Genomic DNA, 54,655 nt, shown 5'->3' with positions numbered 1-54,655 from the left:
CAAGTTATGGCCCTCGAATACATGCTCGTAGGCCGTAACGAAGTTCACCATTTCATCTTTCTTTCGATCATGTGCAATAAACGCGATGTTCAACCTCGCCGCACTCCTCTCCTGACATCCGCAAGCTTCTATAGAATCGACTTTCTCCGTACGCGGACGGCTAGTCCATCACATGTTCAAAACCATAAATAAGTCCCGTATAGGTCATCGCTTTCTTGCATGCTACGCTTACGCCCGGCATGTAGCCCGCGCGTTCGTAGGAATCGTGACGGATCTTCAACGTCTGCCCGTGCCCGCCGAATACGACTTCCTGCTGGGCGAACACCCCCGGCAGCCTTACGCTATGTATGCGAAACCCGTTATAATACCCGCCGCGGGCGCCCTCGATGGTTTCTTTCTCGTTCGGATTGCCTTGACGCAGCTCCTGACGCGCTTCCGAGATCAATTCGGCCGTCTTGATCGACGTACCCGACGGCGCATCCAGCTTCTGGTCGCCGTGATATTCGATAATTTCGACATGCGGCATATACTTGGCCGCTTCTGCGGCAAACTTCATCATGAGGATCGCCCCGATGGAGAAGTTCGGCGCAACCAGCCCCCCGATGCCTTTCTGTTGACACAGCTTGTCCAGCTCTTCCATCTGCTCCGTCGTCAGGCCGGTCACGCCCATGATCGGACGAACGCCGTACGCGATCGAGATGAGCGCGTTGCCGTACGCCGCATGCGGTACGGTAAAATCGACCATGACGTCCGCGTTCGCATCCTTAAGCGCGCTTTCCAAATCAGCTTGTACCGCAACGCCGCAAGGCGCAAGGCCGACCAGCGTTCCCGCGTCGACCGCGCCCGCAGCGGATCGGCTGACCGCCGCCGCCAGCGTCAGACCTTCGTCCTGAAGCACCATTTTGACGACCTCGCGCCCCATGCGGCCGTTAGCCCCAAGGACTGCCACTCGAATTTGTTCTGCCGACATTGTGTTCACCTGTTCCTTTTCCGTTTGCTTCGCTGACCGTACGCTCGCAGCGCTCTGCTCTTCCGCTTCAGCTCCATGTACAGCCGCTTCGCCGCGGCATGCTCCGGATCCAGCCTGACGGCTTCCCGCGCGTAAGCGGCGCCTTCGTCGTATCTTCGCAGCGATCCGTAGACGGAGCCGAGCAGCAGCAGCGCCTCCATGTTCAGCGGATCCATGCGCGAAGCCTCGATCAGCATCGACAAGGCATGCTCCGTGTGCGCGGGCGAAGGCGACTGCGACAACAGCTGCTCCGCGTCGCTGACCATCGCTTTCGCTTTGACCGTCTGCAGGTGATACACGTACTCCTCGTGTTCCCCGTCCAGCTGCACGGCCTGTTCGGCGTACTGCAGCGCCTTCTGCCATTTGCCGCTGCGCGCGCAGGTAATCGAGCATTTATAATAGACCGCTCCGTTGTCCGGTTCCAATGCGATCGCTTCCTCGAACCGTCCGATCGCCTGTTCGTAATCGCCGGCAAGGATGGCTTCGTAAGCTTTTTTGATCCTGCTCTCTACGTCCATCCGCCCATCCTCCTTGTACACAGGTTGATGGTACAGCATATGTAGGAACAGGGATTACGGTTCGACGTTTTTTCTCGTCCAGCGGTTCGCATCCCGCGTATTGAACTTCTCCATGACCCGATCATGCGCTTCGGTCAGATCGATGCCCAGCGAATTCGCGAAGCATACGACGATAAACAGAATATCGCCCAGCTCCATTTCGATGGAATTGTCCGCCTCGTCCGATTTCTTCGGCTTCTCGCCATAGCGATGGTTCACTTCGCGGGCAAGCTCGCCGACCTCCTCGCTCATGCGGGCAAGCATCGAGAGCGGGCTGAAATAACCTTCTTTAAACTGTCCTATGTAGGCGTCGACCTCTTTTTGTATGTCCGCGAGCGACTTTTGCGACACTGCTTCCGCCCCTCCTTTTGCTTGAGGTTTCCCTTCATATGTTATATCAAACCGTTTCTGAAAACAATGCTTTTGACTTTCCGCGCAAACAGCCATACTATAGGAAAGCTCTCATAACGTTCCGACGACACGAAAGGAGGCCGTTCCGCTTTGAAAACGACCGGCTTGCAAATGCTCCGCACCATGCTTCCCGTCATGCTGGGAACCGCGATTTACGCCTTCGGCCTTCACTACTTCCTTCTCCCGAATCAGCTCATGGAAGGCGGCGTCACCGGCATCGCCATTCTGCTCAATTACGCGCTCGGCTGGCCGCTGTCCATCTCGACGCTCGTGCTCAACATTCCCCTCTTCATCATCGGCTGGCGCATTCTCGGCAAAGCCCATATCGGCTATTCGGTATTCGGCGCGGTCTCGCTTTCGGTCTTCCTCGCGCTGATGGAGAAGCTGATCGCGCTCGGCTGGATCGAACCGTTCCGGACGTCCAACGACTACATACTGGCCGTCCTCTATGCCGGCGTCACGCTCGGAGCCGGTCTCGGCATCGTGTTCCGCTTCGGCGGCACGACAGGCGGCGTGGACATCGTCGCGCGCATCGCTTCGAAATTGAAGGGCTGGAGCATGGGACAGGTCATCTTGACCCTCGATATCGTCATCATCGGCTTGTCGCTGCTCTATATCCCCAAAGAGAAAGTGCTGTACACGCTGGTCGCCGTCTTCATCGCCTCGAAGCTGATCGACTTCATTCAGGAAGGCGCCTACGCAGCCAAGGAATTCTCCATCGTCACGGAACGCGGCGACGAAATCGGACGCACCATTACGACTGAAATGGAGCGCGGCGTCACGCTGTTCCCGGCGAAGGGCGCCTTCTCCGGGAAGGCGAAGCAAGTCGTCTACTGCATCGTCGCCCGTCACGAGGTCCGGATGTTGAAGTCGATCGTACGCCGAATCGATCCGCGCGCCTTCATCGTCATCAACGACGTGCACGACGTCCTTGGCGAAGGCTTCAAAGAAGAATAACCGGCCCGCGGGCCGGTTATTCTTCTTGTTATGCTATTATTTGCGCTTGAACGGGATGCCTGCATCCTGGCTGCCGCGGTATTTGCGCCATCCGGCATAGCCGAGCACGCCCATCACGAAAGCGGCGATGAAGAGCTCCGCCACCTGCATCGCGCTTTTCCGCTGCATCCCGATCGTCATATCCGGCGGCAGTGCTTCCGTCAAGGCCGCTTCGCCTTCCAGGCTCGGATCCCTGAACAAGGCGCTTGCGGAGGCATTCAAGCTGTCCAGCGCGGTAATGACGGCTTTGGACTGCGACTGCCCGGATTCCGCCGCTCTTACGACCTCCTTGATATAATCAAGGCGATCCCGGACCGCCTCGATGGCGCCTGCGTCCCGCTGCATGAGCGCCGCGACTTCCAGCCGCTCGAGATGCTCGCCATAGACGCCGATCGCCGCTTCCGCAGCCATCCCCCGATCCTCGATCAGCGATTGCCAGGAGACGAGAATCCGCTGGGCGTCATCCCGAAGCACCTCTTCGTATTGCAGCCATAACGGCGATTCCGGACGGAATACGGCATCGCTCGCCAGCTTCAATCTGGCGGCTTCGGTATACCACAGCGCCGCCGTCCCTTTGACGGGCATCGCCTTCTTCGCTGCCTGCACGCTAAGATCGAACGCATGCCATCCAGCCGGCGTGCCGGTGCCGCGGACGTTCTTCGCTTGGGCAAGTCCCTCGATGCGCTGCAATAAGAGGTAGGCTTCCTGCCGATTGGAGTTGTTGGCCGCCGCATACAAGGCATCGGACCAGCCGCTTAACCGCTCCAGGTCAGCCGTATTCGAGGCCTGCGCCGCTGCTCCGGCAACCGTATTCAAGGCTGCGGTGTCAGGCTTGGTGGCCAAGCCGCAGCCGGCAGTAAGTACAAGCATAACGACGAAGCACGCCAGCGCTGCCATCGATGATGCCTTCATGGACATCCCTCCCCCTATCATCGTATGGAGGGATGTCCAAACTTAGACCTTCACCTTGCGGAAAGCGATCATCAGCCACGTGATCAGCAAACTGAACACCGACAAGCCCATCGTAAACGACTGGATGGCGGACAAATCGTTCTCCAGGACGTCCGGAAGCCATGGAAACACGAAGAACGTATAGTCCACCGTATCGTTCAGCAGCAGCCAGACGAGCGCCAGGAACGCCGCGAACCGTCCGAATACCATATAGCGCGCGAACAGAATCGCCTCGATCGCCATGCCGAGATGGGAAACCGTCAGCATGTAATGCTCCCATACCAGATGGTCGCCCTGCGCGCCGCTCGCCATGATCATGGTCACGGCCCAAATGCCGTACTTAATCGAGGTGACGACGCCCAGCGCTTCGATGATCGAACGAACGGCAATGCCCGCCATCGTAGGCTTGATCAGACGGGGAAACAGCAGAAATACAAGCGATAACGTGAAGAACAGGCTCGCCGTGGGACTGTCGGGAACGAAGATGACCTGCCACGCCGATTGCGTCTCGACGGTGTAGGCCATTTGCGTTCCATACCAGATATAACCGTAGAAGGTGCCCAGCGCATTCACGATCAATAGCAGCCACAACACCGGTCGATGCATCAGAAGATCGCGTTTCCACGTAAGAGCGACCGCTTTCATGTTTAACCTCCTAAGACGGATAGCAGTAAGAATGGTCGACTGCAGCTAATGGATAGGCAGCGGTAACGATACAAGATTAACGGCTTGTATTTAGAAAAAACCTGATCGTCAATGCGATCAGGTTTTTCTTGGAGCGATTGCTTATTTTGCGGGCGCTTTTTGTTTCGCCAGCCAAGTCGTCAATTGGTCGATCTCTTCGGCAGTCAACTTGTCTTTAAAGGCAGGCATGTTGTTCTTGCCGTTCGTCACGATATCGACGAGCTCTTCTTTGGTGAATTCGTCGCCGATGCCATGGAAGGACGGAATGCCGCCGGACTCGTTGCCTTTGAGATCCGCGCCGTGACACGCAACGCACTGCGCTTTGTTTTGAATGATCGTGCCTACGACAGGGTCTTTAGGATCGACAAGCGGAATTTCCGCCGCCGGCTGTCCGGCAGGCTGACCGGAAGCTTTCGCTTTCTCGGCCGCTTCGCGCGCCTTCTCTTCCCGGGTAATTTGCTCCGGAATCGAGTTCGTGATCTTCAGCTCGTGCTGGTAGTGATCCCAGGACTGCTTCGTCAGGTAGAACACGGAGATCAGCGACATGAACATCAGGATCGACGTAATCGGACGTCTGTAGAAACGGCGCTCTTTGCCCGTATCGAGGAACGGTGCAAGCAGCAGCGCGCCGAACGCGATGCCCGGAACGCCTACCGTGCCGAGCACGACGTAGCTGCCGGACACGTATTGCAATTTAAGGAATTGATACAGGAACAGGAAGTACCAGTCCGGCATCGGAATAAACGACGCATTCGTTGGGTCGGCCGGATAGCCGAGCGGAGCCGGTTCCGAAATCGTCAGTACGAGGAACCCGACGAGAACGACGACGCCAACCATCCATTCTTTAAGCAGGAAGTTCGGAATGAACGCTTCCGATTTGCCTGGGTATGCAGAATAGTCAGGCGGAATCGACGGACCGGAAGCCGCTTTTTTACGAACCCGCGAGTCACCGACGAATACGACTTTTTCGTTCGATTTGTGGCCGTGTGCCATTCGCAAAATGCCTCCTTTCGGCTTATAGTGGGCCCGAAATACCTTGTTTCCGGATCATAAAGAAGTGAGCCGCTAGAAGCGCAAGGAGCGCGCCTGGCAGGAAGAAGACGTGAATCGCGAAGAAACGGGTCAACGTCTCGGCGCCGACGATCTCGCCGCCTTGCATCAGTTCTTTGATGTATGTACCGATCCAAGGCACCGATTCGGCAATTTGAATACCGACCTTCGTCGCGAAGTAGGCTTTGTTATCCCATGGAAGCAGGTAGCCCGTGAAGCCGAGACCGAGCATGATGAAGAAAATCAGCATGCCGACAACCCAGTTCATTTCACGAGGCGCTTTGTAGGAACCCGTGAAGAATACGCGAAGGGTGTGAAGGAACATCATTACGATTACGAGACTCGCGCCCCAGTGGTGCATGCCGCGCACGATGCCGCCGAATGCTACTTTGTGCTGCAGGAAGTCAACGCTCTTGTAAGCATTGATGATATCCGGCACGAAGTACATCGTCAGGAACATCCCCGACAGAATTTGAATTACCGTGATGAAAAACGTCAATCCGCCAAAGCAATACACGAATGCCGAGAAGTGATGCGCAGGGTTAACGTGTTCAGGTACTTCGTGATCCGCAACGTCCCTCCACATCGGCGTAATATCTAGACGCTCATCGATCCAGTTGTAAATGCCTTTCATCATCTGATTGTTACGCCTCCTTATACCCGTGTATTGGCTTTGATCGGGCCGAGATACACCCAACCGCTTTCAATCTTAAGGTCATACTCGTCCAAAGGTTTCGGTGCAACGACCAAGTTCTTGCCGTCCTTGGTATAATGCGCACCGTGACACGGGCAAACGTATTCTTCGTTCTTCTCCGTGTTCCAGCCGATCGTACAGCCAAGATGCTTGCATACCGGCGAAAGCGCGAACGCCTTGCCCTTGTCATCTTTGGAAATCCAAGCGGTCAATTCCGGATCGCTTACATACCAACCGTCCACCTGGTGGATTTTAAATTTGAATTCTTGCGGTTCGTTAGTAAGCTTCGTTTCCTCGACAACTTTAATCCATGTGCCGGCTTCTTTTTTCTGCAAAATCGGATCAACCGCGAAGCGGATCATCGGAAGTGTCATGCCCGCTGCCATGAAAGCGCCTGCGCCGCCGAGCGTATACGACAAAAATTGCCGCCGGGACATTCCGCTGCGTTTCGCAGGACCGTGCGAGTTTTCGTGTTCATGGTTACTCATCTTCTGTTCTACCCCCTTTGCTGAGCCATATCTTGTGTTCTGCCGGAGAAGGCAAAACATACGATGAACTAGGACATTACTTATAATAGCCTAGGTGATTTGGAGCGTCAAGAATATGGCAAACAATTTGCTGGACAGTTCAAAATGGGATTTGACATTTGTTATCATTTTGTCACAATTGACCTTGTCTGGAATTTGTTTTTCCCCATCGGCTGTCACCTTATGCAAATCCTCGCCGGCTTCCGCGCGTTTGTTACGCCCGCCCGAGCCATAGCTTGCGAACGGCTTCGTTCACCTCGGCCGCCTCGGGCAGCTGCTTGTCCGCGTCCGGACAAACGACAAGATCGGCGCCCGTTTCCCCGGTGCCCGGCAGCGGGATCGCCGATGCGAGCACGACGTATTTGAAGCCGACCGAACGGAGATTGCCGCTTACGGACTGCAGCTGCCGAATCGTCTCCGGCGTCCATTCGCCGTACTGCACGGCCGGATAAGTCACGACCCTGCCTTTGAACGGGAGCTCGATCGTATCCAGCACGTCGCGGAGCCGTTCGAGCTGCTTCGTCGCTTCATGCGGCATTTCCGCTCCCGTCAGTCCCGTTACCGGCAGCAGCGCCGTATCCAGATAGGGCTGCAGCTCCGCCCATTGTTCCGCGGATAATTCACTGAATTTCATGCGTCTGTCGTTCCTCCAGTCATTAGCATGTGTATATGTACCAAAATTCATTCTATTAATATACCACACGGAACGCTACTTTATTGAAGAAAAAAACGCGCGCAGTAAAAATGCCAAGGCGAGCGGAGTCTCCCCCGTCGTCCTGGCAGTATGAACCGTCCGATATCGTTGACAACCATCGGCTTGCGCCGACCGCCCGCCCGAGCCGCTAGACGTGCAGCGACTTCAGTTCGTCGGTCAGCCGCTGAAAGGTATCCTTGTCGCCGGAGGCAAGCGCCGTGTCGATCGCGGCGTAAAGCTTATCCGTCCGAAACTTGAGCACAGCCTCATCCAAGAGCATTTCCGCGGCAAGTCCGAGCAGCACTTCATAAGATACTTTCATTTTGTCCATAGGATACACCTCCAACTGAGCGTTTAAGAGATCCTATATTCCTTTCCTTACGCCACTTGCTTCCAGATCGTCTTCGTTTCTCCATGCCAATCGTCTACTGTGCTTGCCGACGACTCCCGCTGGCGAATAAGCGAAAGCATATAGGTGGGTCCAAGTTGTGTTCACGAATAGAGTGAAACGGATCTAGTAAATTATATTCAGCCTTCTAGAAGAAGCGCAGTGCGTTGGCCCGCTATGCACGGAATGTGCGGCTGCCCAAGACGAGCCGGCTGCGGAGCTCATCCATCGAGCCCGGCGTTCATAGAAGCGACGCGACTTGCAAGCCGGCCACCCGTCAGCTGTTCAAGACGATCGCTTCGTCGTCGAGACTCATTCCCGCGACGACCGTCCTCCCGAGCGGCGTCATGCGGATGACCTGCCCGTGCTCGGCGTGATCTCCGATCCGCAGCAAGCCCAAGTGCATCATCATGCCGATCAAGCGCTGCTCGAGAATCGTCTCCGGCTGATCGTAGTAGAACGGCTTCACGTACGGCGTAAGCGTGCGCATAACCGTTTCCGACTTGACCCAGCGGACGCCGAGCTTGTCGATCCAATGCACGAGCGAGCGGATATTCGGAACCGGGCCTTTATAGAGCCGCAGCCAGAACCGGTACAGCTTGTCCGTTCCCTCCGTCGTCCGCAGCGCTTGTCGTTCCTTGCCCGAGGACGTCAGCTCCAGCCGCTCGTCGTATTCGGCAATCCATCCTTGATAGTAGCAATAGTCGTAAATGAGCGAGAGGCGGTTAGGATAGTCCTTGATTTTGCGGCCGTAGCCGAAACGCCATTCGCCCTTGCCTGGCAGCGATTCCTTGACGCCGAACAGCTCGAGGAGTTGAAGCACCGTGCGTTTGTACATCGTGCCGTCCGAAGCCAGCGGAACCTCATGAAGATGAAGAAACGTGAGCAGCTGCGAGACGTCCTCGCCCATCAGCATTTGCTCGTCGCGGTAAGCGTGCGGCTCCTCGTCGGCGTACACGACCTCCGACGTCAGCCTTCGCTCCATCGACTGCTTGAACCTTTCCTTCAGATCGCTCGGCACTTGAAACAAGTACCGCTCGGGTCCGGCATAGCCGTTGAACAGCCAGCCGTACTGCTTGAAGCGCGAAATCGTTTCGCGCGGGCCGCTTTCGGGTTCCGGCCGTTCTTTCGCCGCCTTCGATTTGGCGGTTCGTTTGGCAGCCGACGCCTTGGCGGCCGGCTTCTTGCCCGCTGGCGCCGCGGTTGCCGTCTCTTCCGCCCGCTTCTCCGCCGATGCGCCTTGCTGCGCCTCGGCATTGCCGAACTTGCTCTGCTGCACTCTCGCGACAAGTTCCTCCAAGCTGAACGCATCCCGCGCATCGAACAGAAGCGAATTCATAAACCTCAGATCCTCGAGCTTCAACGCGCCGATCTGCGCTTCAAACACTTCCCTGCGATTCACCGTCGACAGGATCGACTGAATGAGCTCGTTCTTCGAATTCCCATTGCACTCGCATTGATAGGTCGATGCAATACGGCTCAGCTGACCGATGTCCGCATAGCTGAGCATATCCGCTAATTTCATATGCTGCCCTCCGTTCCCGGCCCTCTTGAAGGATTACTATCATTATGGGAACATTGGCGATTTTTATAACATCGCCTATGAAAAAAGCCGTTATCCTTGCATCGATGCAAGAATAACGGCTTCGTGCGTATTCGGTTTCGGACGAGTGCTCATTGTTGATGAAGCTGCTCCAGGTGCAGCGTGCAATTGTGGAGAATCGGCGCCCATCCCGCGCCTGCCCGCTCCAGTATGGAGAAGGACAAATTGTTGATCGGCTTGTCGCTCCATTCGGCGCACATCGCCTGCAGCAGCTGCGCGAGCAGGCTGCCGTGCGTCACGACGAGCAGATTGCGGTTCGGGTTCGCTCCGGCTGCATCTTCGACGAAGGACAGCGCCCGCTCCCGAAGCTGCTTGTCGTTCTCTTGGCCGCTGTCGCGCTTCTTCCAATCGGCGCCCCATTTGGCCAGCCGCTCCTCCGCCGTCGTTCCCTCCACTTCGCCGTAGAACCGTTCGCGCAAGCGCGTATCCGGCGACAGCACCGGAATGCCGAGCGCGTCGGCGAGCACATCCGCGGTTTGTTTGGCGCGCTGAAGGTCGCTCGAGACGACCGCATCCCACTTCATCGGCTCATGGCGCAGGCGATGCGCCAGCGCCCGTGCCTGACGGAACCCTTCCGCATTAAGCGGGATATCCGTTTGACCTTGTATTTTGCCAAGTTCATTCCATTCCGTCTGGCCATGGCGAATGAGTCCGATCCGCAATTGGGCGACCTTCTTTCGAAAGAGAATTTCCAGCAGGGACGCTGAAGTCTTGCTGCGTGCAATGTTATGTAAGCGTCAATGCCTCGTTCGCGAGAACCAGTTCAAGATCAGCAGCGTCATGATAATGCCTAGCAGCGACAACGCAACATAATATTGCGGAACCGTCGGCACGATATTCAAGACGATCGGATCGCTTATACTGGCGACAGGCACGTCGGCGTAGAAGGAAGCGCTGATGACGCTATCGTCGCTCGACGCGTTCGCCGTCTCGATCAGACCGGTCAGCTTCGCCACTTCGGCCGAAGACGGATCGTGATTGCCCGTGACGACATAGAACAAGCCTACGACGAACATCGCCAGACAGCATGCTATGATCGCCGTCACGTTCCGGCGAAACGTCTTCGAGAATTGATAGCTTCGGTTCGGGATCGGCATAAGCCAAGACTGCTCCGCATAGATGCGGTCCATGACGCCGTGATTCACGTGATCGAGCGGTCCGATCTCGTCGGCATCCTCCGAGAAGATCCGAATCAGCTGCTCGCTTTCTTCCCATATACGAAACTCCTCCCTGCACGCATCGCAAGTTCGGAGATGTTCATCCACTCGTTTGCGTTCGCCGTCCTCTTCGGTCAAGTCCCAATAAGCACCGAAAGATTGCTGCACATCCTGGCAGTTCATCGCATTTTCATCCCCTCGTACTCTTCCAGCATAGGCGATTCGCCAAAATACGGTTCCAGCTGAACCTTCACACTGCTGCGCGCGCGGAACAAGAGCGATTTCACGGAGCTTACGGTTTGACCGAGAATATTGGCGATTTCCTGATAATCCAATTGGTCGTATTCACGTAAAATAAGCGCGGAACGCTGCTTCTCCGGCAAGCTGTTGATCGCTTCGCGAACCATTGTCATCCGTTCGTTTTGAAGCAGACGCTGTTCGGGAACGGCTTCCGGCGGCGCGACCGGCACGAAGCCGACCTCGTCGAACGAAACATTGCCCGCTTTCTGCTTGCGAAGCTCGCTCAGCACCGTATTTCTTGCGATCGTATACAGCCAAGTTGAAAAGGAAGCATCGACTTCCCTGAAGGAGTGAAGACTGCGATATGCCTTGTAAAAGGTTTCCGAGCATAAATCCTCTGCCAGCAGTTCGAGCTTGGCGCTCTTCAACATATGGAAGATAAAGGCAAGGATTTTACGTTGGTACCGCCGCATCAACTCCGAATACAGCTGTATGTTTCCATCTTTGATTTCGCGTATAAGCTGGGAATCCGTCATCGCGGGCGACCCTCCTTGGCCTTAGGAGTGCTCCCGCATCCGGTTTATACATTGTACCGGAACGAGAGTAAAAAGTTGCGCGATCATCTAAAAAATGTTCCTCGCTCTATCCAACATAAAATAATTCGTGAAGCAATACGAAAATCCTGCTTATTTCGACATTTACCCATGTCCACTTTTTTACATAATCTACACTGATTGTATCATGGGCGAATCATCAGCGGGATAAATATTTTACTAAATAACGGGCGCGGACGTCAGGCTCCCACACGTACCGACGCAGAAATGCACCGAAAGGTTTCCATAAGCACAAAAAAAAGACCGCCTAAAAAGGCGGCCCCGCAAAACTCTGCGATGGATTTGGATAGGAGTGGAGAGAAACCATACTGTACTTTTATTATATGTATACGTTTTCATTTTGTCAATAAGCGTTTTCAAATTGTTGACGATGCTTTTTAAAAATGAACCGCGTATCCGATTTCTCCCAGCCGCTCGATGGCGCGGTCCAGATCATCCTGCTTCCTGAAGCTGAGCCGGAGCACGCCGGGCACGTCTTCCCTGCTCTCGATGATGTGAATGTTGCTCAAATTGATGGCGCTGTTCCCGAGCTCGGTCGCCACTTTCCCGATAATCCCCGGATGGTCCGGCACGTCGATGTAGCATTCGTAGATCGAATGGATCATCCCTTTGCGGCGCTCCGGCATCTGGCTGCGGAACGCGCCGGCTTGCTCGAACGCCGTCTCGACGGCTTCGCCGTTCTCGCTTTCCAGCATGCCGACGAATGCGTCCATGCCCGACTGCCAGTCCTTCAGCAGCTTCAGCAGCACGTCCCGGTTATTGACGAGAATGTCGCGCCATACGACGGGATCGCCGGACGCGATCCGGGTAATGTCCCGGAAGCCGCCTGCGGCCAGCTGGCTGTACAGCGAATTGCCCTGATTGTAGCCGCGCACGAGATTGACGAGCGCAACCGCGATGATATGCGGCAGATGGCTGATCGCGCCGACGATTTCGTCATGCTCTTCGGGATGCACGTGAACGATGTGCGCTTTGGTATAAGCCAGCAGCTCCGTCAATTTATCGACGTAGCGCTGCGGCGTCCCCGGGTCAGGCGTCAGCACGTAGAACGCGTTCTCGAACAGATACAAGGAGGCCGCTTCGACGCCGGAACGCTCTGAGCCGGCCATCGGATGTCCGCCGATGAAGACCGCGCTGCCGAATCGGGCTTCCCGGGCGCATGCGGCGACCGACGCTTTCGTGCTGCCGACGTCGGTAATGATGCAGCCGGGCTTCAGATCAAGCTGACTCAGATCGTGCACGTACGAGGCAAGCGAGCCTACGGGAACGCATAGAAAAATAAAATCCGCGCCTTCGGCCGCCTCGCGAAGAGACGTCGTCGCGTGATCGACGACGCCCCGCTCGAGGTACTTGGCTGCGGAAGATTCGCGGATGGAATGACCGACGACGGTAATGCCCGGCTTGCCTTTGAAGCAGAGCGCGAGCGAGCCGCCGATCAAGCCGACGCCGAATATCGCAATTTTCGTCATAATATTAATCCAGCACCGCCGCTTCTGTCAGTACGGACTCCAGTGCCGCGATGAACGCTTCGTTCTGCTCCTGGCTGCCGATCGTAATTCGGATGTAGGTCGGGTAATGCGTCCAATTCGCGCGCGAGATGACGCCTTTGCGCAGCAGGCCGTCGAACGCTTGTCCGGACGGAAGCTTGACGTCCACCATGATGAAGTTGCCGTGCGCCTCGAAATAATGCAGGCCGAGACGGTCGAAATGCCGGCACATATACGCTTTGCCCTCGGCGTTGCGATTGGCGCACATTGCCAGGAACTCCGCGTCCGCCAGCGATGCGACGGCGGCCGCTTGCGCCATGCGCGTCGTGTTGAACGGCTCGCGCACTTGGCCGACCATGCGGATCAGGTCCGGATGCCCCGCGCCGTAGCCGATCCGGAGCGAAGCCAGGCCGTACGCCTTGGAGAACGTACGCAGCAGGATGACGTTCTTGAATTCGCGCATAAGCGCCAGGCTGTCCGGGAACGCCTCGTCCTTGACGTACTCGATATACGCCTCGTCCAGCGCCACGATAACGTTCGCGGGCACTTGGCGGATGAACGCTTCCAGCTCCGCATGGCGGACGATCGTGCCGGTCGGGTTGTTCGGGTTGCAGACCCAGATGATTTTCGTCCGGTCCGTTACTCGGGCCAGCATCGCATCCAGGTCGTGCGTGCCGTCCCGGAGCGGCACTTCGATGACCGTCGCGCCTTCGACGACCGCATTGTGGCGGTATTGCGGGAACGTCTCGTCCGCCATGATCGTCTCGTCGCCAGGGGACAGGAACGCGCGGGCCAGCATCAAAATCACTTCGTCCGAGCCTGCGCCGAAGACCAGCTGGTTCCGCTCGATTCCCAAGCGGGCGGCCACGGCGGCGGCCAGGTCCGTGCTGAAACTGTCCGGATATATGCTAATGTTCTCTAATTCGCGTTGAATCGCTTCTTTCGCGCGCTCGGACGCCCCGAACGGATTCTCGTTCGATGCCAGTTTAATGACTTCTTTCAGGCCCAACTCGCGTTTGACTTCTTCGATCGGTTTGCCCGGCTGGTATACAGGCAGGCTGACGATGCTTTGCTTCGGTTGCACAAGGATCACCTCAGAATAATGGGTTTATTGCTCAATGTTCGTTTCAACATTGTCTCATATGTCGACCGTATTTGAAAGAGTTTGCCCGATATTTCATTGCCGCTTTTAAGCTTTTACGCGCAGCAGTAACCTCGGCTGTCCAGGCGGATGTAAAAAAACCTCCGGCAGCCTCTGCTGCCGAAGGTTTCATCGCGTCAAGCGCAATCCGGTCGTGCTTAACCTTTCAATCCGCTGACGAACGCGCGGATTTGCGCAAGCCCTTCCCGCTTCGTTTCGGACGCTTGCAGCAGCGGCACGACCTCCTCGATCTTGCGCACGATGGCGCTGCCGACGATGACGCCGTCCGCCTGCTTGCCGAACCGTTCCACCTGCTCGCGGCTCGAAATGCCGAAGCCGACCGCGATCGGCGTATCCGTCGCTCCGCGGACGGTCGTCAGGAACTCGTCGATGCCCTGGTGGAAGTCGGCGCGGACGCCGGTTACGCCCAGCGATGAGACGCAGTAGACGAAGCCGCGCGCTTTCTCGGCGATGCGCTTCACGCGGTCGTTCGACGTCGGCGCGACGAGCGGAATGAGATGAATGCCCGCCGCTTCGGCCATCTCGCGCAGCTCGGCGTCCTCCTCGATCGGCAGATCCGGAACGATCATGCCGCTGATGCCCTTGGACGCGACAAGACCGAAGAACCGGTCAAGGCCGAATTGCAAAATCGGATTATAGTACGAGAACAGAATGAACGGCAGCTGCACGCCGGCCGCGCGCGATTGCGCCGCGACCTCGATGACGTCGGCAAGCGTGACGCGGGCATTGGCCAGCGCGCGTTCGGACGCCCGCTGAATGACGGGACCGTCGGCAAGCGGATCCGAATACGGCACGCCGAGCTCGATCATATCCGCGCCGGCTTCTTCCAGCGCCGCGATAATGTCGACAGTCGCAGCCAAATCGGGATCGCCGACCGTAATGAACGGAATGAGGGCCGTGCGCCCTTCTTCCCGGAGCCGCCGGAAAGCGGCATCGATGTCATTGCGTTGAATGCTCATCCGGTTACATGCCTCCTTCCAGATAGCCCATGATCGCCTGAACGTCCTTGTCGCCGCGGCCGGACAGGCTGACGACGATGATCTCGTCGCTGCCGAGCGTCGGCGCGAGCTTCATCACTTGCGCGATGGCATGCGCGGATTCCAGCGCCGGTATGATGCCTTCCGTACGGGACAGCAGCTGCAGCGCTTCGAGCGCTTCCGCGTCCGTAATCGGTACGTACGTCGCGCGCTCCGTATCTTTCAAATACGAATGCTCCGGTCCGATGCCCGGGTAGTCCAGCCCCGCGGAAATGGAATGCGCCGGCAGCACTTGACCGAATTCGTCCTGCAGGACATAGCTGAGCGCGCCCTGGAAGACGCCGTGGCGGCCTTTGGTCATCGTCGCCGCATGCTCGTCGGTATCGACGCCGCGTCCCGCCGCTTCGACGCCGATCAGCTTCACGGCTTCATCGCCGATGAACGGATAGAACATGCCGATGGCGTTGCTGCCGCCGCCGACCGCGGCCACGATGTAGTCCGGCAGCCGGCCGGCTTCCTTCAGGATCTGTTCTCTCGACTCGTCGCCGATAATGCGCTGGAAATCGCGAACCATCATCGGGTACGGGTGCGGACCCGTCGCGGATCCGAGAATGTAGTACGTATCGTTCACGTTGCTGACCCAGTAGCGAAGCGTCTCGTTGCAGGCGTCTTTCAGCGTGCGCGTGCCGGACGTGACCGGAACGACTTCGGCGCCGAGCAGGTTCATGCGGAATACGTTCAGCTCCTGCCGCCTCGTATCCTCTTCGCCCATGAACACTTTGCATTCCAGTCCCAGAAGCGCCGCGACCGTCGCGGAAGCGACGCCATGCTGGCCTGCGCCGGTTTCGGCGATGATCTTCTTCTTGCCCATCCGCTTGGCAAGCACGCCCTGACCGATCGCATTGTTGATCTTGTGCGCGCCGGTATGGTTCAAGTCTTCGCGCTTCAAGTAGATTTTCGCTCCGCCGAGATGCTCGGACAGCCGCTGCGCGTAGTAGAGCGACGTCGGACGGCCGGAATATTTGGTCAATAAATAACGGACTTCCGCGATAAATTCGGGGTCTTTCGAGAAATGCGCGTACGCTTCCTCCAATTCGATCAGCGCGTTCATCAGCGTCTCGGGTACGTAACGTCCGCCGAATTTGCCGAAGCGCCCGTTTTGATCCGGGACTTGACTCATAATCCTTGCACCCTTTCCGCAAATAATCTGATTTTCGTTCGATCCTTCGCGCCATCCGTCTCCACGCCGCTCGAAACGTCGACGCCATCGGGCGAATACCGGCTCAGCAACTCCGCCACGTTATCGGGATGCAAGCCTCCTGCCACGTAGAGCGGCATGCCGGCCGCCGCCGACTTGTACCGGTCGATCGCATGCCACGCGAACGTCCTTCCGGTGCCGCCGCCGGCCGTATCGATCAGGAACGCATCGACGCAGCCGCGATAGGCTTCCAGTCGGGCAGGCCCGTCCGAATCATCCGCTGCGGCATGGTCTTCCGTGACGGAGAACACTTTCCATACCGCCGTGCCGAACGTACGCCGAACGTCTTCGCAGAACGCGGGGCTCTCTTCGCCATGCAGCTGTACGACATCCAGCGGAGCCGTCTGCAGCGTCTCGCGCAGCTCATCCATCGTCGGGTTAACGAACACGCCGACCGCGCGCATTGCGCTGCCGTCGCGGCTGCGAAGCTTGCGGACTTCCGCGATCAGCTCCGCCGCGAGCGCCGGAGCGACCTGACGGCGGCTCTTCGCGAACATGAAACCAATTTCGTGCACCGGCAAGCCATCCATCGCTTGGATCGTGGCCGTATCGCGCAGCCCGCAAATTTTGACGCGCGTCAAGCCTGCACCGCCGCTGCCGCCATCGATCGGACGCATTATCGGTTCACCGGTCCCATCAATTGCTCGACCGCGGCGCCGACATCCGGCTGACGCATGAGCGATTCGCCGACGAGGACGCCTTTCGCTCCGCATGCCCGTACGAAGGCGATATCCTCCGGCGTCGCGATCGAGCTTTCGCTGATGACCGTTACGCCTGCCGGAACGGCCCCGATCAGCCGCTCCGTCGTGTGCAGGTCCGTCACGAACGTATGCAGGTTCCGGTTATTGATGCCGACCAGCGTCGCTTTGCCGAGGCCGAGCGCATCCTGCATTTCTTCCTCGTTATGCACCTCGACCAGCACGTCGAGCCCGATCGATTTGGCGATATCGTAAAATTCGCCAAGCTTGGACGGACGCAGAATGGCGGCGATCAGCAGAATCGCATCCGCGCCGATCAAACGGGCCTCGTAGATTTGGCGGTAGTCGACCGTGAAATCCTTCCGCAGGAGCGGCAGCTTCACCGCTTCCGATACGGCGGTCAAGTAGGCGTTGCTGCCTTGGAAATAATCCTCGTCGGTCAAGACGGAGAGGCAGTCCGCCCCGGCTTGCTCGTACGTCTGCGCCAAGCGGACGGGATCGAAATCCGCGCGGATCAGCCCTTTGGAAGGCGAGGCCTTCTTGACCTCGGCGATCAAGCCGACCGGGCGGTTCGTCCGTCCGGCCAGCGCGCGCTCGAAGCCGCGGCATGGCGGAAGCTCCGCGATCCGGCGTTCGGCGTCCGGCAACGAGAAGCGCTCGGCCAGCTGGTCGACTTCTCTATTCTTCGTGGCTACGATCTTATCAAGAAACATGGCTCAACTCTCCTGTCGTTTCGATCAGCTGGCGCAGCTTCGCCGCGGCCAAGCCCGAATCGATTATCGTACCGGCCGCTTCCACGCCTTCGCGAAGCGATGCCGCCGCTCCGCCGACGAAGATGCAGGCACCGGCGTTGGCAAGCACGATGTCCCGGTAGGCGCCGAATTCGCGCCCTTCGAAGATGGAACGGATAATTCGCGCGTTCACCGCGGAATCTCCGCCGATGATTTCGGACAGCGCATGCGTGCGCAGTCCCAGATCTTCCGGCGCCAGGGTGTACGTATGCACGCCGCCGTCGCTGAGTTCGGAAATTTGCGTCGGCGACGAGATGCTGATTTCGTCCAAGCCGTCATGGCTGCTGACGACCATCGCGCGCTTCAAGCCCAGATCGCCGAGAACGGAGGCGATCGTCTCCGTCTTCGCGCGGTCGTAGATGCCGAGCAGCTGCCGGTCCGCGCCGGCCGGATTCGTCAACGGTCCGAGCATGTTGAAGATCGTCCGCACGCCCAGCTCGCGGCGAGGTCCGGCGGCATGCTTCAGCGACGGGTGATACAACTGCGCGAACATGAAGCAGATGCCGATGGCATCCAGGCAGCGCGAAGCCTGCTCCGCCGTCAGCGAAATATTGACGCCGAGCGCTTCCAGCGTGTCCGCGCTTCCGGATTTGCCGGACATGGCGCGGTTGCCGTGCTTGGCGACCCGAACGCCGGCCGCGGAGGCGATGATCGCCGAAGCGGTCGAGATATTGAATTTATGAATGCCCGATCCGCCCGTTCCGCATGTATCCAGCAGACCGCTGCTCTCGGTCATGACCTGGTTGGAGTGCGAGCGCATCGCCTCGGCGAACCCGGTGATTTCGTCCCGCGTCTCGCCTTTCATGCGAAGCGCGGTAGCGACGCCGCCGATTTGGGCGCCGGTCGCCTCGCCTTTCATGATGATATCCATGACGCCTCGCGCTTCTTCCCGGGACAGGCTCTCGCCGCCGATCAGCTTATTGAGCGCCTGCTGCATCGTTAAGGTTTCGTTCATAACCGTCATCGCCGCTCACCCCTTCACTTCCGCATAGTAGTCCATGTTAATCATGCTGCTTCCCCGCTCGGGCTGGGCAAAAGCGGCTTCCGCCACGCGCACCGCCTTGAGCAGCGCCATCGCTTTGTTCACGGTTTCCGTGTACTCGTTCTCCGGAACGGAGTCCCAGACGATGCCCGCGCCGGACTGTACGTACGCTTTGCCGTTCTTGAAGATCATCGTCCGGATCGTGATGCAGGTGTTCAGGCTGCCGCCGAACCCGAGATAGCCGATCGCGCCGGCGTAAGCGCCGCGCGCTTCGTTCTCCAGCTCCGCGATGATCTCCATCGCCCGCAGCTTCGGCGCGCCCGATACGGTGCCCGCCGGCAGGCACGAAACGAAGGCATCGAAGAAATCTTTGTCCGGGCGCAGTTTGCCCGACACGTTGGACACGATATGCATGACGTGGGAATAACGCTCGATCTCCATATACGCGTCGCAGCGTACGGAACCGAATTCCGAGACGCGGCCGATATCGTTGCGGCCGAGGTCGACCAGCATCAGATGCTCGGCGCGCTCCTTCTCGTCGGCCAGCAGCTCTTTCTCGAGCGCCAAGTCCTGCTCCGGCGTCTTGCCTCGCGGCCGCGTGCCCGCGATCGGACGCGTCTCGACGCGTTCGCCGTCGACCTTGACGAGCGCCTCCGGCGACGTGCCGACGATCACCTCGTCGTCCATTTTCAGATAATACATGTACGGGGACGGATTCATCGTCCGCAGGACGCGGTATACATGCAGCGGATCGACGTCCGTATCGATGCTGAAGCGCTGCGACAGCACCACCTGGAAAATGTCGCCCGCGCGAATGTAGGCTTTCGACTTCTCGACGTTATCGAGGAACTGTTCTTTCGTCAGGTTGGAGGAAATCTCGCCGAGCTCCGGATCGGCCGGAATGCTGCCGCCCGCCATGAGCGTCGTCGGCGTCGGCTGCTGCAGCCGCTCGATCGTCGCTTCGATCTTGCGGAGCGTCCGCTCGTAGGATTCCTGGATGTCCGCATCAGTCGCGCCTTCCGGGATATGAACGTTGCCGATCACCTGCACCTGCTGCTTGAAGTGATCGAAGGCGATGATCTGGTCGCAGAACATGAACTGCAGGTCGTTCATTTGCAGATCGTCGATGCGATGGGCGGGCAGTTTCTCGTAATATTGCAGCAGGTCGTAACCGAAGAACCCGATTGCGCCGCCTGTGAAAGGAGGCAGATCCGTTACGGCCGGGCTGCGGAACGAACGCAGATGCGCCTTCAGCAGCTCGATCGGCCGCTCGCGCAGCACCTTCGTCTGGCCGTTCTGCTCGATGATCATTTCGCCGTTCTTGCCATGGATGAGCATGAACGGATCCGTGCCGATGAAGGAATAACGGGCCCATTTGACCCCGCCCTCCACGCTTTCCAGCAGGAATGCGCGGCGTTCGCGATAGAAATGCTGGAAGATGCGGATCGGCGTTTCGGTATCCGCCATTACGTTGCGTACGATCGGAATCAGGTTATACGTGCCGGCTTGCCGGATAATGGTTTGCAGTTCTTGGTTCATACGTCATCTCTCCCTCTCCGTGCGGATATTAAAAAAGCTCCTGCCGCAGCAGGAGCACGTTAAGTTAGAAGATGAAAAATGAGTATGAACGATAGGGAAAATAACAGTGCGCAGGGAAAAACCGCTGCATACTGTAACCTCTCTGCTCGTTGCACGCTAAACCTGTACTCATCTCAGCTCGGCTCATCTCTTCTAACTAAGGTACTGCTGCTCGTCTCTACTCGGCTACTCCATGAATATGCTATTAACTATACAATAGCGGATTTGAATCCGTCAATCCCGATTACGCGCGGAATGGTAAAGCGGCTAGGCTTTCGCCAAGTCCGGACGCAGCGCCTTCGCGCCGCCCAGGTACACATGCTCGACCTGCTCCTGCGTCTTCTCCGTATTCACGAGCACCATCAATCGGATGCATTTGGCCAGACTGCCCTTGACCGGTACTTCCAGCGCGCACATCAGCGGGACGAGGTCCCAGCCCGCCATGGCGCGGATCGCCCTCGCCGGGAAGGTCGCGTCCAAATCGCCGGTCACCGTGACGAACACGCTGGCGATGTCGTCCGGCACGATGCCGTTGGCGCGAACGATGCCGCTCAATAGCTCGGCCGTCGCTTGCAGAATCGGTTGTTCTTCATTGACGTCTACCGTAATGGCGCCGCGTATTCCCCTTACACTCATCCTAAACGGCCTCCTGTTTCAGCTGCTCCACGATTTCCCGGATCAGGGACGCGGATACCGATTTGTTGATTTCGACTTTGCCGATGGCGACCGGCACGATGAACGTAACGACGCCTTCCTGGAATTTCTTGTCGTGCATAAGCGCGCGCATGATGGCATCCGTATCCAGATGCGCCGGAAGCCGTACCGGCAGACCGACGCGCGAAAGCACGCGCTTCGTCACCCGGTACACCTCTTCCGGCGCGCCCAGCTGCACGGCAAGGCGCGCTGCGCCGACCATGCCGATCGAGATCGCTTCGCCGTGCAGCAGCTCGCCGTACCCGGCGACGGCTTCCAACGCGTGGCCGATCGTGTGCCCCAGGTTCAGAATGGCGCGCAGATCGTTCTCCCGCTCATCCTGCGAGACGACCGCCGCCTTGACGCTGCAGCCCTTGTAGAGCGCATAGCCGAGCGCTTCGGGATCAAGCGCCAGCAGCCGTTCGGCGTTCTCGTCGCACCACGCTACGAACGCGGCATCCCAGATCAGCCCGTGCTTGACGACTTCGGACAAGCCGGCCTTCACTTCGCGTTCCGGCAGCGTCTGCAGCGTCCGCAGATCGTACAGCACGAGCTCCGGCTGGTGGAACGCGCCGATGATGTTCTTGGCGAGCGGGTGATTGACCGCGACTTTGCCGCCGACGCTGCTGTCGTGAGCCAGAATCGTCGTCGGGATTTGGACGAACTTGATGCCGCGCATATAGGAAGCGGCTACGAAGCCGGCCAAGTCGCCGACAACGCCGCCGCCCAGCGCGACGATCGCGGATTTGCGGTCGAGTCCGCGCTCGAGCGCGATTCCGACGAGCTGCTCCAGCCGGCTGAGCGATTTCGACGCTTCGCCCGCAGGGATAACCGCGGTTGCCACGGCGAAGCCGCCATCGCGCAGCACCGATTCAAGGCGGGCCAGATGCTTGTCGGCGATATTGCTGTCCGTAATGATCAGAAGCGGCGATTTCTTGCTGATTCCGTGCTCGGCAAGCAGTCGGCCTGCTTCGTCGAGCAGTCCTTCGCCGATATAGATCGGGTAGGAACGCTCGCCAAGATCCACGGTCAGCTCGCGTGCGCCGGCCATTAGTACGCCCTCGTTTGCGCGAGATAGTTATCGTAATTCGCGCGGATTTCTTCCATGGAATCGCCGCCGAACTTCTCCAGGAACGCTTTCGCCACTTCCCATGCGACGACATGCTCCATCACGACGCTTGCCGCGGGCACCGCGCAGCTGTCGGAGCGCTCCACTTGCGCCGTGAACGGCTCTTTCGTGTCGATATCCACGCTTTGCAGCGGCTTGTACAGCGTCGGGATCGGCTTCATGACGCCGCGGACGACGATCTGCTCGCCGTTCGTCATGCCGCCTTCGAAGCCGCCCAGCCGGTTCGTCCGGCGATGGTAGCCGCGCTCCTCGTCGTACAGGATCTCGTCGTGCACCTGCGAGCCGCGAATCGTGCCCGCCTCGAAGCCGATGCCGATCTCGACGCCCTTGAAGGCATTGATCGACACGACGGCTTGCGCGATGCGGCCGTCCAGCTTGCGATCGTACTGGACATGGCTGCCAAGGCCGACCGGCACGCCTTCGACGATGCATTCCACGATGCCGCCGATGGAATCGCCTTCCGCCTTGATCTGATCGATGAACGCGGTCATCTTCGCCTCGGTTTCCTTGTCGACGACGCGGACCGGCGACTCTTCTGTCAACCGGATCAGCTCGTCCAGCGGCAGATCGTTCGCGGGCGCTTCGATCTCGCCGATGCGAATGACTTGCCCGCCGACGTTAATGCCGAATGCGGCTAGGAACTGCCGGGCGACCGCGCCAACGGCCACGCGCGCCGCCGTTTCGCGCGCGCTGGAGCGTTCCAGCACGTTGCGCAGGTCCTTCAAGTTGTATTTCAAGCCGCCGTTCAGATCGGCATGGCCCGGACGAGGACGATGAACGCGGCGCTTCTCTTCGTCGCTGCCTTCGATCGGCTCGATATTCATGACGCTCGTCCAATGCTTCCAATCGTTGTTCTCCACGACGAGCGCGACAGGCGCTCCCGTCGTTCTGCCGTGGCGCACGCCGCCGACGATATTCGCCGTATCCTTCTCGATCTGCATCCGGCGGCCGCGGCCGTGTCCCTTCTGCCTGCGGTGCAGCTGGAAGTTCAATTCTTCGAAATCGAGCTGCAGGTTGCTGGGCAGCCCTTCAATGATCGCCGTCAACTGCGGACCGTGCGTCTCTCCTGCCGTCAAATAGCGTAAACTCACCGTCAAGTTCCTCCTCATGCCGAACACCGTGGGTCAACCTAAGATTTCGGTTATGTATGTCGGGCCTCAAATATCTTTGCTCATTATAGTATAGCGACCGCGGTTTGACAAGAAAATGCAGGACCTGACGGCGCCTGCGGACCCAAATAAAAAACTGCCCGAAACGCCTGCCGTACGGGCGTTTCGGGCAGCGGGCCGCCGGGCGCTTAGCCGTTGGCGGACTGTTTGCCTAGCGGTAACTGCGATTCGGGGGCGAAATTCGGGTCGTTCATGAGCCCCTTCATCTGACTGGTATCGATGCCGAGAATTTGGGCGCATTCGTGGACGCTGATGAATCCCCTTTTGTACGCCGTAATCACTTTGCGTTTGTCCATGCTGCACCTCCAATGCATAAGTATCCCTAAGCACAGTATTGGAGATGCCGGTAATTCCTATACATGGAACCGGCTATGCTTTTCGCCGGTAGAAGAACGTTTCGACCGTTTCGAAGTCGTATTGGCTCGGCGTGAAAATCTGTTCCGTGCTGCCGACGAACAGCAATCCGCCCGGCTTGAGCGCCTTCGAGAACTTGTGGTACAGCACATGCTTCGCTTCTTCCGTGAAATAGATCATGACGTTGCGGCAAACGATGATGTCAAAACCGCTTTCGAACGTATCGTGAAGCAGATTCTGCTGCTTGAACGCGATGATCTTCTTCAGATTGTCCGTGACCGCGATTTCGTCATGATTGCGCTTAACGAAATAATTGGACATATAAGTGCTTGGCACATCACGGACGGAACGTTCCTGATACACGCCCTGCGCCGCCTTCTGCAGCACGAGCGCGTCCAGGTCCGTGGCCAGAATGGACACGCGGTCCTGCGCGCCGAGCGCGTGCGCGATCATCGACAGCGTGTAAGGCTCCTCGCCGGTCGAGCAGGCGGCGCTCCAGATCTTGACCCGGCCGCCCGATTTCAGGATGTCCGGCAGGAACTTCTTCTCCACCGCCGCCCAGCGGCTCGGATTGCGCCAAAATTCGGATACGTTGATCGTCATTCGATCCAGGAATTCGTTCATCAGCTTCTTGTCGCGGTTCAATTCGTTGAAATAGGCCGCGAACGTGTCAAGGCCGTATTTCTGGCGCAGCGTCGTCAGGCGCCGTTTCATCTGGGCTTCCTTGTACTGCGACAGATCAATGTCCGTCTTCTCTTTGATGCGTTCGATAAACAGCGTAAAGTCCTTGTCCTCCAAGTCGGTTTCCCCCGCAGCAGACGCTTAGTCGCAAATTGATCAGATCCACTGACCGATCGATTGCGTGTACTCCAGCAGCTCTTCAGGCTTGAAGAAGATGCCGATTTCCCGCTCCGCGCTTTCGGGCGAATCGGAGCCGTGAATCAGGTTGAAATTCGTATGGACCGCATAGTCGGAACGGATCGTTCCGGGCGCCGCGTCCAGGGCGTTCGTCTTGCCGATCATCGCGCGCGTAAGTCCGATCACGTTGTCTCCCTGCCATACCATGGCGAATACGGGACTCGACGTCACGAACGCTACAAGCGGCGGATAAAAGGGCTGCCCGACATGTTCCGCATAATGGCGCTCGGCGATTTCCGGTGTAATGCGCATGAATTTGGCCGCAACCAGCTTCAATCCTTTGCGTTCGAAACGCGAAACGATTTCGCCGATCAGTCCGCGCTGCACGCCGTCAGGCTTTACCATGAGAAATGTTCTTTCCATTCGAGATCCCTCCTAGGTCCTTTAGTAGCTTCGTTTGGCGATGAAATGCGCGATATCGGTCAAATTCTTCCTCGCCGGAATGTTCGGCAGATCGCCCAGCGCGGCAATCGCTTTGTTGATATAGCGCGCTGCCATCTTCTCGGCGATGCCGATGCCGGCGCTCTTACGGATTAAGTTCAACGCGCGCTTCGTTTCACCTGCACCGTTCGACAATTGGATTTGATTGATTTGCTCCTGCAGCTCCTCCGCAATCGCCGGTTCCCGCAGCGCGAGCAGCACGGGCAGCGTGATGTTGCCTTGGCGGATATCCGAGCCCGGCGGCTTGCCGATCTGCTTCTCCGTGCCGAGCAAGTCGAGCAGATCGTCGCTGATCTGGAACGCCATGCCGACGTTATAGCCGAATTTGTACAACAGATTGGCCGCCTTCCGGTCCGCGCCGGATGCGATCGCGCCCAGCTGGCAGCTGATCGCAATCAGCAGCGCCGTCTTGCGGCGAATGCGCAGCAGGTAGTTGCGCACGGATTGCTTCGTATTGAAGAAGTCGCGGATTTGCTCCATTTCGCCGATGCACATTTGCACCATCGCTTTGGACAAGATCTGGTGAATTTGCGGATTCTCGAGCTCCGTCACGATCGCAAGCGCCTTGCCGTATATGTAATCCCCGGTGTACATGGCGATCCGGTTGTCCCACTTGGACTTGACGGTCAGCTGGCCGCGGCGGGTATCGGCGTTGTCGATGACGTCGTCATGGACGAGCGAGGCCATATGGATGAGCTCGAGCGGCACGGCGATCCGCTCCAGCACGCTCAGCTCGTAGCTGCCGAATTTGCCGGAGAGCAGCACGAACACGGGACGGATGCGCTTGCCTCCCGCTTTGAGCAAATGCGTCGACGCATCGCTCAGGAGCGCGTGGTCGGTCGTCACGCTGCGCGCGAGCTGACCTTCGATCACGTCAAGATCGCTTTTCATTTTGGCGTAAATATCAAGTAGTTTCATTCGTTCTTCACCTTTAGAGCAGTATGGTCCTCGAAGAATCGCATCTCGACTTCGTTCGGCAGCAGCCCGAGCTGGTGCGCGTAATCGAAGTACAGCGTCAGGCCTGCTTGCTCGTCCGATCCGAAATTGTAGTGTAGCTCGTTAAAATAGCGATGCCAGTAAGCGGGCTCCCCGCCCAGCTGCGTGCAGGCTTTCTCGACCAGCGGCGTCAGATCGCGCAGGCTCCGTTCTTTGCTCGCGGTCAAGGCATGCAGCACGTCGGACACCGATTCGGGGTCGCGCACGGCGATTTCCTTGCGGACCGCGACAAGCGCGAACGTCATGCCGTAGCCGGTCCAATTGCGCCAGAGCTCGCCCAGGTCGATGACCGTCAAGCCTTTATCGTTCTCTTGGTTCGCCCACGCAGCGTGAATCGCCGTATCCCCGATCAGGAGCGCGGCGTCCGCTTCCGCGAGCATGTCATCCAGCGCGGGCTCCATCGTGACGTACGACGGCTCCGCTTGATAATACAGCTTCATCAGTATCTTGAGCAGGATGACCGAAGTGGCGGACGTCGCGGTCATGGCAATCCGGCCTTGCAGCACCTGTTCCAGCGGTTTCTTCATGAACAGCAGGATGGAGTTGACGCGGCCTTTCGCGCTGACGGACAAATCCGGCAGCAGCAAATAGTTGTCCGCATGCTCCGCGTAAGCGAAAGACGACATCGACGTAATGTCGATTTCGCCTTGTCTCAGCGCCAGGTTGAGCGCGGCCGGCACGCGCTTCTCGATGCGAAACCGATCCGCGGGCAGCTGCTGCTCCGCGTAATGAAAGATCGGCCAAACATTCGCATAGTCTATGCGGCCGACCGTGATCGGACGATCAGTTCCCATGCCGTTCATCTCCCCATCTTCTGTACAAGTCATGCTCCAGCGGAAGCTGATCAAGCACTTTGCCGACCATGAAGTCGACCATATCGTCCATGCTTTGCGGCCCGTAATAGAAGGCAGGCATCGCGGGGATGATCTTGACCCCCAGCTTGGCGAGCGTCAGCATATTCTCCAAATGAATGGCGTGCAGCGGCGTCTCGCGCGGCACGATGAGCAGCTTGCGTCCTTCTTTCAGCATAACATCCGCGGCGCGCGTCATCAAATCGTCGGAAATGCCGTGCGCGATCGAAGCGAGCGTGCCCATCGAGCAAGGCGCGATGATCATGCCTTCCACGCGGAACGAGCCGCTGGCGATCGAGGCGCCGATGTCCGCGTTCGGATGCAGCGTCAGGCGCCCCTCGGCCATCGGCGCTGCGAAATGCGCCGACAGCGCCGCTTGGCGCTTCGCCGTCTCCCAGCCGAGCTCTTCCTTCAGCACCCGCCAGCCGGCCTCGGTCACGACCAGATGCACGTCGCTCCCGCTGCCGAGCAGGCACTGGATGAGCCTTATGCCGTAGACGGAGCCGCTGGCGCCAGTAATACCGACCACCCAGCGCTTGGGGGCGGACGTTTCCTTGCGCTCCCCTACCATTCGTGCAGCACCAACAGATCAAGCAGCGTGAACGCGAACAGCGTGACGCTCAGGAAGCTGTTCATCGTGAAGAATGCCGTCTGCACCCTGCTGATATCGTTCGGCTTCACGAGCATATGCTGATACCCGAGGAAGCCGACGGAGGCAATCGCGCCGATCAGGTAGAGCCAGCTTAGATCGGTCAGCCAATATAACGAAATGAATCCGGCGGCGGTCAGAAAGTGAAACGCGCGCGCAAGCTGCAAGCCGCCCGCGAGTCCGAACCGGGCCGGAATGGAATGCACGCCTTCGCGGCGGTCGAACTCGAAATCCTGGCATGCATAGATCGTGTCGAATCCCGCAAGCCAGAAGACGACCGAGCCGTACAGCACCCATGCGCCGGGATTCAGATGTCCCGCGACGGCCAGCCAGCCGCCGAGCGGCGCCAAGCCGATCGTAAGGCCGAGCACGACGTGGCACAGCCAGGTAAAACGTTTCGTATACGAATAAAGAACGAGGAGAAAGACGGCAACCGGCATCAGCTTCATGCAGATGGGATCCAGTTGCGAAGCCGCGATAAACAGCACGACAAAGGACACCGCAATGAACACGACGACTTCTCCGGCCTTGAGCAAGCCCGCCGGTATCGCCCGCTTCGCGGTGCGCGGATTCTTGGCGTCGATGACGCGGTCGACGACCCGGTTCAGGCCCATCGCCGCGCTGCGCGCCCCGACCATCGCTAATAGAATCCACCCGATTTCCGCCCAGTCCGGCATCCGCCGCTCCATCATGACAGCGCCGAGCATCGCGCCCATGAACGCGAACGGCAGCGCGAAAATCGTATGTTCCACCTTGATCATTTCCAATATAATGCGAGTTTTGCGTATCATCCTTTGTCCGTTCCCTTCGTCCCCGTATGTAATGCCGCGACGCCCCCGAACAGCGGGTAGGCATGCACGTTACGAAGACCGGCTTCACGGAACTTCTCGGCCAGCTGATTGGAATCCGGGAATGCCTTCAGCGATTCCGGAAGCCACTTGTACTGCTCGTACCGCTTCGCGAACAGCTTGCCCAGCGCCGGCATGATCCGCTCGAAGTAGAAGTAATAGATCCCTTTGAACGGCTGCCACATCGGCTTGGACATCTCCAGGCAGACGACCTGTCCGCCCGGCTTTACGACGCGCGTCATCTCGCGCAGCACCTGCTCCAGGTCCGGCACATTCCGCAAGCCGAAGCCGATCGTCGCGAAATCGAACCGGTTGTCCTCGAACGGAAGCGCCATCGCATTGCCCTGATGCAGCGCTATTTGTTGATCAAGCCCTTCCCGGTGCACCTTCTGCCTGCCGACCTCCAGCATATTGTGGCTGAAATCGAGCCCCACGACCTCGCCGGTGCGGCTCGCCCGCGCCAGCGCGATCGTCCAGTCGCATGTGCCGCAGCACAGATCGATCGCCGTTTGGCCCGGCTGCACGTTCATTTTGCGCATCGTGAACGCGCGCCATGCTTTATGTCTGCGGAAGCTGATCAGGTCGTTCATTAAATCGTATTTCGGGGCGATGCTTTCGAACACCGAATGCACGTGTTCTTCCTTCGATTTGGATTGCATGTTCTGTCACCTTACCTTCTCTCGTTGAGGGCGGAAGCCGCCGGCAGCAGCGGACGCAGGAACGTCTCCCCGACCTGCTGCAGTTCACGCATAAGCTTGTCGGAGTCGAGCTTCGCGACGATGGCCTGCACCTGCGAGACGGACTGCTTGAGCTTCTCCGCCAATTGGCCGCGCACGTCGTAGCTTGACAGCAGCGCCGAAACGAACGACGGCTCCGTCTGCTTGTCGGCCAGCTTGCGCTTCTCCTCGTCCGTGCCGACGTTCAGCACATGCCAGTAGCCCCAGCTGTGGTTGAAACGCTCCGGCTTCTCGCTGCGGAGCAGCTCGTCCATCACGACCTCGCAGCGGCCAAGTCCGTGCAGCAGCTCCGTCCAGACGCGCGCCATCGTATCGTCCAGAATGTCCGTGAATACCGTGAACAGTTCCGTCTTTACCTGCACGCATTGCGTCAAGTATTCCTCGGCAGTCACCTTGAACTGCTTCATCTTCATGTAGAAATTCACTTTAAGCTTGTTCACTTCGCACACGCCGTTGCTGATTCGTTTGATCATGCTCACTTGACCCGCCTGGGCGAGCAGTTGATAGAAACGGCTGCTGTAATAATCGCCCGCGAGCACTTTCAATTGGCGCGACCGCATCTCTTTCTCTGCTACCCGCCCCGATTCGTCGATCAGATCATGGGTATCCATCCCCAGCTGAACGAGCGAAACGACCAGAGCGTAAAGCTCGCTGTGCAGAAGCGGCGTACGTTGATTCGATAGAAAAGCAAAGAGCAGCCGCGTCCGCGCGTCGGGAAACTCGGGCAGCTCCGTATGGGCATGAATCATATCGTAGTCGACGTATTTCTTGGCGATCTCGGGAATTTTGTAAGGTTTCATTTTGGCCTAGCCTCCGGACAGTTCAGCGTAAGAAGAAACTTGGACCGACGTTCGCCGTGCGGCCTTCTTCCCTTCATGAAGTCATGTCGAGCCGCGGCATGACGCGGCAGCCGATACATAAAGGTTAGCTGCTTTATAATCTAAACAATTATAGCATTATGTTTGTCGTTTCGCTACAACCGCGAAGACGACAAACGCAAGCGCTGGCGCCAGATTTCGTCTTGAAACGGATTCGCGGCGCTTAAGTTTGACAGATCTGTGGACAACCACGCATCGCTCCGCCTGACGTCCACCGCCGCGAGCATCCGCGCGTCGGCGCGCACGTCGCCGGCCGCCGGCTGAAGCGGCGCCACCAGCCGGACGAGCACCCGGCTTACGTTGTCCGTGCGGACGAACGCGAACTCGAACAGCCGCTGCAGGTCTGCCATCCATCTGTCAACAGCATTCCCATAATCCGCATTTGATAAATCCACCGTCAGCACGGAGCCGTTCCACGCCACTCGCTTCACTTTCAACGACAACTGCAAGCCGAGCATGGAGTCGACCACCGTATTCGAGCTGAGCCGTTTGACGGGAACGGGACGAAACACGGACACGTCGCCCGCTTCGTGCGAGATCCGGCCGTTCGCCAGCGGCAGCGCCGTCAGCAGCAGCGTAATGCCAAGCGTCAAGAGACACGCGTAGAGAAGCCCTTTCCAATGCGACATGAACCATCCGTCCTTCGCGCATAGAATGTCCTGCTTCTCTTAGTGTACAAACTAAAAAAGCAGGCTATGCCTGCTTTTCATTCAACCTCCGTATCAACGGTCCCGAATTTGGTCATGACCGTCGCTTTGCCGCGGATTTTGATCGCCGACGTATGGTCCGTGAATTGACAGATGAGCAGCTCGCCCTTATCGAGCTTCTCGGTGTGATGGAACTTCGTATCCTGGCCGCGGGTCAAGCCGATCACTTGAACGCCCTGCGCTTTCGCTTTTATGACGATATAGTCGCCGTTGAAATCCGTCATCTGTTCCGTCCTCCTCCGATATTTAAAAAACTGCCCCCGATGAAATTTCATTCGAGATAGCAGCCGTTGCTTGCGATATAACGGGAACTGGTCGGGTGTACCGGATTTGAACTGGCGACCTCTACCACCCCAAGGTAGCGCTCTACCAAGCTGAGCTAACACCCGACATTCGATGCGAAGCTCCGAACGATTGCAAAGCCGGAACCGCAAACAAAAGTCTACTGGAATTATTTGCGCTTGTCAATAGAAGCCGGGCCCCGCGATCATGCCCGCCCGGAAAGCGAAAAACGCCCGGATGCGGGAAGCAGCCGGACGTGATCAATTCGCGATTCTTATTTGGAAACCAAATCTTTAAGAGATTTACCGGCTTTGAAAGACGGGATTTTGCTGGCCGGGATGTCGATCTCTTCACCCGTTTGCGGGTTGCGGCCTTTGCGCGCTTCGCGGCTTTTCACCTCGAAGTTTCCGAAGCCTACCAATTGTACTTTATCGCCGCCTTGCAGCGAGTCGGAGATCGCATCGAAAACGGCATCAACCGCTTTGGAAGCATCTTTCTTGGAAAGGTCAGTCAATTCGGCTACTTTCGCAATCAGTTCCGTTTTGTTCAATTCTTTCACCTCCCCTGACGGCAGTTAAAAGGCACATCATTATCATTCTGTTTTTCCGAAACCCCGGAAATTATACCTGACGGCTCCGGTGAGAAGAAATTCCGATATGTGCAATTCCTGCATACTGAACCAAGAACAGATTTATAGTAATACAGTTGGCTATGCGATTTCAAGAGGCATGACGCGTTTTCTCCTTGAGAACCGCTGTTTTTCAAGCGTTTTTTGATTTTTGTTCATCGGATCGGCCTTGTTATTGGCGGGTGTTGGCGAGATTGCAAGATTCTTCCCTCCCGCCATAAGCCCGCGCTTCCGCTTCGCGCGCCGCGCGGCGCTTGCCGATGCAACGCAAAGAGGCACGCTTGCGCGTGCCTTCCGGCTGTCGTGAAAGTACCCGATTGTCCGACATTGCCTATGCCGGCTGGTTCGTCTTCATGGGCAACGGACGCAGAATCCGTTAATTGGTTGAAATCGGTAGGTTCGGGTTGACGAACGGACACAGGATTCGTTATTGCCTCCGGAGAGCATCGAAAGTCTGCCTTTTTGACGAAATAAAGGATCCTATGTCCGCGAGCATATTGAAAGTCGTGAAAACGGGCGAATAACGGATCCCCTGTCCGGATGCAATGCTTTGCGTAGACAGTGCTGAAGGCACGCTTGCGCGTGCCTCCAGGAGCATATATCGGCCTTGACGATGCGTTACAGGATGATCGCGATCAGGCCGCCGGAGCCTTCGTTGATGATCCGGCCGAGCGTTTCCTGCAGCTTGTAGCGGGCATTGTCCGGCATCATGGCGATTTTGCCCTGAATGCCTTCTCTTACGATGGAATGGAGCGAACGGCCGAAAATATCGGACTCCCAGATTTTGATCGGATCGTTCTCGAAATCCTGCATCAGGTAGCGGACGAGCTCTTCGCTCTGCTTCTCCGTGCCGATGATCGGCGCGAATTCGGATTCGACGTCGACGCGGATCATATGGATGGAAGGCGCTGTCGCTTTCAGCCGGACGCCGAATCTCGAGCCTTGGCGGATCAGCTCCGGCTCGTCGAGCGCCATCTCCGCCAGCGTCGGCGCCGCGATGCCGTAGCCCGTCGTCTTGACCATCTCGAGCGCCTCGGCGAACCGGTCGTATTCCCGCTTCGCGTGGGCGAAATCCTGCATCAGCTGGAGCAGGTGGTCTTTGCCCCGGATTTCGACGCCGACCACTTCCATCAGGATTTGATCGTACAGCTCATCCGGCGCGTACAGATCGATCTCCGCGACGCCTTGGCCCATGTTCATGCCGCTGAGGCCGGCCCGCGCGATGAACTCGTATTCCATGAACTGCGACACGACGCGGTCCACGTCGCGCAGACGGCGGATATCCTTGACCGTATCGCGCACGGAATTCTCGTAGTTGCTCCGCAGCCAGTGATTGTCGTTCAGCACCATGACCCAGCTCGGCAGATTGACGTTCACCTCGTGAACCGGGAATTCGTACAGCACCTCGCGCAGTACGGACATGACTTCTTCTTCGCCCATGGTCGCTACGCTGAGCGTGATGACCGGAATATCGTATTTGGCCTGCAGCTCGCTGCGCAGCTGAAGCGCTTCGTCGCTCTTCGGACGCGTCGAGTTGACGATCAGCACGAACGGCTTGCCGACCTCCTTGAGCTCGCCCACGACGCGCTCTTCGGCTTCAACGTAGGAGCTGCGCGGTATTTCAGCAATCGTGCCGTCGGTCGTAACGACGACGCCGAGCGTGGAATGCTCTTGAATGACTTTGCGCGTGCCGATCTCGGCCGCTTCCTGGAACGGGATCGGCTCCTCGAACCAAGGCGTCGTAATCATCCGCGGGCCGTTCTCGTCTTCATAGCCTTTCGCGCCGACGACCGCGTACCCGACGCAGTCGACCAACCGGACGTTCACGTCCAGCCCTTCGGCCACGCGCAGCTGCACCGCCTGGTTCGGCACGAATTTCGGCTCCGTCGTCATGATCGTCTTGCCCGCGGCGCTCTGCGGCAATTCGTCGATAGCTCTTACCCGATCGGCATCATTCGTGATGTTCGGCAGCACAACCGTCTCCATGAACCGCTTGATGAAGGTTGATTTGCCCGTGCGGACCGCACCAACGACGCCGAGGTAAATATCCCCGCCGGTTCGTTCGGCAATGTCCTTGAAAATGTCCACTTTCTCCACTGAATATCCCCTCCCAATCGTATTTCGCCTGTACATGGACGTACCGTAACTGCTGCTTTCCTCCTGCTGCGTGTCGTCAGGTTTCGCCGCTACCCGCCTGCCGGTTGAGCATGCAAGCGACGCAACTCGTACATGATTTTGGACTAGTAATAGCTTATTGCGACTGTCTCATGATTATGACGACCGGAGGGATGAAATCTTTCGATTTCAAAGAGCCTCGTTCCCATTACGCCTTCCAAGATTGAGATATATGAGAGGAATCCGCCGGCTATGCCTGAACCGCAAAAAAACTCCTGCCCTCATGGGCAGGAGCGAGCGGTATGCGAGTGATGCCGGCGCTATTTCAGCTCGGCTTGCGGGTCGCCGTTCACGAGCCGATAGACCGGCGATTTGACAGGTACGAAGTCGGAATTGTCAACGAGCAGCGTCCGCAGATCCGCGTCGCCGCCGGGTTTCTTGCCTTCCTCGAGCTTCGTCAGCTGCTGCATGATGTCCGGTCCGTAATCCAGGTATACCTTCCCGTCCGGATCCAGCATCGCCGTAAGCGGGCTTCCGGTAAACATGCTGCGGAGCTCCGGTTCCTTCGCGTTCAAGACGCCGTAATCGATGGCCGTAAACGACGGATACATCGTTTTGCCGGCCGGCAGCTTGCCTCCGTGCGCGCCGGCATAGGCTTTCACGGCGGCTTCCAGATCGTTCGTCTTCTGATAGAGCACGAGATTCATCAGCTTGATGGTAGGATCCGTCTCTTCATTGATAACGAGATAGTAATAGCTTCCGCCCTTCTCGTAGGCCGACTCCGGAATGGAAGACATATAGTTCATCCGCTGCAGCTTGTCGAAATCGATTTTGAACTTCTCGTAAACCGGCGTATTCTCCTCGCTGTTCTTGATCGGAAGCAGACCCGTGTCCTTCTGATATTGATCGATGACCGTTTGTACGTTCAGTATGGCGTCTTTCGGCGGCTTCTGGTATTGTCCCAGCTGATCCTTCGGATACATACAGCCGGAGAACAGGGCAGCCATGCATGCAAGCACGATCGCTGCCGCCGCGCATCTCAAGCCTTTCATGATACGATTATCCTCCTAGATTGCATAGGCGCGCGGTTCCGCGTCTGCGGAACGGCCGGCCTACCATAATTCATCGTCTTCCGCCTGGCGCATCATCTGTTTGCGGACAGCGGCGCGGTACGGATCTTCCGGCACCTCGACGACGGCGCGGCCGAACACCCGTGTCTGGCAAGCAAGCCTTGTTCCCGAACGTTCCAGCCCCGCCAATTTGCGGCGTTCGTTGTCGTTCAGCGGCGACAGCCCGGAAGAGGTGTGCGGCATCGTCACTTTGCACATCAGGCATGCCGCCTTGCCGTCGCAGCGCGTGCGGATCGGAACCCCGGCTTTCCGCGATGCGTCCAGCACGGTCGTTCCGGCGCGCACGAGGACGCTCCGTCCGGAAGGGAGAAACGTAATTTCCACATTCATGGGAACCCCTGCTTCCATCGTTCTTCTAGTTCAAGAAAGGTGCAATTCGTCGCTGCAGCTCATCGGAGAACTTGTTCCTGGAAGCGATCTGCCGCACGGCATCGAGGTGAAGCGCCGGCTCCTCGGCAAGGCGGCGGCCGATCAGCTCCGTGCGGTCGTCCCTCGCGCGCAGCACGTTAAACCAAAGCTCATGCGCCAGCGGCACGACGCCGACTTCATGCGGGCCGGCTGCAACCGTCAGCCGCAAGGGCCCCAATACTTCCTCGACTTCAACGGCGTACCGGTCCGAGCCCGAAGCGACGACGAAACCGCCGACAAGCTCGACCTGCACGCCTTCAATGACATAATGGCTGAGCAAGGAGCGATAAATCGGGCTGACGCTCACCTGCTGCTCGTCGATTGCATACGATAACAACGCCTGATGAATCGTCTTGGCCGCCTCGTCGTCCGCGTACAGATCCAAATCCCGCGGAGGCGACGGCAGCTCCAGCCCGCGGAGGAGCAGTCCCGAGCTGCCGCCGACGAGCCATTGCGCTCCCGTGCCCGCCGTTCTGCCGGCGATGACGGCAAGCGCCTTCAACAACGGATCGGCGATCCGTTCCGCTTCGCGCCCCGTCATTAGAAATACGGCCGATTCGCGGCTTTGATGAAGCCCGCATCGGATTTCATGATCGCCTGGCAGGCCAGCCGGTAACCTTCCTCGAATTCCTCGGGCTCCAGCCGGTCCCATTCCTCGTCCGTCACGTCTTCCAGAAACTCCGCGCCCTCCTCGATCAGGCAGCGGCATCTGGCGCATGTTCCGCGCGTGCAGGAGAACGCCCAGTCCAAATTATGCTTCATCGCGGCATCCAGCAGCGACAGCCCCGCTTCCGCTTCCACCGTTATCGTTTTCGTTCGGCTTTTCAGTTCCAGCATCGGTTCATTGTCCTTTCCTCTTCACGATTCGTTCGTAATGGCCCGGTTACGTGATGGAGACAAGTCCAAGCAATCCGCCGATTACCAGGAACAGAAACGCGGTCAGCGACAACGCCATCCGCAGAATGCCCTTGGTCTTGTACCTGGCAAGCGTAATCATGACGGCTGCCAGCGCCATCAAACCGATGCCCGCGAAGGACACCCACATCTTCATCATTGGATCCATGATAACTTCTACCACCTTGTACGACCGATATTCGTTTCATTATACACTAGTGCGGATAAACGGGCTACTTCGGCGCGTGTAACCGGACGTACAAGGCGAAGCCGCTGCCTCGCAGCGATAGAAAAAGACTCCCGCCCAGCGCGGCGCCGGCACTGCTGCTGCAATGCCGGACGCGCTTTGCGGAAGTCTTCTTCTTACTTCTTAAGCATCATCTTCAGCAGCATTTCCATGTTGTTCATATTCATGCCGCTCTTCTTGACGGCGCCGACGATGTCGTTGACCGTTTTCTCCGTCACGGGCACTTTCGCCATGGCGGAGACGGAGTGGATCAGCTTGCGAAGTTCGTCTTCGTCCTGCATCGTATTTTCAGTCACGCCGCTCGCAAGCTTCTTGACTGCGTTTTCGGTGACCGTTTTGCCGGTTTTTTTATTGACGGCGTTCAGAACATCCTTCGATAAATCTTTTTTGCCGCTCATCGTTTCCCTCCTCCACGCTTTGACGGCGTCGATTCCTGCCCGCTCCACACGGGAGCTTACTGCAGTTTATGAAAGAGGGCCAATGATGGTGCGGGCTAGGATGCATAGGCGAGCAGTACCCCATTAATGCGAGAGCGAACTCGCATTGGGGTACGACCAGCCTGGGATGCCCCCTATATTCCCGCGGTTTCTTCCGTCTCGTGGGTGCGGCCTCTGCCCATCAGCGTTTCGACCGCGCTTCGCGGCCCCAGCTGCTGGAATAGCACCTGATAGAGCTGCTCCGTGATCGGCATCTCCACGCCGTATTGCTGCGCCAGTTCGCGAGCGGTGCTCGTCGTCCGCACGCCTTCGACGACCATGCCCATTCGTCCGAGCACGTCCTCCAGCGACAGCCCCTCCGCAAGCATGGCGCCCGCGCGCCAATTGCGGCTGTGCTTGCTCGTGCAGGTCACGACGAGATCGCCGACGCCCGCGAGACCGGCGAAGGTCAGCGGATTGGCGCCCATCGCGTTGCCGAGCCGGCTGATCTCCGCAAGACCGCGCGTCAGCAGCGCGGCCTTGGCGTTGTCGCCGAAGCCGAGCCCGTCCGACAATCCGGCGCCCAAGGCGATAATGTTCTTGATGGCGCCTGCCACTTCGACGCCGACGACGTCGGTATTCGTATAGACGCGGAAATAATTCGTGATGAACGCGTCCTGCGCCCGTTCGGCGGCGTCCTTGCTAGTCGAGGCGACGACGACGGTCGTCGGCAGCTTGCGGACGACTTCCTCCGCATGGCTCGGCCCCGACAGGACGACGAGCCGGTCGGACGGCAGCGACAGCTCCTCGGCCAACACCGTCGTCATCCGTTTATAGGTGCCGGACTCGAAGCCTTTCGTCGCATGAACGACGATCGCGGCCGCATCCAAGAACGGCGCGGCTTGCTTCGCGACATCGCGCATCGCGGCGGACGGCGCCACGAACAGCACCAGCTCCGCGCCGGTCACGGCTTGCTTCATGTCCGTCGTGGCCGCAATGCCGGCGGGGAGCACTGCTTCCTTCAAGTACCGGCTGTTAGACCGGTGCGTATTGATCTCGTCGACCTGCGCCTCGTTCCGGGACCATAAGGCGACGTCGAAGCCGTTGTCCGCTAGCACGGCAGCCAGGGCGGTTCCCCAGCTTCCGGCGACGAGCACGGCTGCTTTGCGATTGGTCATCATCGTGCCTCCTTACCCTTTCCTTGCGCCAAGCTTGTTCTCTTTGCCTTGCACCAGCTTGACGATATTCGACCGGTGACGGACGAACGCCAGCAGACAGATGACCAGCGCCGCCCAGACGTACGAATGCGGCTTATCGCCGATATTCCAGATGAAGATCGGGACGAGCAGCGCGAAGATCAGGGAGCCGAGCGAGACGAAGCGCGTGACCGCAATGGCGATGATGGCGACGATGCCCGCGATGAGCGTAGGCACGAACGCAAGCGTAGCCGTGACGCCGACGGTCGTCGCAATGCCCTTGCCTCCCTTGAAACCGAACCATACCGGCCAGTTATGGCCGGCAATGGCAGCAAGGCCGCACAGCACCGGACCCCAATCGCCTCCGGCGGCGTAGATGCCGAGAATCACGGCCGCGATGCCTTTCGCGATATCGAGCAGGAACACGGCGATGCCCGGCCCTTTGCCGAGCACGCGCAGCGTGTTGGTCGCGCCGGCGTTGCCGCTGCCGTAATTGCGGATATCGATGCCTTTGACCCATTTGGCGATCAAAATGCTGAATGAAACCGATCCTAATAAATAACTGATGAGAACTGTAAGCACGGTGACCACGATTCGCTCTCCTCTTGTCGGAAATGTCCTGCCGGCCATGGGCCGTCGTCCTGCGTGAACAGGGAAACTGGTGCCCTCCAATCAGGACACCAGCATTGGCTTAATCTTCGTCTGATTTTTTGCGGGTAAAGATGCGGACCGGCGTCCCCTCGAACTGGAACGCGGCCCGGATCTTGTTCTCCAGGTAACGTTCGTACGAGAAATGCATCATCTCCGGATCGTTCGCGAACAGCACGATCGTCGGCGGCTTCACCGCAACCTGCGTCGCATAATTGATGCGAAGCCGTCTGCCCTTGTCCGATGGCGGCGGATTGATCGCAACCGCGTCCGCGACGACGTCGTTCAGCAGATGCGTCGGAATGCGCATCGCATGCTGCTCGGAGACGTGAACGACGACCGGCAGCAGCTTATGCAGCCTGGACTTCGTCTTGGCCGACAGGAAGATGACCGGCGCGTACGTCATGAACAAGAAGTGATCGCGGATCTTCTGTTCGAATTGATGCATCGTCTTGTCGTCTTTCTCGACGACATCCCACTTGTTGACGACGAAGATCGCCGCTTTGCCCGCTTCATGCGCATAGCCGGCGATATGCTTGTCCTGCTCGATGATGCCTTCCTCGCCGTTAATGAGCACGAGCACGACATCGGCCCGTTCAATCGCTTTGAGCGCGCGCATGACGCTGTACTTCTCCGTCGTCTCGTACACTTTGCCGCGCTTGCGCATGCCCGCCGTGTCGATCAGCACGTACTTCTGCCCGTCCTTCTCGAACGGGGTGTCGATCGCGTCGCGCGTCGTGCCGGCCACGTTGCTGACGATGACGCGCTCTTCGCCGAGCAGCGCGTTGACGAGCGACGACTTGCCCACGTTCGGGCGGCCGATGAGCGCGACGCGAATAACGTCGTCTTCGTATTGCTCTTCCTCGATCTCGGGCAGCCGCTCGACGGCCGCATCCAGCAAATCGCCGATGCCCATGCCATGGGATCCCGAGATTGCGATCGGATCGCCGAAGCCGAGATTATAAAACTCGTAAATATCGTCGCGACGGTTCAAGTTGTCCACTTTGTTGACCGCAACGACGATCGGTTTGCGCGAACGAAGCAGCATTTGCGCGACTTCGTCGTCCGCATGGGTAAGTCCGGCCTTCGCATCGACCATGAAAATAATGACATCGGCTTCTTCGACGGCCAGTTCGGCCTGCATGCGGACGGACTTCATGATCTCGTCCTCGCCGTCGATCTCGATGCCTCCGGTGTCGACAATGCTGAAGGCCCGGCCGTTCCATTCCCCGGAACCGTAAAGCCGGTCGCGGGTCACTCCAGGCTTGTCTTCTACGATCGCCAGCCGGTCGCCGATGACGCGGTTGAAGATCGTAGACTTACCCACATTAGGCCGCCCAACGATGGCGATAATGGGTTTAGACATAGTTTCACTCCTTAATATAGAAACGGCTGTCTGCCGTTCGAGTAAGCGGGACTTGATCGATCCCTCCGGCAGTAAAGACGAACCGGGAAGGGGCCTTCTCCATACTCACGCCTACCATCATAGCAAAAAACAGCGGGATTGGCTAACATTTCATTCCGATCGGTGGTCGACCAGAATGTAGTTCCCGTCCTTCAAATCATGCGCGATCGCGTCCAAAATCTTCTCCAGAAGGAATGCCGTCGATTCCCGTTTAACTTTGTCGGGTTCGACGAAGATCGGGGCGCCGCCGCCTACGCGGTCATGCGCATCCGTGACGATGGCCACGATTTTAGCCATGCTGGCGCTCCTCTCCCCGATTGACGCTCGCTTCGGTCGGCATGCGGACGGCGGATTCGAGAATCGGCACTTTCAGCACGACGGCCTTGGCCTTCTCCGCATCCTTCTCCTGAGGCAGCAGGAACACGGCCAGCCGTCCGTCCTTGATGTCCAGCTTGGCCATCGGGACGAGCGCCGGCTCGCCGTCGTCGCGGTAGACGCCGAGAATCGTCGACAAGTCGAACAGAATCGCCTGCCGCTGGCCCAGATTGCTGAGCGTCGCTTTGCCGTTCGGATTGTACGGGGTCAAAATAATGCCGAGCCCCCGATCCGCGATAATCTGCTGATTCGCCGAAAGGCCTACGTTCATGATGTAGATATCGCCGACAAACAGATCCGGGCCGTCCTGCCTGACCTCGGCGATTTCCGCTTTCGCGATATGCGAGACGGATTTACCGGATTTCAGGAAATTGACGAACAGCAGCGTCAAGACGCCCATGCCGATGCCGAACGGAAGGCCTAGTGCCAAGGATGCGAGACTTGTCAGCAGCGAGGAGAGAATGACCAGATAATTCCGCCCTTCGAACACCATCGCGATTCCTTCGATATAGGTCGAACCGCGCTGTACGAGCTCCATGCTGTCGATTTTGGACAACGTCTGCCGCTCCATGTTGCGCACGTCGCGGAACTGCTGCGCCGCCAAGGTCAGGAACGTAATCGCCGTGAAGTCCTTCTTGTACAGCGCCGGTATGGCGACGGCACCGAGCGCGGCGGCAATAACGCCAAGCGAGATATGAATGATGCGCCCGTGCGGGTAAGTCGGATATTGCCGATAGTCCGTTCGAAGCATCATCAGCCGCGAACACAAACCGAACGCAACGCCAAGCATAATGCCGTACAGCACATGATGCGGCTGTCCCGTTTTCAAATGCTCCCACATATGATCCCACATCGCTATGTGCCGCCCCCTTCTTCTCCCGACCGTCCGCCGTCCGCTAAACGCAGTGCCATTAGCCTGATCCCTACCTTCACGTTCGCCATTACCCTTGCGGCCGTCAGCGCGATGGTCAGGCCGTCCCACCATGCCAGCGTACCGATCCGCAGCGCCGCCGACGGCGCGGCCGGGCCCAAATAATGAGTGCTCAGCGACATGACCGCGCCGAAAACGGCGATGATGAAATGCGACCTGAAGCGGTCGGCAAGCAGGCCGGCGAACAAGCCGGCCAGGACGGGCCCGTCCCATCGCGGATGAATGACGATAAATACGGGATCCATCGTATAAATGTAGCGCATCCAGGTCCACATGAAGCCGGTTAGCAGCGCTGAGAACAAGATATACAGCATGCTTCCCGGCGAATGCATCGTCAGCAGCAGCACGACGGCCGTTCCGATCGCCAGCAGCGCGCCTCCGCCTATGACCACCTGATCCTGCACGGATACGGTGAAGAAGTGGAGGACAGCGACCGTGCCTATGAAAGCGACGATGGTGCGAAGCGGCATGTCGTCCGATACGGCATTCCCCCAGCCGGTAAAAAATAAAATCGCTGCCATCGATAACAGCCATAAGGCAATAAAACCTTCATTCATGCCGCTCCCCCCTTTATTGCCTTTATTATGCGCTTCGCGCCATTCCCCTTATCCCCCCGGCGGAACGTAAAAAAACCGTTCCTCCCGCAGCAGCGGTAGGAACGGTTCTCGGTTATGCATCGTTTCCCGGAAGATCCGAGCAATCGATTATTTCAATTTGCTCAGCTTGTCGCCGAAGCGCTCAGCCAGCGTAAAGCTCATGCTTTCGTTGCTGAGGCTGACGTTCGGGTTGTTCAGCTCGACTTTAGGACCGCGCGAACCGCGTTCCCCGCGATCGCTGCGCTCGCCGCGCTCACGCTCTGGGCGAGCCGGCTGCTCTGGAGCTTCTTCGGTTTCTTTGATGCTCAGGCTTACGCGCTTCTCGGCCGGGTTGAAGTCGAGAACCTTCGCCTTCACTTCTTGGCCTTCTTTCACCACTTCGTTCGGCGTTGCCACATGACGGTGGGCAAGCTGCGAAATGTGAACGAGACCTTCGACGCCCGGCGCGATTTCAACGAATACGCCGAAGCTTACGATACGGCGAACCGTACCCGTAACGATGTCGCCGATATTGAACTGGCCGCTGGCCGATTCCCAAGGGCCCGGTTGAGCCGCTTTGATGCTGAGGCTGATTTTGCCTGCAGCCGGATCGACTTTCAGCACTTTAACGCGAACGGATTGGCCTTCGGCAACGACATCCTTCGGATGCGCAACATGCTGCCAGGACAGTTCGGACACGTGTACGAGGCCGTCGATGCCGCCGATGTCAACGAATGCGCCGAACGGCGTCAGGCGTTGAACCGTACCGTCGATCTCTTGGCCTACTTGCAGGCCGTTCATGATCGTTTGTTTGTTTTGTTCGAACTCTTGATCCAGCACTTCTTTCGCGGACAGGATCACTTTATTGTTCTCGCGGTCGATTTCTTTCACTTTTACGCGGATCTTGCGGCCCTTGTAATCGCTGAAATCCTCTACGAAATGGCGTTCAACCATGGAAGCCGGGATAAAGCCGCGCACGCCTACGTCCGCGACAAGACCGCCTTTAACGACGTCGGCAATCGTCACTTCAAGCACTTCGCCGGCTTCGAATTGGCTTTGCAGGACGTCCCATGCTTTCTCGCTGTCGATCGCTTTCTTCGAAAGCACGAGTTTTTCCTTCTCGTCATCGATGCTGACGACTTTCAATTGCACTTCTTGACCGACTTGAACGGCTTCTGCCGCGCTGTCAAGTTGAACGGAGGAAAGTTCACGAAGTGGAATCACACCGTCATATTTATATCCAAGGCTAACAGTCACTTGGTTATCTTCGATTTTGACGATCGTACCATTCACGATGTCCCCTTTTTTCAAGGACACGAAATTATCCAAAGCATCCTGGCTGATTGCTTCCGCTGCTGCGGATTCTTGAACTTTTGTTTCTTCTGACATTTGAAATAACCTCCTCAATTCATACCCCAACTTTATTTAAACGTGAATCCGCCGCCCTGAAACTGCTTGGACGGGCCCCACCGTTTAAAACATGAATAACATGCAATGATTACCCTTCTTTGACCATCTTGCGGATATTGATCATGATGGTTTCCGTCACTCGCTCCAACGTATCGGAAGAAGAATCTTGAATGAAGTCCGACATATCAATGGGCTTGCCATACTTGATGCGCATCTTGCGGAAAATGCCGTACTTCCCGATGATAGCGACCGGGATGACTACCGCGCCGCTCTTGAGCGCGATCATCGCCGCGCCCTTCTTGCCGGCGCTGTCTCCCGCGGCGGATCTGGAACCTTCCGGGAAGATTCCCATCACCTTGCCTTCCTTCAGCAAGGCGATCGCCGTTCGGATGGCCTCCTTGCTGACTCCTCCCCGCTTGACGGGAAACGCGCCCAGCGACCGGATGAACGGACCGAACAACGGAACGTCGAACAGCTCCGCCTTCGCCATGTAATGAACCTTCCGGTCCACTTTGGTGCCGACGGTCGTCGGATCAAGCAGGCTGATATGATTGGAACAGAGCACGACAGGGCCCGATGAAGGAATGTTTTCCAAGCCGCTTGCTTCGAATCGGAATAGGACGGCGTAAAGGATGCGCAGCATCCTGCGGCAAATGCTGTATAGCATAGTTTACTTCGCCTCCACCGTTTTGGTTCGGCATAAGTCTAGAATTCGCTCGACGACTTGGTCGATCGTCAGCTCCGTGCTGTCGATCACTTCCGCATCCTTCGCGCAAATCAAAGGCGAAATCTCCCTGCGTTCGTCGCTGCGGTCCCGTTCGGCGATTTCCCGTTCCAGCTGCTCGATCGGCACGGCTTGATCCCCGCTCAGCTCTTGAAACCGTCTTAACGCGCGGACCTCGACGCTGGCGACCAGGAACACTTTCACTTCCGCCCCCGGGAGCACATGCGTGCCGATGTCGCGGCCGTCCATGACGATGCCCTTGGAGTCGGCCAGCGCCCGCTGAAGCCCGACCAGCTTAAGTCTTACGGGTTCGTGGGAAGCGATTTGCGATACGATCAGCGTCACTTCGCGAGTGCGGATGGCCGACGTGACGTTCTCGCCGTTCAACCATACCGTCTGTCCTTCGCTCCCTGGCGCAAGCTCGATTCGCAGCGTTTGAACGAGCCGACCCAGCTTGTCCGAATCGTCAGGGCCGATGCCGGCACCGATTGCCGCATAAGCGACGGCTCTATACATCGCACCCGTATCAACGTAAATGTAACCCAGTTGTTCAGCGACTTTGCGGGCAACGGTGCTCTTGCCGGCTCCTGCCGGGCCGTCGATTGCCACATTTATACGGCCGCTGATGCTTCCCCCATTCATGCCCAAGCGGTGTTTGACCTCCTCGAAATTCGGGCAGCGGCTGCCACCTTGCTCTAATCGTCATCAAAAAAGCAGGCATTGCCTGCGATAGTAAAAATTATACCACAGCCTTCTTGGAAGTGCAAAGAACGCGGTCATGTTCGCGATTACGTAAGAAGAAACGGCTGACGCCGTCCCGGGTGGACGCGATGCCGTTTCTAGCGCTCGAAAATATTCGCATTCATGCGGCTGGCCGCGGCATCCCGAACGTTCAGAAAGGCGTCCCCTCCAGCCGGTCCACGCCCGTCACCCACATGCGGACTTGCGGAATTTGCAGTGCCAGCTGGCTGGCCGCAACGGCGAGCAGCAGAGCGAGCACGACGATTCGCAGCACTTTCGTCACTTGATCGGCAAGCGCGATGTAGTCTTTCTGTTTCTTGGGCAGCACGAACGATTCCTCCCGGCATGACGCTGCGCGCCGTTAGGCGGCGCGTTCCGGGACGGAACGAAAGCGGACAAGCCCGGATAAGGCTAGTTTTTCCACGGAAGGAATCCTTATTCATCCGCCGGACGGAATTATCGTTTGCGGTAATCGAGCTGGCGCTCGAAGCAGAAACGGATGATTCGCTGGCGTTCGCTGTCCATGATTTTCGAGAATTTCGCCATCACCTGATGCTTGCCGTTATCGAGCGTCTTTACCCGCACGACTTCCGCCGTGAACTGGGAATGATCGACGGAACCGTTGCGGTAAGGCACGAGCAGCCAGCAATCCAGCTCCGTTCCTTGTTCGATCGACCATCTGGAATCGACCATGAACGAGATGCCGCCGCCGCCCACGTCGTCGGTAATGCCGATGAAGCGGACGTTGCCGGACAGCTTGACCGCGATTTCGAGTTCGGCCGCGACGCGCAGAAAATGCCGCCGCTGAATCTTCGTGATGGAATCCGGGTCAGGCTTGCGGATGCGGATCAACCGTACCGCGTCCTCTTTGAAGCCGAGCACATGCGAATTGAAATAGTGCTTAACGCCTTCTTGCGTCATGTAGTACGCGGATATTTCGTCGCCGAGGAACAACCGTTTCAAGCGGCCCGTGCCTTCGTGCAGCGGCACTTCGATGAACATTTCATCGTCGGTCAAATCGGCGATTCTCGCTTTATATACCAACGCAGCCTCTTCATCGTCGGATGAAGCGATCTGCATGTACAAGATCTGATTAATCATTGGCAGCATTGGCTTCCCTCCCCATTTGTTCGATTATAGCACAGCATGTCGATATTTGGGGAGAGAGGAAAAAAGGGACAGAACAAGCGCGAAAGGCGCATACCGCGGCCGCTTGCCTGAGTGCAAGCGTTGCGATATGCGCCTGAACGCGCCAATCGTTCGAACCGGATCCGGGAATCGAAATTTAAGCGTCCCTGTTATTAAGGAAGCTGCTCGATCGATTCTTCCAGGCCGGTGTCCGCATTTACGAAAATTTTGTACACCGCGCCGTTTATTTTGCCTTGGAATTCGTAGCACAGCACTTCCTTGTCGGCGTCATTCTTGATGAGCGCCAGCTGCTCCCGAGCTACCTTGAAATCGGGATTGAGCGACGCCCGGGCATCCGCGCTCTTCAGCTTCGGTTTCGGCAGCTTGCGATCATGGTGCTCGTACACGAAATCGGATGCTTGAATCGCGACGGCTTCCCCGTTATCGCGCGCGATTTTGACCATCAGCTTGGCCGGATAGATCAGCACGCCGTCCTTAGCCTCGACGAACGTAAAGATCGCGGTTGCGTTGCCGTCGTCGTACGAGACGGCTTTCATCGCGGGATACCCGTGACGGGCCAGGAATTCGGCGGCTTTGCGCTTCGCATCCTGGATCGTGACGGACGTCTTGCCGATATCGCGCGGATTATCGAACCAAATCAACTGCGCGCCGTTCTGCGTATAATCCAGCTCGATCGGATTGTCGGCCTTATTCGCCTTGTAGGTGGCGGAGAACGACGAATACTCGGTTCCTTTGCCGTTCTCGACGACGCGAATTTCTCTGGCCTGCGTCTCGTTCAGCTTCAGGAACTTCGCCGCGGCGCGTCTCACCTCGTCCGTCGTGCTCTTGCGGCCGCCAAGCATCTTGACCGTCCGCTTCTGGTACATGCTCGTAACCGAAGGCCCCCAGTCGAGCTCGGGGTATTCGCTTACTTTCTTGTCGACCGTCTTGAAGCCGTCGATGATGGAATTATCCTTCGGCTGATTCTCCGTCGCGAGCGCGGTTTCGACGTCCATCCACCGGAGATTGCTGCCGATTACCTTCTCCTGCACGCCGCTCAGCGATTGGGAAATGTCGGCCGAGTCCGCGTACAGCGTCTTGAGCGTCTTCAGCTCCGAGGGGCTGAGCGGTTGCTTCGCCAAATCCCTGACCGATGTTTTGTACGAGAAATTGGCGATCTTGGACAGGAACTCCTCCGTCTTGCTGAACGGCAGCAGCGCAAGCGGGAGCTGGTTGATTTCGTTCTGCGCCTCGCTGGTCAAGCGCCACGTGTTGACCAGACCTTTGCGCTGGAAGCCTTGGGAGGCGCTATGCACGGCAAGCGTATTGCCCAGCTCGCGATGAAGCTGGTCCACGTGGTAGGACAAATCGTGAAAGGCGCGCTGGTATTGGTTCTCGGCCTTGATCAGAATCGAGTTCTTCTCCTGGTGCTCCTGGTAGCCCCAATAGATCGAGCCGATGAACAGCAGCGACATGACCGGGAAAAGCACAGCGCTTAAGCGACGATACATATAGCAAAAGCTCCTTTCGTATGCAAAACCTGGTGTTAGTTTGGTTTGCCGAAAGGAGCTTTATGCATGTTTTTGGGAAGATTTCCTGTTCGCGGAATGCTGCATTCGAAGCTCCCGCTTCGAACGCAAACCAATCCGCCTTACAACGCCAGTTCCTCGATATCGAAATCCTGCAAATTATTGCACAGGCACTGCTTGAAGCCGGTATCGATCCGGTCCTTCTCCCTGCGTCCGCGGAGAACGAATTTCTCGCCGCACTGGTTGCAGCGAATCGCTACTTTTACGCGAGCCATTTCCATGATTGAGCGATCCTCCAAAATAATGTTTTTCCTTATTATGGACGAAAACGCTACAGCTTAATCTCCTCTTCATGGCCGATAAGCCTGAACGGCGAACCGGCGTTGGCGCGATTGATTCTGCGCACGCCCCTGATCCAGAGGTAGATCATGAGCGGCACGATGAACAGCGCCCAATACGTGGAGCCCGAGCCCATGATGTAATCGTATAAGCCGTGCTCCAGCAGCGGCAAGAGCGCCGCCAGCACGAGGAACCGGCGCTTCGCCGTCGCCGCGGACGCGAACTTCGCCTTCCCGAGGTAATAGCCCATCGTCACGCCGAACAGCGCATGGCCCGATACGGGAAGCATCGCCCGTATGAGCAGGGAGCCTACCGTCATCGGCTGATAAACCGCATAGAGCACGTTCTCGACGGTCGCAAAGCCGAGCGAAATGGCGACCGCATAGACGATGCCGTCGTACGGTTCGTCGAATTCTTTATGCTTATAGATGATGTGATAGATCACGAACCATTTCATAAGCTCTTCGACGCCGGCGGAGACGGCGAACGAGAAGACCACCGGCCCGCTTCCAAGCCACAATTCCAGCCCCCGCTGAATGACCAGGATAGGCAGCACGATCAGCACGCCTACCAGAAACACGCGAACCACCATATGAATCGGTTCCGCCTCGTAACGGTCTTTCAGATAGAAATAAGTGAGCAGCGCAATGCCGGGAGCGACAGCGGCCGTAATAATCGAGAAAAGCAGCATCGTTTCATCGTCACCATCCAAAGGGAGCGATCGCGTCCGCGGGGCAGCGCGTCCGCGCTGCTTTCGTTATACCCACCCCCGCAGGCGGACCGCTTCCGCCATTTTGCGCACGCCGACCATATAAGCAGCCAGCCGCATATCGACTTTCTTGAGCGTATGCAGCTCGTAGACGTTATTGAAGCCGCGGACCATCATCTCACGCAGCTTGGCGTCGACTTCCGCCTCCGACCAATAGTAGCCTTGATTGTTTTGCACCCATTCGAAATAAGAGACGATCACGCCGCCGGCGCTCGCCAGCACGTCCGGAATGAGCAGGATGCCCCTGTCCGTCACAATGCGGGTCGCTTCCAGCGTCGTCGGGCCGTTCGCGGCCTCCACAATGATTTTAGCACGAATCCGGTCCGCATTGCTTGCCGTTATTTGGTTCTCGATCGCGGCAGGCACGAGCACGTCGCAATCCAGCGTCAGCAGCTCGTCGTTCGAAATCGTGTTCTGGAACAAGTTCGTCACCATGCCGAACGAATCCCGCCGGTCCATCAAGTGCTCGATATCCAATCCTTGTTCATTATACAACGCGCCGTGCACATCGGAAATACCGACGACCTTCGCCCCGGCGTCATGCATGAATTTCGCCAGGTAGCTGCCGGCGTTGCCGAATCCCTGAACGACGATGCGCGCGCCCGCGACGGAGATGCCTTGCTTGGCCATCGCTTCATGGATCATGATGGCGACGCCTTTGGCCGTGGCGCTTTCCCTGCCGAGCGATCCGCCGAGCACGAGCGGTTTGCCCGTGATGAAGCCCGGGGAATCGAATTCCCGGATGCGGCTGTATTCATCCATCATCCACGCCATGATTTGCGCGTTCGTCATGACGTCGGGCGCCGGAATGTCCTTGTTCGGTCCGACGATCTGGCTGATCGCCCGGACATAGCCGCGGCTCAGCCGCTCCAGCTCGCGGAACGACATTTTGCGCGGATCGCAGATGATGCCGCCCTTCCCGCCGCCGTACGGCAAATCCGCGATGCCGCATTTCAGACTCATCCAGATGGAGAGCGCCTTCACTTCCAGCTCGTTCACGTCCGGATGAAAACGCACGCCGCCCTTCGTCGGTCCGACGGCATCGTTATGCTGCGCGCGGTAACCGATGAACACGCGCGTCTTGCCGTCGTCCATGCGCACCGGAATGCGCACCGTGAGCACGCGCATCGGTTCTTTCAACAGTTCGATCATATCGTCGCCGTAGCCTAGTTTGCGAAGCGCTTCTTCGATCACGATTTGCGTCGAAGCCAGAACATTGTTGTTATCCATTCCAGTCAAGGGAACATACACCGCCTTCATCTACAGTATGAGCGGGCAAATGGCCAACTATTCGGTTCCGGAGCAGAGCGAAACGACGCGTACGGGATCCAAAACAAAAAGCATCAGTCATGCGGACACCCCGCTGCTGATGCTTCCTTAAGCAAGCCTATAAATCAGAAATGAGTACAAATCTCGATGACCGCTTTGGCCGGCACGATCAATTTGCCGTATTCGTCGAGAACGGCGGTCGTCACGGAAGCCGCCTCCCCGTACTCCGCCAGCAAGGCAATGATGGCATGGTAACGCGGAAGCTCGATACCGACCGGCTCGAAAGCCAGCATATATTTGCCGTTGTAGGCATAGAGACGTCCGTCTTCGATCAAATCCGCCGCTTTCAGCTGCTTGCAGACGGAGATGACATCCTCGATATCCCGGAACGCATAAAGCACGACATCGCTCTGCTCCAGCGTAACTTCCATCTCGTAGACGTCTTCATCATTCTCTTCTTCTTGCATGTGGTCGTCCGATTTGCCGTTTACTTTGCCCCTCGTAACGATAACGACCATGCCTTGCGCCGGAAGCGCAAACACCTCGACCGCAAGCGGACCGCTGGCGTCGAAGCCGAGCTCGCTGTAGGCTTGATCCATCATTTCGCTGAAAAGTTCATGCACCTTCGGTATTTCGCGCCACATGTCTTCCTTCTGGATCCCACGCTCCAGCAAGTCGTCGAACGTCAGGAAGATGCGGATTTTGTCTTGATTGAGCCGTTCGATTTTCATGATAGGATCCTCCTTTTCGAATAGCATCTGCTTCGTGTATTCGGAGCAAAGACCATCTTCGAAAGCGCGCTGAACGCAGGTAACATCTGTTATACACAGCGTATGTAGAAGCTGTGATTTGGTGAATAAAAAGTGCTTAGTGCTATGTTAGCATGTCTGCGAACGGAATGCACTAGATGGCCGAAAAAAAGAATCGTCTCCGCCTGCAACTGTATATACGCAGCTGCGAGGGAAACGATTCGTTTTTTGCCGATGTTTTAATGCGTTTTCGCTTCGGCCTTGATCTCGTCGACTTGCTGTTTCACGCCAGGGTCGCTGTTCAGCAGCATTTCAATTTGTCCCCAGGCGGCGCCGGACTCTTTTGCGGAAACGCTTGAACGCTTTGGGGCCGAATGCATCGTCTCCATGCCGAACCTGCGGTTGACCATGGCGCCCATCGCTCTTCTCGAGACGCCCGTCACCGCATGGCCGGCCGCGCTGGTCGCCCAAGCGAACATGCCGGGTCTCTTCTTCGCCACGTAAGCCGCGGCCGCGGCGCCGGCAAGACCTCCAAGCAGAAACACAGACCATTTCATCGGGAATATCCTCCTCCAGTCATGCTGATGCACTCCGATTCGCCGTTAGTTTTGCCGCGCGGCAGCTAGCCCATCCCAGCACAAATTCAGGAAGCGGTGGTTCAGAACCTCCTCGGCGCGGCCATACTATAAGGTACAATGGGTACGTTGGGTACGTACGCTGCGCAGCCGATGCTGCGACGACTGGAGGCTGATTGGCATGCAACTGCATAAGAAAGTACAAGCGTCGATCGCGGCGATCGCGGCATTGGTTACGATAGCGGGGTGCGGGGCGGACTCGAACGCGGCTTCGACGGATAAACCCGAGGCCGTGCGAACGAATGACGGAGGTAGCCCGCAGGCGAATATCGTCGGAGGAGCTGCGAACGGTTCCGATAACGCAAGCAGAACCGGTCATCCGAGCGATGCCGGCACCGTAAGCGATTCGACCGCGGCATCAGAGCATGCGTCTGGCTCCGGGGCCAGCGTTGCCGACAAGGACAAGAGCGCTGCCGCGCCTGCCGCGCCGTCTACGGCTCATCCCAAGAAACTGTACCGGATGAACGCCGTGTACAGCTTCGTTCCTATTAATAAAGCTACGGCCAGCAGCAATGTCGTGCTGCTGACGTTCGACGACGGTCCGAAGGCCGGCAAGACGGTCGGTTCCCTGCTCGATACGCTGGACAAGCACAAAGCGAAAGCCATTTTCTTCGTTAACGGCTACCGCGTCAAGCAGCATCCGGAGCTGCTCGCAAAAATAGCCGGCCGCGGCCAGACGATCGGCAATCATTCCTGGGACCATATCGACTTGAAGAAAGAATCGGAAGCTATCGTCAAGAAGCAGATCGGCGACGTACAGTCGATCGTCAAGCAGGTCACGGGCACGACGCCCGTGTTCTTCCGGCCGCCGTTCGGTTCGGGCGGCGATCGGGTCAAGGCGATCGTCCGCGATAACGGCATGCTCTACATGACCTGGTCCAACGGCTCGCTGGATTGGGACAGCAGCACGAAGAACAAGCCGGACAAAGTCGTCGCCAACGTGCTCGACCAGCTTCATCCCGGCGTCAACATCCTGATGCACGAGCTGCCGTGGACGACGGAAGCGCTGGATACGCTGCTGACGAAGCTCGAAGCGAAGGGCTACGGCTTCATCGATCCGGCGACGATCGATCTTGACCCGAAGCCGGCTTCGGCGAACGCAAAATAATGCGGTGCAGCTGCGCCTGCGTCATCAGCCGGAGCGGCAGCCGCGATGTGCCGAAGCCGCAGCTGACGAACAGGCGCGGACGCGTCGTTTCCCCCGCCAGCTCATACCAGCCCCGCAAGTAGCGGGACGGTTCTTGGCCTCGCCAGACAGGTCCGGACGGCAGCGCGATCTGTCCGCCGTGCGTATGTCCCGCAAGGATCAAGTCGACCTGCGCGCCGCCGCTCAGTCGGTTGGCGACGATCGGGTCATGCGCGAGCAGGATCGTGAACAGCTTGTCGCGTCCATCTTCGCAATCGGACAATGCCAGCCCCAGTTTGTCTTGAAAGGTGCGCGGGTCGTCGACGCCCGCGAGCCGGATCCGGCTGCCGTCCCTTTTCTCCAAAATAACGGATTCGTTCACGAGCAGGCGGGCGCGCTCTTCCTCGAGCAGCACTTCGTACGGCCGGATATCCTCATCGTAATCATGATTGCCATGGACGATATACATAGGCGCGATTTGCGACAAGCGTCGGAGATTCGCACGAATGCGCGCGGCGGGAACCGATTTCTCGCGCAGATCGCCGCCGATCAGCACCAGCTCGGCGCCCCCGACCGCTTTGACGGCTTCGATGACCGCGGCCGGTATGACGCGCCGGTGGACATCGCTGATGAACAAGACCGACGTGCCGTCGAACGCGGCGGGCAGCCGCTCGAACGCGGCCGACTGCTCATCCAGAACGTAACGGAACGATAACCGCCACATATAAACCAGCGCAGCGGCGGCAGCCGCCGCGATTATGATAATGACCCATGCGATCCACATCGGACCTCATCCTCTCCCGGTCATGCCGCTGTTATGTTCACTATCTAGTAATCGAATTGCCTGCCCCACCACAGCAAACCGATGAGCAGCGCGATGAACAGCGTGATCAGCACCCTGTAGAACCATCGGGTCATCTGCTGCTTGTTCGATGGATGCGTCTGCCGTCTGGGCGGCAGCCGAACGGTCTCCTCCCCGCCTGCCTCCAGCCCCCATTCCGCTTCAAGCGCAGCGGCGCTCTCGTCCTGCGCGGGCGCCGGACCTTTTTTCTTGCCGAATTTCTGAACTCTGCTCATGCTTCCCTCCGAAAACGAATAACAAGCCCCATTACCAGGTCGATGATGAAATGCGCGATAACGGGCGCCAGTAAAGTGCCCGTCCTGATGTAAATCCAGCCAAGCGCGTAACTGATGCAGAATACGAGCCCCGTCGGGATCCAATGCTTTAGATATCGGACATGGATGGTTGCAAATATAATAGAAGTCCAATACGGGCCGATATGATATTGCACGGCTCCCCTGAACAGCGTCTCCTCGCACACGGCCACGACCAGCGACAGCAAGGCGATATGCCAGATCGGGCGGTTTCGGAAAATCCGTTCGTTGACGCCCCCGTCATCGTTCGCCTCCTCGGGCACGATCCGCGCCGCGAGGATATCCATGACGATAACCGCCGCCGCCAGGCCAACGCCCCAATAGAGGAAATGCAAACCGTCCCCCGGGCGAAATAAAGAAAAAGGATCGCGCCCCTGAAATAATAGCCAGCTAAAGCCGATAACAAGAGTAATCGCCTGCGTCGCGTACAAATTCACGAGCAGCATCCGGTCGTCGATATCGCCCAGGTTGACCGCTTTCAGCTTGATTTTACGGATGTCGAATTTTTTCATGTCCTGCTCCTGCCATGGAAGGTTTATATTTCCTTTTAAAAGGTTTTATCCTATACTAGTAGGACATTCTATAGAGAAATTTGTCGAAATATCGGATGAAGGGGATCATCATGGAGAAACGTTTAACGCGCACCGAAATGCTCTTTAGTCTCGGCTTCCTGTTCATGCTTGTTTTCGCGGTCGCCGCCTTTTTCTACGGCGTCAAGGTCGGTTCCGACCGGACGGAAGCCAACTATATCGAGAACGCCAAACTTCTCAGCAGCAGCAGCAATAAAGGCGTAGCGGCCGGATATCAGCAACAGGATCTCGTATCCTTCTATCATACCGTATTTTTGCCTTACCGTGAATTTCAAAACAATTGGACCGATACGATGCGCAAATTATCGTCCGGCCAGTTGAACGATATCGGTTCGTCGCTGAAGGAACTGTCCAGCTCGGCGA

Annotated in this window: 68 protein-coding genes and 1 tRNA gene (2 of these 69 cut by a window edge); 3 read left to right on the top strand and 66 right to left on the bottom strand. The window is 57.8% G+C overall.

All coding sequences use genetic code 11. The features are described 5' to 3' along the window. The 4 genes from mgsA to GXP70_RS11870 all read right to left on the bottom strand — a co-directional run. On the bottom strand, positions 1–51 hold the 5' end (the start) of the coding sequence (gene mgsA / locus GXP70_RS11885; RefSeq protein ID WP_263864129.1) for a methylglyoxal synthase. 324 nt of this gene lie to the left of the window's left edge; only the first 51 of its 375 coding nucleotides appear in the window; its start codon is at positions 49–51; its stop codon lies off the left edge, out of view. A 109-nt stretch (positions 52–160) separates the two neighbouring features. Next, positions 161–970 (bottom strand): 4-hydroxy-tetrahydrodipicolinate reductase, encoded by an 810-nt coding sequence (gene dapB, locus GXP70_RS11880; RefSeq protein WP_162356885.1) that lies wholly within the window; start codon positions 968–970, stop codon positions 161–163. 5 nt (positions 971–975) lie between these two features. Next, positions 976–1,527, bottom strand: coding sequence for a tetratricopeptide repeat protein (locus GXP70_RS11875; protein ID WP_162356883.1), 552 nt, complete (start codon positions 1,525–1,527; stop codon positions 976–978). A 54-nt stretch (positions 1,528–1,581) separates the two neighbouring features. Next, on the bottom strand, positions 1,582–1,917 hold the full coding sequence (locus GXP70_RS11870; protein WP_225442769.1) for a nucleotide pyrophosphohydrolase: 336 nt from the start codon (positions 1,915–1,917) through the stop codon (positions 1,582–1,584). 171 nt (positions 1,918–2,088) lie between these two features. On the opposite strand from GXP70_RS11870, the gene GXP70_RS11865 reads away from it, so the two are divergent. Continuing rightward, complete coding sequence (locus tag GXP70_RS11865; RefSeq protein WP_162360443.1) at positions 2,089–2,934, top strand: YitT family protein; 846 nt, start codon at positions 2,089–2,091, stop codon at positions 2,932–2,934. Positions 2,935–2,970: 36 nt separating this feature from the next. On the opposite strand, the gene GXP70_RS11860 is transcribed toward GXP70_RS11865, so the two are convergent. The 59 genes from GXP70_RS11860 to GXP70_RS11580 form a co-directional block, all read right to left on the bottom strand. Beyond that, a complete protein-coding gene (locus tag GXP70_RS11860; protein ID WP_162356879.1) occupies positions 2,971–3,885 on the bottom strand; it encodes a sporulation protein YpjB in 915 nt (304 codons plus the stop codon). Between the two features lie 42 nt (positions 3,886–3,927). Then, positions 3,928–4,569 (bottom strand): DUF1405 domain-containing protein, encoded by a 642-nt coding sequence (locus GXP70_RS11855; protein ID WP_162356877.1) that lies wholly within the window; start codon positions 4,567–4,569, stop codon positions 3,928–3,930. 141 nt (positions 4,570–4,710) lie between these two features. Continuing rightward, positions 4,711–5,601, bottom strand: coding sequence for a menaquinol-cytochrome c reductase cytochrome b/c subunit (locus GXP70_RS11850; RefSeq protein WP_162356875.1), 891 nt, complete (start codon positions 5,599–5,601; stop codon positions 4,711–4,713). Positions 5,602–5,623: 22 nt separating this feature from the next. Continuing rightward, positions 5,624–6,295 (bottom strand): menaquinol-cytochrome c reductase cytochrome b subunit, encoded by a 672-nt coding sequence (qcrB, locus tag GXP70_RS11845; protein WP_090637800.1) that lies wholly within the window; start codon positions 6,293–6,295, stop codon positions 5,624–5,626. Positions 6,296–6,312: 17 nt separating this feature from the next. Further along, positions 6,313–6,840: a Rieske (2Fe-2S) protein gene (locus tag GXP70_RS11840; protein ID WP_162356873.1), complete on the bottom strand. Its 528-nt coding sequence runs from the start codon at positions 6,838–6,840 to the stop codon at positions 6,313–6,315. A gap of 253 nt (positions 6,841–7,093) precedes the next feature. After that, complete coding sequence (locus GXP70_RS11835; protein WP_162356872.1) at positions 7,094–7,513, bottom strand: DUF2487 family protein; 420 nt, start codon at positions 7,511–7,513, stop codon at positions 7,094–7,096. A gap of 208 nt (positions 7,514–7,721) precedes the next feature. Then, on the bottom strand, positions 7,722–7,904 hold the full coding sequence (locus GXP70_RS11830; protein ID WP_162356870.1) for an IDEAL domain-containing protein: 183 nt from the start codon (positions 7,902–7,904) through the stop codon (positions 7,722–7,724). A gap of 334 nt (positions 7,905–8,238) precedes the next feature. Next, a complete protein-coding gene (locus tag GXP70_RS11825; RefSeq protein WP_162356868.1) occupies positions 8,239–9,486 on the bottom strand; it encodes a hypothetical protein in 1,248 nt (415 codons plus the stop codon). A 149-nt stretch (positions 9,487–9,635) separates the two neighbouring features. Continuing rightward, the gene (locus GXP70_RS11820; protein WP_162356866.1) at positions 9,636–10,226 is read right to left on the bottom strand and encodes a histidine phosphatase family protein; all 591 of its coding nucleotides are present in this window, start codon (positions 10,224–10,226) and stop codon (positions 9,636–9,638) included. A 75-nt stretch (positions 10,227–10,301) separates the two neighbouring features. Continuing rightward, positions 10,302–10,904, bottom strand: coding sequence for an anti-sigma factor (locus tag GXP70_RS11815; protein ID WP_162356865.1), 603 nt, complete (start codon positions 10,902–10,904; stop codon positions 10,302–10,304). Further along, the gene (locus GXP70_RS11810) at positions 10,901–11,497 is read right to left on the bottom strand and encodes an RNA polymerase sigma factor (protein WP_162356863.1); all 597 of its coding nucleotides are present in this window, start codon (positions 11,495–11,497) and stop codon (positions 10,901–10,903) included. Before GXP70_RS11810 ends, GXP70_RS11815 begins: the two co-directional genes overlap by 4 nt. Positions 11,498–11,952: 455 nt before the next feature. Continuing rightward, on the bottom strand, positions 11,953–13,044 hold the full coding sequence (locus GXP70_RS11805) for a prephenate dehydrogenase (RefSeq protein WP_162356861.1): 1,092 nt from the start codon (positions 13,042–13,044) through the stop codon (positions 11,953–11,955). Between the two features lie 4 nt (positions 13,045–13,048). Continuing rightward, positions 13,049–14,146 (bottom strand): histidinol-phosphate transaminase, encoded by a 1,098-nt coding sequence (gene hisC / locus GXP70_RS11800; protein ID WP_162356859.1) that lies wholly within the window; start codon positions 14,144–14,146, stop codon positions 13,049–13,051. Between the two features lie 215 nt (positions 14,147–14,361). After that, positions 14,362–15,183, bottom strand: coding sequence for a tryptophan synthase subunit alpha (gene trpA / locus GXP70_RS11795; RefSeq protein WP_162356858.1), 822 nt, complete (start codon positions 15,181–15,183; stop codon positions 14,362–14,364). Positions 15,184–15,187: 4 nt separating this feature from the next. Beyond that, on the bottom strand, positions 15,188–16,381 hold the full coding sequence (trpB, locus tag GXP70_RS11790) for a tryptophan synthase subunit beta (RefSeq protein ID WP_192043449.1): 1,194 nt from the start codon (positions 16,379–16,381) through the stop codon (positions 15,188–15,190). After that, positions 16,378–17,076: a phosphoribosylanthranilate isomerase gene (locus tag GXP70_RS11785; protein ID WP_192043448.1), complete on the bottom strand. Its 699-nt coding sequence runs from the start codon at positions 17,074–17,076 to the stop codon at positions 16,378–16,380. The genes trpB and GXP70_RS11785 overlap by 4 nt, the downstream gene beginning before the upstream one ends. Continuing rightward, positions 17,076–17,870 carry an indole-3-glycerol phosphate synthase TrpC gene (gene trpC / locus GXP70_RS11780; RefSeq protein WP_162356856.1) on the bottom strand — a complete coding sequence of 265 codons (795 nt, stop codon included), beginning with the start codon at positions 17,868–17,870 and terminating at the stop codon, positions 17,076–17,078. The genes GXP70_RS11785 and trpC overlap by 1 nt, the downstream gene beginning before the upstream one ends. Further along, on the bottom strand, positions 17,860–18,903 hold the full coding sequence (gene trpD / locus GXP70_RS11775) for an anthranilate phosphoribosyltransferase (RefSeq protein ID WP_404822356.1): 1,044 nt from the start codon (positions 18,901–18,903) through the stop codon (positions 17,860–17,862). The genes trpC and trpD overlap by 11 nt, the downstream gene beginning before the upstream one ends. A gap of 15 nt (positions 18,904–18,918) precedes the next feature. Beyond that, positions 18,919–20,469, bottom strand: coding sequence for an anthranilate synthase component I (gene trpE, locus GXP70_RS11770; RefSeq protein WP_162356853.1), 1,551 nt, complete (start codon positions 20,467–20,469; stop codon positions 18,919–18,921). Between the two features lie 306 nt (positions 20,470–20,775). Next, on the bottom strand, positions 20,776–21,144 hold the full coding sequence (aroH, locus tag GXP70_RS11765) for a chorismate mutase (protein ID WP_162356851.1): 369 nt from the start codon (positions 21,142–21,144) through the stop codon (positions 20,776–20,778). Position 21,145: 1 nt separating this feature from the next. Continuing rightward, positions 21,146–22,252, bottom strand: coding sequence for a 3-dehydroquinate synthase (aroB, locus tag GXP70_RS11760; RefSeq protein WP_162356849.1), 1,107 nt, complete (start codon positions 22,250–22,252; stop codon positions 21,146–21,148). After that, positions 22,252–23,421 (bottom strand): chorismate synthase, encoded by a 1,170-nt coding sequence (gene aroC / locus GXP70_RS11755; protein ID WP_162356847.1) that lies wholly within the window; start codon positions 23,419–23,421, stop codon positions 22,252–22,254. The genes aroB and aroC overlap by 1 nt, the downstream gene beginning before the upstream one ends. 206 nt (positions 23,422–23,627) lie before the next feature. After that, the gene (locus tag GXP70_RS29565) at positions 23,628–23,795 is read right to left on the bottom strand and encodes a hypothetical protein (protein ID WP_192043446.1); all 168 of its coding nucleotides are present in this window, start codon (positions 23,793–23,795) and stop codon (positions 23,628–23,630) included. Positions 23,796–23,868: 73 nt separating this feature from the next. Further along, positions 23,869–24,651 carry a CheR family methyltransferase gene (locus tag GXP70_RS11750; RefSeq protein WP_162356845.1) on the bottom strand — a complete coding sequence of 261 codons (783 nt, stop codon included), beginning with the start codon at positions 24,649–24,651 and terminating at the stop codon, positions 23,869–23,871. Between the two features lie 39 nt (positions 24,652–24,690). Continuing rightward, positions 24,691–25,134 carry a nucleoside-diphosphate kinase gene (gene ndk, locus GXP70_RS11745; RefSeq protein WP_162356843.1) on the bottom strand — a complete coding sequence of 148 codons (444 nt, stop codon included), beginning with the start codon at positions 25,132–25,134 and terminating at the stop codon, positions 24,691–24,693. Between the two features lie 21 nt (positions 25,135–25,155). Beyond that, positions 25,156–26,130: a polyprenyl synthetase family protein gene (locus tag GXP70_RS11740; protein WP_162356841.1), complete on the bottom strand. Its 975-nt coding sequence runs from the start codon at positions 26,128–26,130 to the stop codon at positions 25,156–25,158. Continuing rightward, positions 26,127–27,002: a menaquinone biosynthetic enzyme MqnA/MqnD family protein gene (locus GXP70_RS11735; RefSeq protein ID WP_162356839.1), complete on the bottom strand. Its 876-nt coding sequence runs from the start codon at positions 27,000–27,002 to the stop codon at positions 26,127–26,129. The genes GXP70_RS11740 and GXP70_RS11735 overlap by 4 nt, the downstream gene beginning before the upstream one ends. Next, entirely contained in the window at positions 26,992–27,630 is a 639-nt protein-coding gene (locus tag GXP70_RS11730; protein ID WP_162356837.1) for a UbiX family flavin prenyltransferase, read from the bottom strand. The genes GXP70_RS11735 and GXP70_RS11730 overlap by 11 nt, the downstream gene beginning before the upstream one ends. Further along, the gene (locus GXP70_RS11725; RefSeq protein WP_162356835.1) at positions 27,624–28,499 is read right to left on the bottom strand and encodes a UbiA-like polyprenyltransferase; all 876 of its coding nucleotides are present in this window, start codon (positions 28,497–28,499) and stop codon (positions 27,624–27,626) included. The genes GXP70_RS11730 and GXP70_RS11725 overlap by 7 nt, the downstream gene beginning before the upstream one ends. Next, positions 28,496–29,215, bottom strand: a complete 720-nt coding sequence (locus GXP70_RS11720; RefSeq protein WP_162356833.1) for a demethylmenaquinone methyltransferase — start codon at positions 29,213–29,215, stop codon at positions 28,496–28,498. The genes GXP70_RS11725 and GXP70_RS11720 overlap by 4 nt, the downstream gene beginning before the upstream one ends. Before the next feature lie 11 nt (positions 29,216–29,226). Then, entirely contained in the window at positions 29,227–30,093 is an 867-nt protein-coding gene (locus GXP70_RS11715) for a heptaprenyl diphosphate synthase component 1 (protein ID WP_162356831.1), read from the bottom strand. A 173-nt stretch (positions 30,094–30,266) separates the two neighbouring features. Continuing rightward, a complete protein-coding gene (locus tag GXP70_RS11710) occupies positions 30,267–30,800 on the bottom strand; it encodes a hypothetical protein (RefSeq protein ID WP_162356829.1) in 534 nt (177 codons plus the stop codon). A 77-nt stretch (positions 30,801–30,877) separates the two neighbouring features. Next, positions 30,878–31,102: a trp RNA-binding attenuation protein MtrB gene (gene mtrB, locus GXP70_RS11705; RefSeq protein WP_162356828.1), complete on the bottom strand. Its 225-nt coding sequence runs from the start codon at positions 31,100–31,102 to the stop codon at positions 30,878–30,880. Between the two features lie 88 nt (positions 31,103–31,190). Then, positions 31,191–31,267: transfer RNA gene (locus GXP70_RS11700), tRNA-Pro, on the bottom strand. Positions 31,268–31,434: 167 nt separating this feature from the next. Further along, positions 31,435–31,710: an HU family DNA-binding protein gene (locus tag GXP70_RS11695; protein ID WP_090976740.1), complete on the bottom strand. Its 276-nt coding sequence runs from the start codon at positions 31,708–31,710 to the stop codon at positions 31,435–31,437. Positions 31,711–32,406: 696 nt separating this feature from the next. After that, a complete protein-coding gene (spoIVA, locus tag GXP70_RS11690) occupies positions 32,407–33,885 on the bottom strand; it encodes a stage IV sporulation protein A (RefSeq protein WP_162356826.1) in 1,479 nt (492 codons plus the stop codon). Between the two features lie 338 nt (positions 33,886–34,223). Further along, a complete protein-coding gene (locus tag GXP70_RS11685) occupies positions 34,224–34,955 on the bottom strand; it encodes a hypothetical protein (protein ID WP_162356824.1) in 732 nt (243 codons plus the stop codon). 60 nt (positions 34,956–35,015) lie between these two features. Continuing rightward, complete coding sequence (locus tag GXP70_RS11680; RefSeq protein ID WP_162356822.1) at positions 35,016–35,363, bottom strand: 2Fe-2S iron-sulfur cluster-binding protein; 348 nt, start codon at positions 35,361–35,363, stop codon at positions 35,016–35,018. Between the two features lie 25 nt (positions 35,364–35,388). After that, on the bottom strand, positions 35,389–35,982 hold the full coding sequence (locus tag GXP70_RS11675; protein ID WP_162356820.1) for a nucleotidyltransferase family protein: 594 nt from the start codon (positions 35,980–35,982) through the stop codon (positions 35,389–35,391). Continuing rightward, positions 35,982–36,278, bottom strand: coding sequence for a 2Fe-2S iron-sulfur cluster-binding protein (locus GXP70_RS11670; protein WP_162356818.1), 297 nt, complete (start codon positions 36,276–36,278; stop codon positions 35,982–35,984). Before GXP70_RS11670 ends, GXP70_RS11675 begins: the two co-directional genes overlap by 1 nt. A 46-nt stretch (positions 36,279–36,324) precedes the next feature. Further along, positions 36,325–36,504, bottom strand: coding sequence for a DUF2768 domain-containing protein (locus GXP70_RS11665; protein ID WP_162356817.1), 180 nt, complete (start codon positions 36,502–36,504; stop codon positions 36,325–36,327). A 194-nt stretch (positions 36,505–36,698) separates the two neighbouring features. Continuing rightward, the gene (locus GXP70_RS11660; RefSeq protein ID WP_162356815.1) at positions 36,699–36,980 is read right to left on the bottom strand and encodes a stage VI sporulation protein F; all 282 of its coding nucleotides are present in this window, start codon (positions 36,978–36,980) and stop codon (positions 36,699–36,701) included. 173 nt (positions 36,981–37,153) lie between these two features. Then, positions 37,154–38,176, bottom strand: a complete 1,023-nt coding sequence (locus GXP70_RS11655; protein ID WP_192043445.1) for an NAD(P)H-dependent glycerol-3-phosphate dehydrogenase — start codon at positions 38,174–38,176, stop codon at positions 37,154–37,156. Between the two features lie 12 nt (positions 38,177–38,188). Further along, complete coding sequence (plsY, locus tag GXP70_RS11650) at positions 38,189–38,788, bottom strand: glycerol-3-phosphate 1-O-acyltransferase PlsY (RefSeq protein WP_162360440.1); 600 nt, start codon at positions 38,786–38,788, stop codon at positions 38,189–38,191. A 97-nt stretch (positions 38,789–38,885) separates the two neighbouring features. Continuing rightward, complete coding sequence (gene der, locus GXP70_RS11645) at positions 38,886–40,208, bottom strand: ribosome biogenesis GTPase Der (protein ID WP_162356811.1); 1,323 nt, start codon at positions 40,206–40,208, stop codon at positions 38,886–38,888. A 150-nt stretch (positions 40,209–40,358) separates the two neighbouring features. Continuing rightward, entirely contained in the window at positions 40,359–40,544 is a 186-nt protein-coding gene (locus tag GXP70_RS11640) for a capping complex subunit for YIEGIA (protein ID WP_162356809.1), read from the bottom strand. After that, positions 40,537–41,475 carry a YIEGIA family protein gene (locus tag GXP70_RS11635; RefSeq protein WP_225442768.1) on the bottom strand — a complete coding sequence of 313 codons (939 nt, stop codon included), beginning with the start codon at positions 41,473–41,475 and terminating at the stop codon, positions 40,537–40,539. The genes GXP70_RS11640 and GXP70_RS11635 overlap by 8 nt, the downstream gene beginning before the upstream one ends. Before the next feature lie 2 nt (positions 41,476–41,477). Next, the gene (locus tag GXP70_RS11630; RefSeq protein WP_162356807.1) at positions 41,478–42,110 is read right to left on the bottom strand and encodes a YphA family membrane protein; all 633 of its coding nucleotides are present in this window, start codon (positions 42,108–42,110) and stop codon (positions 41,478–41,480) included. A 147-nt stretch (positions 42,111–42,257) separates the two neighbouring features. Beyond that, positions 42,258–43,517, bottom strand: coding sequence for a 30S ribosomal protein S1 (gene rpsA / locus GXP70_RS11625; RefSeq protein ID WP_162356805.1), 1,260 nt, complete (start codon positions 43,515–43,517; stop codon positions 42,258–42,260). 109 nt (positions 43,518–43,626) lie between these two features. Beyond that, positions 43,627–44,205 (bottom strand): lysophospholipid acyltransferase family protein, encoded by a 579-nt coding sequence (locus GXP70_RS11620; RefSeq protein WP_162356803.1) that lies wholly within the window; start codon positions 44,203–44,205, stop codon positions 43,627–43,629. A 3-nt stretch (positions 44,206–44,208) separates the two neighbouring features. Further along, complete coding sequence (gene cmk, locus GXP70_RS11615) at positions 44,209–44,904, bottom strand: (d)CMP kinase (RefSeq protein WP_162360438.1); 696 nt, start codon at positions 44,902–44,904, stop codon at positions 44,209–44,211. Positions 44,905–45,154: 250 nt separating this feature from the next. After that, positions 45,155–45,331 carry a hypothetical protein gene (locus tag GXP70_RS11610; protein WP_162356801.1) on the bottom strand — a complete coding sequence of 59 codons (177 nt, stop codon included), beginning with the start codon at positions 45,329–45,331 and terminating at the stop codon, positions 45,155–45,157. 128 nt (positions 45,332–45,459) lie between these two features. After that, the gene (locus GXP70_RS11605) at positions 45,460–46,113 is read right to left on the bottom strand and encodes a flagellar brake protein (RefSeq protein ID WP_162356799.1); all 654 of its coding nucleotides are present in this window, start codon (positions 46,111–46,113) and stop codon (positions 45,460–45,462) included. 191 nt (positions 46,114–46,304) lie between these two features. Next, on the bottom strand, positions 46,305–47,642 hold the full coding sequence (gene ypeB, locus GXP70_RS11600; protein ID WP_162356797.1) for a germination protein YpeB: 1,338 nt from the start codon (positions 47,640–47,642) through the stop codon (positions 46,305–46,307). A gap of 140 nt (positions 47,643–47,782) precedes the next feature. Then, complete coding sequence (locus GXP70_RS29560) at positions 47,783–47,941, bottom strand: hypothetical protein (RefSeq protein WP_192043444.1); 159 nt, start codon at positions 47,939–47,941, stop codon at positions 47,783–47,785. Between the two features lie 50 nt (positions 47,942–47,991). Continuing rightward, on the bottom strand, positions 47,992–48,690 hold the full coding sequence (gene prsW, locus GXP70_RS11595; RefSeq protein WP_162356795.1) for a glutamic-type intramembrane protease PrsW: 699 nt from the start codon (positions 48,688–48,690) through the stop codon (positions 47,992–47,994). A gap of 66 nt (positions 48,691–48,756) precedes the next feature. After that, positions 48,757–49,998 carry a Glu/Leu/Phe/Val family dehydrogenase gene (locus GXP70_RS11590; RefSeq protein WP_318652434.1) on the bottom strand — a complete coding sequence of 414 codons (1,242 nt, stop codon included), beginning with the start codon at positions 49,996–49,998 and terminating at the stop codon, positions 48,757–48,759. Positions 49,999–50,162: 164 nt separating this feature from the next. Further along, entirely contained in the window at positions 50,163–50,768 is a 606-nt protein-coding gene (locus GXP70_RS11585) for a genetic competence negative regulator (RefSeq protein ID WP_162356791.1), read from the bottom strand. Between the two features lie 257 nt (positions 50,769–51,025). Next, complete coding sequence (locus GXP70_RS11580; RefSeq protein WP_162356789.1) at positions 51,026–51,343, bottom strand: hypothetical protein; 318 nt, start codon at positions 51,341–51,343, stop codon at positions 51,026–51,028. Positions 51,344–51,542: 199 nt separating this feature from the next. Between GXP70_RS11580 and GXP70_RS11575 the strand changes: the two genes are divergently transcribed. Continuing rightward, positions 51,543–52,529 carry a polysaccharide deacetylase family protein gene (locus tag GXP70_RS11575; protein WP_162356787.1) on the top strand — a complete coding sequence of 329 codons (987 nt, stop codon included), beginning with the start codon at positions 51,543–51,545 and terminating at the stop codon, positions 52,527–52,529. On the opposite strand, the gene GXP70_RS11570 is transcribed toward GXP70_RS11575, so the two are convergent. Genes GXP70_RS11570 through GXP70_RS11560 form a run of 3 tightly spaced genes read right to left on the bottom strand, consistent with a single transcriptional unit; the run spans position 52,471 to position 54,214 of the window. Then, positions 52,471–53,331, bottom strand: coding sequence for a metallophosphoesterase (locus GXP70_RS11570; RefSeq protein ID WP_162356785.1), 861 nt, complete (start codon positions 53,329–53,331; stop codon positions 52,471–52,473). The two genes, GXP70_RS11575 and GXP70_RS11570, sit on opposite strands and share 59 nt — an antisense overlap. 44 nt (positions 53,332–53,375) lie before the next feature. After that, complete coding sequence (locus GXP70_RS11565) at positions 53,376–53,624, bottom strand: hypothetical protein (RefSeq protein WP_162356783.1); 249 nt, start codon at positions 53,622–53,624, stop codon at positions 53,376–53,378. Beyond that, positions 53,621–54,214: a CPBP family intramembrane glutamic endopeptidase gene (locus GXP70_RS11560; RefSeq protein WP_162356781.1), complete on the bottom strand. Its 594-nt coding sequence runs from the start codon at positions 54,212–54,214 to the stop codon at positions 53,621–53,623. The genes GXP70_RS11565 and GXP70_RS11560 overlap by 4 nt, the downstream gene beginning before the upstream one ends. Positions 54,215–54,324: 110 nt before the next feature. On the opposite strand from GXP70_RS11560, the gene GXP70_RS11555 reads away from it, so the two are divergent. Further along, positions 54,325–54,655 carry the beginning of a hypothetical protein gene (locus GXP70_RS11555; RefSeq protein WP_162356779.1) on the top strand. It continues 599 nt past the right edge of the window, so 331 of the gene's 930 nt are visible here — the first part of the coding sequence; its start codon is at positions 54,325–54,327; its stop codon lies beyond the right edge, outside the window.

It is taken from the genome of Paenibacillus lycopersici (assembly GCF_010119935.1).
In the GTDB taxonomy this organism is placed as follows: Bacteria; Bacillota; Bacilli; order Paenibacillales; family Paenibacillaceae; genus Paenibacillus_Z; species Paenibacillus_Z lycopersici.
This window is presented reverse-complemented; position numbering and strand designations above follow the sequence as displayed.

Excerpts from the sequence above, each read along its gene's own strand:
- trpE (WP_162356853.1), bottom strand. The coding sequence starts at position 20,469 with ATGAACCAAGAACTGCAAACCATTATCCGGCAAGCCGGCACGTATAAC.
- GXP70_RS11580 (WP_162356789.1), bottom strand. The coding sequence starts at position 51,343 with ATGAAATGGTCTGTGTTTCTGCTTGGAGGTCTTGCCGGCGCCGCGGCC.
- GXP70_RS11605 (WP_162356799.1), bottom strand. The coding sequence starts at position 46,113 with ATGCTGCCAATGATTAATCAGATCTTGTACATGCAGATCGCTTCATCC.
- rpsA (WP_162356805.1), bottom strand. The coding sequence starts at position 43,517 with ATGTCAGAAGAAACAAAAGTTCAAGAATCCGCAGCAGCGGAAGCAATC.
- GXP70_RS11805 (WP_162356861.1), bottom strand. The coding sequence starts at position 13,044 with ATGACGAAAATTGCGATATTCGGCGTCGGCTTGATCGGCGGCTCGCTC.
- der (WP_162356811.1), bottom strand. The coding sequence starts at position 40,208 with ATGTCTAAACCCATTATCGCCATCGTTGGGCGGCCTAATGTGGGTAAG.
- GXP70_RS11810 (WP_162356863.1), bottom strand. The coding sequence starts at position 11,497 with ATGACGGATTCCCAGCTTATACGCGAAATCAAAGATGGAAACATACAG.
- GXP70_RS11635 (WP_225442768.1), bottom strand. The coding sequence starts at position 41,475 with ATGTGGGATCATATGTGGGAGCATTTGAAAACGGGACAGCCGCATCAT.
- GXP70_RS11575 (WP_162356787.1), top strand. The coding sequence starts at position 51,543 with ATGCAACTGCATAAGAAAGTACAAGCGTCGATCGCGGCGATCGCGGCA.
- GXP70_RS11720 (WP_162356833.1), bottom strand. The coding sequence starts at position 29,215 with ATGCAATCCAAATCGAAGGAAGAACACGTGCATTCGGTGTTCGAAAGC.
- GXP70_RS11740 (WP_162356841.1), bottom strand. The coding sequence starts at position 26,130 with ATGAAACTACTTGATATTTACGCCAAAATGAAAAGCGATCTTGACGTG.
- GXP70_RS11815 (WP_162356865.1), bottom strand. The coding sequence starts at position 10,904 with ATGAACTGCCAGGATGTGCAGCAATCTTTCGGTGCTTATTGGGACTTG.
- GXP70_RS11640 (WP_162356809.1), bottom strand. The coding sequence starts at position 40,544 with ATGGCTAAAATCGTGGCCATCGTCACGGATGCGCATGACCGCGTAGGC.
- trpC (WP_162356856.1), bottom strand. The coding sequence starts at position 17,870 with ATGTTTCTTGATAAGATCGTAGCCACGAAGAATAGAGAAGTCGACCAG.
- GXP70_RS11825 (WP_162356868.1), bottom strand. The coding sequence starts at position 9,486 with ATGAAATTAGCGGATATGCTCAGCTATGCGGACATCGGTCAGCTGAGC.
- GXP70_RS11620 (WP_162356803.1), bottom strand. The coding sequence starts at position 44,205 with ATGCTATACAGCATTTGCCGCAGGATGCTGCGCATCCTTTACGCCGTC.
- GXP70_RS11680 (WP_162356822.1), bottom strand. The coding sequence starts at position 35,363 with ATGAATGTGGAAATTACGTTTCTCCCTTCCGGACGGAGCGTCCTCGTG.
- GXP70_RS11730 (WP_162356837.1), bottom strand. The coding sequence starts at position 27,630 with ATGGTAGGGGAGCGCAAGGAAACGTCCGCCCCCAAGCGCTGGGTGGTC.
- GXP70_RS11785 (WP_192043448.1), bottom strand. The coding sequence starts at position 17,076 with ATGCGTCCGATCGATGGCGGCAGCGGCGGTGCAGGCTTGACGCGCGTC.
- GXP70_RS11670 (WP_162356818.1), bottom strand. The coding sequence starts at position 36,278 with ATGCTGGAACTGAAAAGCCGAACGAAAACGATAACGGTGGAAGCGGAA.
- GXP70_RS11570 (WP_162356785.1), bottom strand. The coding sequence starts at position 53,331 with ATGTGGATCGCATGGGTCATTATCATAATCGCGGCGGCTGCCGCCGCT.
- GXP70_RS11660 (WP_162356815.1), bottom strand. The coding sequence starts at position 36,980 with ATGAGCGGCAAAAAAGATTTATCGAAGGATGTTCTGAACGCCGTCAAT.
- trpB (WP_192043449.1), bottom strand. The coding sequence starts at position 16,381 with ATGAGTCAAGTCCCGGATCAAAACGGGCGCTTCGGCAAATTCGGCGGA.
- GXP70_RS11715 (WP_162356831.1), bottom strand. The coding sequence starts at position 30,093 with ATGAAACCTTACAAAATTCCCGAGATCGCCAAGAAATACGTCGACTAC.
- prsW (WP_162356795.1), bottom strand. The coding sequence starts at position 48,690 with ATGCTGCTTTTCTCGATTATTACGGCCGCTGTCGCTCCCGGCATTGCG.
- qcrB (WP_090637800.1), bottom strand. The coding sequence starts at position 6,295 with ATGATGAAAGGCATTTACAACTGGATCGATGAGCGTCTAGATATTACG.
- aroB (WP_162356849.1), bottom strand. The coding sequence starts at position 22,252 with ATGGCCGGCGCACGCGAGCTGACCGTGGATCTTGGCGAGCGTTCCTAC.
- GXP70_RS11855 (WP_162356877.1), bottom strand. The coding sequence starts at position 4,569 with ATGAAAGCGGTCGCTCTTACGTGGAAACGCGATCTTCTGATGCATCGA.
- ndk (WP_162356843.1), bottom strand. The coding sequence starts at position 25,134 with ATGGAAAGAACATTTCTCATGGTAAAGCCTGACGGCGTGCAGCGCGGA.
- aroH (WP_162356851.1), bottom strand. The coding sequence starts at position 21,144 with ATGAGTGTAAGGGGAATACGCGGCGCCATTACGGTAGACGTCAATGAA.
- GXP70_RS29565 (WP_192043446.1), bottom strand. The coding sequence starts at position 23,795 with ATGGACAAACGCAAAGTGATTACGGCGTACAAAAGGGGATTCATCAGC.
- GXP70_RS11835 (WP_162356872.1), bottom strand. The coding sequence starts at position 7,513 with ATGAAATTCAGTGAATTATCCGCGGAACAATGGGCGGAGCTGCAGCCC.
- GXP70_RS11630 (WP_162356807.1), bottom strand. The coding sequence starts at position 42,110 with ATGAATGAAGGTTTTATTGCCTTATGGCTGTTATCGATGGCAGCGATT.
- GXP70_RS11875 (WP_162356883.1), bottom strand. The coding sequence starts at position 1,527 with ATGGACGTAGAGAGCAGGATCAAAAAAGCTTACGAAGCCATCCTTGCC.
- mtrB (WP_162356828.1), bottom strand. The coding sequence starts at position 31,102 with ATGACGGATTTCAACGGCGACTATATCGTCATAAAAGCGAAAGCGCAG.
- trpA (WP_162356858.1), bottom strand. The coding sequence starts at position 15,183 with ATGAGCATTCAACGCAATGACATCGATGCCGCTTTCCGGCGGCTCCGG.
- GXP70_RS11735 (WP_162356839.1), bottom strand. The coding sequence starts at position 27,002 with ATGGGAACTGATCGTCCGATCACGGTCGGCCGCATAGACTATGCGAAT.
- GXP70_RS11560 (WP_162356781.1), bottom strand. The coding sequence starts at position 54,214 with ATGAAAAAATTCGACATCCGTAAAATCAAGCTGAAAGCGGTCAACCTG.
- GXP70_RS11840 (WP_162356873.1), bottom strand. The coding sequence starts at position 6,840 with ATGAGTAACCATGAACACGAAAACTCGCACGGTCCTGCGAAACGCAGC.
- cmk (WP_162360438.1), bottom strand. The coding sequence starts at position 44,904 with ATGAATGGGGGAAGCATCAGCGGCCGTATAAATGTGGCAATCGACGGC.
- GXP70_RS11590 (WP_318652434.1), bottom strand. The coding sequence starts at position 49,998 with ATGGATAACAACAATGTTCTGGCTTCGACGCAAATCGTGATCGAAGAA.
- GXP70_RS11865 (WP_162360443.1), top strand. The coding sequence starts at position 2,089 with ATGCTCCGCACCATGCTTCCCGTCATGCTGGGAACCGCGATTTACGCC.
- GXP70_RS29560 (WP_192043444.1), bottom strand. The coding sequence starts at position 47,941 with ATGGAAATGGCTCGCGTAAAAGTAGCGATTCGCTGCAACCAGTGCGGC.
- GXP70_RS11675 (WP_162356820.1), bottom strand. The coding sequence starts at position 35,982 with ATGACGGGGCGCGAAGCGGAACGGATCGCCGATCCGTTGTTGAAGGCG.
- GXP70_RS11860 (WP_162356879.1), bottom strand. The coding sequence starts at position 3,885 with ATGAAGGCATCATCGATGGCAGCGCTGGCGTGCTTCGTCGTTATGCTT.
- GXP70_RS11710 (WP_162356829.1), bottom strand. The coding sequence starts at position 30,800 with ATGTCGCATTGGAAAGGGCTTCTCTACGCGTGTCTCTTGACGCTTGGC.
- GXP70_RS11725 (WP_162356835.1), bottom strand. The coding sequence starts at position 28,499 with ATGATACGCAAAACTCGCATTATATTGGAAATGATCAAGGTGGAACAT.
- GXP70_RS11565 (WP_162356783.1), bottom strand. The coding sequence starts at position 53,624 with ATGAGCAGAGTTCAGAAATTCGGCAAGAAAAAAGGTCCGGCGCCCGCG.
- GXP70_RS11850 (WP_162356875.1), bottom strand. The coding sequence starts at position 5,601 with ATGGCACACGGCCACAAATCGAACGAAAAAGTCGTATTCGTCGGTGAC.
- dapB (WP_162356885.1), bottom strand. The coding sequence starts at position 970 with ATGTCGGCAGAACAAATTCGAGTGGCAGTCCTTGGGGCTAACGGCCGC.
- GXP70_RS11585 (WP_162356791.1), bottom strand. The coding sequence starts at position 50,768 with ATGAAAATCGAACGGCTCAATCAAGACAAAATCCGCATCTTCCTGACG.
- GXP70_RS11655 (WP_192043445.1), bottom strand. The coding sequence starts at position 38,176 with ATGACCAATCGCAAAGCAGCCGTGCTCGTCGCCGGAAGCTGGGGAACC.
- GXP70_RS11830 (WP_162356870.1), bottom strand. The coding sequence starts at position 7,904 with ATGGACAAAATGAAAGTATCTTATGAAGTGCTGCTCGGACTTGCCGCG.
- GXP70_RS11685 (WP_162356824.1), bottom strand. The coding sequence starts at position 34,955 with ATGAAAGGCTTGAGATGCGCGGCGGCAGCGATCGTGCTTGCATGCATG.
- GXP70_RS11665 (WP_162356817.1), bottom strand. The coding sequence starts at position 36,504 with ATGGATCCAATGATGAAGATGTGGGTGTCCTTCGCGGGCATCGGTTTG.
- ypeB (WP_162356797.1), bottom strand. The coding sequence starts at position 47,642 with ATGTATCGTCGCTTAAGCGCTGTGCTTTTCCCGGTCATGTCGCTGCTG.
- trpD (WP_404822356.1), bottom strand. The coding sequence starts at position 18,903 with ATGAACGAAACCTTAACGATGCAGCAGGCGCTCAATAAGCTGATCGGC.